Below are 50465 nucleotides of genomic sequence, written 5' to 3' on the forward strand. Positions count from 1 at the left end.
CCGAGTTGTTCAACCTGGTGCTGGTCTGCCCCTATCACCACCGGCTACACCACCGCGGCGTCATCACCATCACCGGAGCCACCGACGATCTCGTCGTCACCGACAGCGCCGGTCGACGACTCACTGGGGGATCGCTCGCGCGTCCGCCAAAGCTTCCCCCGCCCGCCGTCCCACCGTGTCCCGGGCCCACCGGCGAGCGGGCCGACTGGTGGTGGTACGAACCGTTCCAACCCCAACCACCACCGACGACCAACTAGGTACCTTACCGCCGCCGGTCATCACCAGCACCGAATCCAAGCTAAAACAGGTTGGGGCATCAAAAGATTCAGCTCGAACCGAGTCCCGGCACGATCTCGCCGAGGCTGAACGTCACCGGTTGTTCGAGTTGTTCGTAGGTGCACGAGCGCGGTTCGCGATCCGGGCGCCACCGATTGAACTGCGCGGTATGACGAAATCGCCGGCCTTCCATGTGGTCATAACGGACCTCGACCACCCGTTCGGGCCGCAGCGGCACGAACGACAGATCCTTACCGGCGTTCCAGCGCGAAAACTCGTTCTTACGAGGGGTCCGCTCGCCGGCCTCGTGCGCGGCCCAATTCCACGGATGATTCTCGAAATCGGTGACGAGCGGCTGTAGTTCATCGAACAGCCGCCGCCGCTCGGCCATCGGAAACGCGCCGATCACGCCGACCGACGCGAGCTGGCCGTCATCCTGATACAGACCCAACAACAGCGAACCAATCGCGCCGGCACCGGATTTGTGCACCCGATAGCCGGCCACCACACAGTCGGCCGTCCGCTCGTGCTTGATCTTGAACATGATCCGCTTGTCCGGCTGGTAGGTGATGCCCAGCGGCTTGGCAACCACGCCGTCGAGGCCGGCGCCCTCGAATTCGTCGAACCAGCGCTGCGCGGTGCCCAGATCCGTCGTCGCCGGCGTGACATGGATCGACGGTCCCGAGCCCGCCAGGGCATCGACCAGGGCGGCCCGCCGCTCGCTGAAGGGGCGTCGTGTGTAGTCGTCATCGCCGAGGGCGAGCAAGTCGAACGCGATGAAGGATGCCGGCGTGGTCTCGGCCAGCATCCGCACCCGCGAGTCGGCCGGGTGAATGCGTTGTTGCAGCGCCTCGAAATCCAGCCCGTGGTCGGTGGCGATGACGATCTCGCCGTCGATCACGCAGCGCTCCGGCAGCTCGGCTTTGACCGCGGCGACCAGCTCGGGGAAATAGCGCGTCATCGGCCGTTCGTTGCGGCTGCCCAGCTCGACCTTGTCGTGGTCGCGGAAACAGATCGACCTGAAGCCGTCCCACTTGGGCTCATAGGACGCTTCAGGGGGAATTGAACGCACCGACTTCGCCAGCATCGGCGACACCGGCGGCATGACAGGGAGGTCCATAGCCTGATTGTGCTGGAATCGACGGTATGGCTGCTGCAGAAGAGCTCGACGTCGACGGCGTTGCGGTGCGCCTGACCAATCCGGACAAGGTGTATTTCCCGAAACTGGGGTCGAAGGGGACCAAGCGACACCTGGTGGATTACTACCGCGCCGTCGCGGGGGGTCCGATGCTCGAGACGCTGCGCGACCGGCCCACCCACCTGCAACGCTTCCCGGACGGCATCGACGGCGAGGAGATCTACCAGAAGCGGATCCCGCAGCACCATCCCGACTACGTGCAGACGTGCCAGGTGACGTTTCCGTCCGGGCGGACGGCCGACGCGCTGAAGGTGACTCATCCGGCGGCGGTCGTGTGGGCGGCGCAGATGGGCACCGTCACCTTGCACCCGTGGCAGGTGCGCTGCCCGGATACCGACCATCCCGACGAATTGCGCATCGACCTGGACCCGCAGCCCGGTGTCGCGTTCGAGCAGGCGCGCACCGTCGCGGTCGAGGTTTTGCGGCCGCTGCTCGACGAGCTCGGGCTGGCCGGATATCCGAAGACATCGGGTGGTCGCGGGATCCACGTCTTTCTGCGGATTGCCAGCGACTGGGATTTCATCGAGGTGCGCCGCGCCGGCATCGCCCTGGCCCGCGAGGTGGAGCGCCGAGCGCCCGACCTGGTCACCACGTCCTGGTGGAAGGAAGAGCGCGGCGAGCGGATTTTCATCGACTTCAACCAGAATGCCCGGGACCGCACCATGGCGTCGGCATATTCGGTGCGGCGCACCCCGATCGCGACGGTCTCGATGCCACTGTCATGGGAGGAGCTGACCGACGCCCAGCCGGACGACTACACCATGGCGACGGTGCCCGATCTGGTCCGGGGCCGAGAAGACCCCTGGGCCGCAATGGATGATGCGGCCCAATCGATCGCTTCCTTACTAAAAATGGCCGAGGCCGACGAAGAGCGCGGGCTCGGGGATCTGCCGTATCCGCCCAACTATCCGAAAATGCCCGGCGAGCCCAAACGCGTTCAGCCCAGCCGGGATCGAGATCTCAAGAGCGACAAGGGCTAGCCGAAATCATCGGGGGGGATCGGGGGATCGGAACCGCGGCCGGCGATTGGCCCGCGTTTACCGCCTATCGCGTAGATGAGCCGCTTTGCCCACGTGAGGACCTCAACGTAGCACCGGCGGGGCCCGCAGAGGAGTGATTCTGTTGCGTCGCGGTGGCTTAAGGCGATTTGTCACAGTGACAATCGGGGTCATCGGGCAAGGCGAACTGCAGTGGTGCCGGCCTCGGTGGGGAAATGCCGAGTCAGTGTTAACCCAGAAATTGCCAAGGGATTCAGCGTTGCCGCGCTGAGGCGATTAGCTTACGGCTAACCCGTGCAAAGGCCAGCAAGCGACTCGCGTAGAGCGTGCGCACGGGCCCGAAACGTGCGCACGCCCCCGCGTCGTTCGTTCGCCGGCGTTGCGTCAGGGGCGACCCGGACCGCGACCGGTAGATCCGCAAAAGCCTTGAAGCCCAACTAGATTCACATCACGAGGCTCTGGCCGATGCGCTCACGGCAGCATCCCGCTACGCCGACACGTCGCGGCATACAGCCGTGCGAGGACTGGCACCCAATGTCATCGAGGGAGCACTCAATAGGACCGAATAGGGAGCCGTACCGAGTAATGGGTGCGAGTAGCTGAGAACCCTGCCGGGTCCCCGGCGGACCTACCCTGTGCAGGTCAGGTTAGGTCCGCAGTCGATCGTTATCGGCGTTGTGCAGCCGGAAGCCGCGACGGCGGTGAAGGTGAGGATAATGCCAAGAACAACTTTGTATTTCAGACCAGACATGACCACTCCGTCCTTAGGGAGAAATCTTGACGCCCGAGAGTAGGAACATTACGCGTTGAGCTCTCGAGCGAGTACAGAAACGAGTAATTTTCAACAAATTACGTCACCTGACTGAAAGCCGCGCGAGTGACGAACGCGCGAATTCGAATCGCGCGCCGGTGTCCGCTCGTAAACTCCCGCGAAAACGGGGTCTTGGCGTGCCGCAAGGGGGTAGTTGAATGCAATTGTCGCGCTTTGTGCGCGTTGATTAGCGAAGACGGTGCGTTGCCCCCGCCTAACCCGCATTCCGGGAGAACGGCCGGGCCTAAAGGCGTTGCCCCAAAACAGGATACGACCTTGTCCAACGCAGTCAAATCCAACTTCCGGTACGAAATTATCCTTTTGCTTAGACTGCGAGTACGGGATTGCCCGTTTGATTGGGAAGTTGCGGCCGGACCATCCGCTATCGAGACTGACAAAAGTAGGCTCAGTGGCTATGTCGGTGGCGACGCGGGTAAGTTCCGCGGTATTCGCGTTGCTGCTCGTGGCAATTCCCGGTGCCGGGGTGGCCGCCGCAGAGCCGGCCGCACCCGACACCAACCAATCGGGTGCACGAATGGTTGGCTGGGATACCTACCGCCGATTGGACCGATTGCCCTATTTGAACCCCGGTTCGCAGACTCTGCAGGTATCGAGCTTTGACCGCAGCGGCGGCGATTTCGACATCTCCACCGGTAATCGCAACGGCAATGGCGGGTGCCTGGCACAAGGGGGTGCCGGCTGCGTCATCGCGGAAAATCACGGTGCCGGAGAGATTGATTCGATCTGGCTGACCCGCGATGGCGGCAACGTCCGCGCTCTCGGAAACATCCGCATCGAGCTGGACGAACAGGCCGTTGTAGACACACCATTGCAATCGTTGGTCGACGGCAAATCGGGGGCCCCGTTCGTGTGGCCGCTGGTGGCCAACGCCGCACAATCGCCGGGCGGCGTCTACATCAAGGTGCCGATGCCCTACCGGCGTTCGATGCGGGTCAGCGTCACATCGCATTTGGAGTATTACCACGTCGACTATCGGCAGTTTCCCGATGGCGACGGGGTGAACACGTTCTCACCATCCGATCCCGCGCTCGATGTGCTGGACACGCTCAAGTCTGCCGGTGTGGTCGACCCCAAACCGGCGGCAGCCGGTGCGGCGCACAGCACGCGGGTCAGCGACCTGGCCCCCGGCGCCGCGCAAACCATCGCCGAATCGACTGGCTCGGCCAGCATCTCGGAGCTGCGGGTGCAACTGCCCGAACCGGCTGCGGGACAGCTGGGCGACTTGCGGCTGCAGATCGAGTTCGACGGGCGTACTTTGGTCGACTCGCCGCTCGGGGAATTCTTCGGTGCCGGCCTCGGCGCGAATCCCGTGCGATCGTTGATGTTCGGGACCAGCGCTCAGCCCGATGGCTCGTGGGTGTTATGCGATTGGTGGCCAATGCCTTTCGCGCGGTCGGCCCGTGTCACGCTCGTCAACGCGGGCGCCACGCCGGTTACGGGAATAGTCAGCGACGTCGCCACCGCACCCGACGCGCAATGGGCGCCCGCGTTGACCAGCGGCCGTGCCGGCTACTTCACCGCTCGCTCGCACGCCGGACCGACCGCGGCGGGCCAGGACTGGGTGTTCGCCGAGGAACAGGGACGCGGCAAATTCGTCGGCGTCAGCCACACCATCCGCGGCTATCGAACCAAGACGGCGTTCAGTGATGACGCCCCCTACTTTCTCGAAGGCGCCGAGCGGGTCTACACCGACGGCGCCGCGTCTCCGCAGTGGTACGGCACCGGCACCGAGGACCTGTACGAGGGCGGCTGGTACTTCAAGAACGGCACCCACTTCAGCGACCCATTCAACGGCCAACCCGATCAACGCACCGCCACGGGCGGCTGCGCCGACTACTGCGTCGCCGTGTACCGGATCATGCTGGCCGACGCGATCGGCTATCACTCCGGGATCCGATTCGGCATCGAGCACGGGAAAAGGAATATGGTCCAACCCGACTACAGCTCAACCGCATTCCTCTATACGCAGGCCGACGCCGACATCACCGCGGGCGACGACGTCAGCCCCACCGATCCCGTGAATCGAGTCCTGCACGGCTACACCGACTCCGACGCGACCGACCAGCTGCTGGTCAGCGAATACGAGGGCACTCAGGACACCCTGCCCGTGGTCGGCTCGGTCCGTGCCGCCCAGGGCGCGATCGTCTTTCACGTCCAGATCGATCCGGACAACCACGGCGTCCTGCTGCGGCGCACCTCGGATCAAGCGACCGGATTTCAATCGGCGGACGTCGCCGTCGACGGCGTACCGACGGGCAACTGGCTACAGCCGCGCAGCAACACCTTTCACCGGTGGCTGGACGACACCTACCTGGTGCCGCAGTCGGTGACCGCGGACAAGGCGCAGGTGACGGTCACCCTGATGCCCACCGCCGACTCACCGCCCTGGACCGCCAGCCGCTACCACGTCGACACACTGACGGGGCCCGCTGACTAGGGAGCGATTGGTGGCCAGTCCGATAAGTGCACCGGCCAGGCCGCCGGCCGGCGCCATCAGCGAAGGCCCGGCGAGCAACAGATAGGCGAACGTGACACCCGCCATGAGTAATGCCTGGTGCAGCGGTGTCCAGATGGCAGCCGCCCGCATCCGGAACGACAATCCGATGCCGAGCAGCAAGGCCACCACGTGACCGATCGCGGTGAAGTCGGCACTCGCGGCCGCCACCACCGCGGTGCCCAGCCACCAGCCTGCCCAGACCCCGCGCCGGCGCGCCGGGATCGACGCCGTGAACGCGCCGAGCACGCACACCGCGCCATAACTGATCCCCACGTCACTGGCGCGGGCGACGGAGACGGGCAACATCCCCGTCTCGATGGCGGCGACCAACCCGACCGCGACGATCACCGTGGCGCCGATGTGGCCGACGGCGAAGGTGACGAGCAGCCCCCGGCCGCACCACATGAGTTCACCCAGGGCCAGCAGGCAGACCAGCCCGGGCAGCCAGAAGAACAGGTCGCCGCCGTCGTTGACGAATGCGCTCCCGATCAAGGTGCCCAGATGACCGCGGCCGAGGTTGTGAACATTTGTGCTCATTCGGCTTACAGCGACCTCGTGCGCGTGCGGGCCCAGCGCCGCGAGGATGAGGTAGATGGCGAGCAGGATTACCGCATAGGTGGCCGTGACTCGAACCGATGCCGCGGCCGGCGCGGCGCGCAGCGGCGCCTGCGTCCAGCGCAGGACGCCGTCGCGGGTAGCGGCGAAGGTCATGGTTTTACGGTGCCGGTCCGGCTGGCGCCATGCCGCGTTCTTAACGAAGCCTTCACACCCATGCCGCAAATCTTCACGATGCCGGCAGGCTCCGTGACGTCTCCTTAAAGAGAGGCGATCGCGGCGATGGCATCATCGGCGGTCACTCTGGCCGAGGCGTAATTGGGCATGTTCACCTCGAGGGCGGCGCGCATCTCGATGTCCGAGCAGTCGGCACCAATGTTCATGCGCGACGATGTCGCCCGGCCGCGGCTCGAACCCGGCGCGGATGAACGGCACATCGTCGGGAGCCGTGTGGCGGGCGGCCAGCAATGCGCGGTCTTGACGGACTCGTCGGGATGCTGCTAAACATGGCCTGCGCCACACGTTTGGGCGATCGCCCAAAGTCGATCGGTGGAGGATGCATGGGTCGGATGGATGACAAGGTCGCATTCGTGACCGGTGCGGCACGGGGGCAGGGCAGAAGTCACGCCGTCCGGCTCGCGCAGGAGGGTGCCGACATCATCGCGGTCGACATCTGCCGTGGGTTCGAAGGCTCGCCGGCCCCGGCCGCCACGCCGGAAGACCTCGACGTCACCGCGGGCATGGTCAAGGACGCCGGAGCTCGCGTCGTGGCCGCCGAAGTAGACGTGCGTGAGTACGACGCGTTGAAGGCAGCGGTCGACAGCGGCGTCGAACAGCTGGGGCGGCTGGATGTCATCGTCGCCAACGCGGGCATCGGCACGATGACCGGCAAGCTGCACAAGACCGACGAGGCGCTGTGGCAGGAGATGATCGACGTCAACCTCAGCGGGGTGTGGAAGACGGTCAAAGCCGGTGTCCCGCACATGCTGGACGGGGACCGCGGCGGTTCGATCATCTTGACCTCATCGGTCGCGGGTAACAAGGCCTACTTGCATACCGGCCACTACACGTCGGCCAAGCACGGGGTGATCGGGCTGATGCGGGCATTCGCGGTTGAATTGGGGCACAAGATGATCCGGGTCAACGCCGTGCTGCCGACCCATGTGAACACGCCACTGCTGATCAACGAAGGCACCTTTCATGCCTTTCGGCCCGATCTGGAGAACTCGGGGCCGGACGACCTCGCGCCGATCTGCCAAACCTTCCACACACTGCCGATCCCGTGGGTCACCGCCCAGGACATCAGCAATGCCGTGCTGTTCCTGGCCTCCGACGAAGCGCGATACATCACCGGCGTGGCGCTGCCGGTGGATGCCGGCAGCTGTCTGAAGTAAGGAAAGCATCGATGACCGTCACCAACGACACCGACGTCTACTACGACCCCTACGACGTCAACATCAATGCCAACCCCTACCCGAGCTACGCGCGGCTGCGCGAAGAGGCGCCGATCTACTACAACGAATGCTACGACTTCTGGGCCCTGTCAAGGCATTCCGACGTCGAGCACGGACTGGCCAACTGGGAGACCTTCTCCAACCGGCGAAGCGACATCCTCGAGCTCGTCCAGTCGAAATTCGACATGCCCGGCGGCGTCATGATGTTCCAGGACCCGCCGGAGCACTCCAGGCTGCGCGGCCTGATGTCGCGGGTGTTCACCCCCCGCCGGATGGCCGCCCTCGAGGACCAGATTCGGCAATACTGCATACGCTGCCTGGACCCGCTGGTCGGTTCCGGTGGATTCGACATCATCGCCGAGCTCGCATCGATGATGCCGATGCGCGTGATCGGGATGCTGTTGGGAATCCCGGAGTCCGAACAGATCTCGGTGCGTGACGCCAATGACGCCAACCTGCGCACCAAACCGGGTGCGCCGTTGAAGGTCGCCGACGCCGACTCCATCGCCGACGGCCGGATCTATGCCGACTACGTCGAATGGCGTTCCAAGAACCCCTCGGACGACCTGATGACGACGCTGCTCAACGTCGAATTCGACGACGACAACGGGGTGCACCGCAAGCTGACCCGCAAAGAGGTGCTGCACTACACCCAGGTGGTCGCCGGGGCGGGTAACGAGACCACCGGCCGGCTGATCGGCTGGCTGGCCAAGGTGCTCGCCGAGCACCCCGACCAGCGCCGCGCGGTGTACGAGGACCGGTCACTGTTGACTCGTACCATCGACGAGACGTTGCGCTTCGAACCCACCGGCCCGCACGTCGCGCGTTGGATGGCAAAGGATTTCGAGTGCTACGGCACGGCGGTTCCGGCCGGCAGCGCCATGCTGTTGCTGTTCGGCGCCGCCAACCGCGATCACCGCCGCTACACCGATCCGGACACCTACAACATCCGTCGCGACAACATCTCGCACATCACCTTCGGGAAGGGCGTGCACTACTGCCTGGGCGCAAACCTGGCCCGCCTCGAGGGCCGCGTCGCGCTCGACGAGATCCTCAACCGGTGGCCCGAATGGGACATCGACTACGAAACCGCGCAATTGGCGTCGACGTCGACCGTGCGCGGCTGGGAGCGGCTGCGGGTCGTGTTGCCCTGAGCCGCCGCGTCAGGTGGTCCGGCGTTTCTTCGGGGTGGGCATCTCGAACCGGTCCAGGAAGCGATTGACCAGCGCGACGGCCTCGTCGTGCCCGCCGTGGGTGCCGAGCCCCTGCTCGAGGATCAGGGTGCGCCCGATGGAGGCGATGACCAGCGCCAGGGCCGCGGGCGGGAATTCGTCGGTGTCGAGCTCGTGTTCGCGAACGATGAAGTTCAGCGCGGTGATCTGCTGTTCGCGCCAGCGTTCCGACCACGCCGAGATCTCGGCCCGAATCTCCTTGCGGTGGTTGGCAAGTCCCATGAACTCCAGCAGCAGCCGGGTGTCCTTGGGCGCGGTGAGCGTGTCCCAGAAGGCGTGCAGCGGGCGATCGGAGGCCAGCGCCTGCTGCTGACGCTCCAGGTAGACGGCGGCACCGCTGCGGAAGACGGCCAGATACAACTCGTCCATCGTGGGGAAGTAGTAGTGCACCAGGGCCGGTTTGACGCCGGCCTTGGCGGCCACCCGCCGCGACGTCGCGGCGGCGTAGCCCTCCTCGATCATGATCTGACTCGTCGCCGCCACCAGCATGTCGCGCGTGGTCGAATCACGCGCCTTCGGTCGCTGGGATGCGGTCACAGTGTGGTCTTATCACATGGCGTGTCAGGGGACCGGTTCGGCGACCATGTCGAAGAAGGCCGCGCCGGAATCCGGGATGCGGCTCTGATTGAACACGTTGACTGCGTAGGAGACCAGGATCATCGAATAGAGCAGGTGCAGCAGCCTGGTCGCATCGTCCGATAATGCGTTGATGTCACGCTGATTCAGGTACGCGATCGCCTCCTCGGCCCGGGGGGCGATGGCATGGTAGAACCTGACGAGGTCGTCGTAGGGCCTGGACAGTCGCGCCTCGTAGCGCTGCGCTCGCGTCGGCAGCGCCCAATCGGCGACGAACGGTTCGAGATCGGCAAACCCCTGCGGGTGATACCACTCGCAGATCGAGTCGACGGCCAGCTTCCAGTTCCCGTTGATGCGGGTGGAAAACCTGTAGTGCTGCGTCATCTTGTCGATGGGATAGGCCTCGATGCCGAGCAGGCCGTCGCCCAGGAAGCCGCGCAACGGCACCGGATCGTCGGCGAAGTTGACGAAGATGAACCCGGCCCAGACTTCGCAGTGCACCGGCGGCATCCGCAGCGTGCTCTTGTCGAGGTCGAAGAACTCGCCCTCGTTGGTGATGTGGTTGACCTTGCCGTCCAGGCCGTAGCGCCAGCCGTGGTACTTGCACGCGAACGCGCGACAGGTGCCCGACGATTCCCGGCCCGGGTGCTCCTGCCATACCACCTTGTTGCCGCGGTGTGCGCACACGTTGTGGAAGGCGTGCACGGTGTCGTCGCGGTCGCGGGCGATCACGACCGACGCGAGCCGTCCGGGCAGATCGACAGGCGCTGCTGGATGCTGGTCACGAGGGGACTCCTTCACTGCGTTGGCCGCCGTTGGTCCAGGGCTCCTGGTCCCAGGCCCGGTCCAGCGGTGCCATGTCGCCGCCGAACGGGAAGAAGGCACGCTGCGCGTAGGTTTCCCGGGCCAGGCCGTGGCCGAGCTCGTCGATGAAGGCCCGCTTGAGCGGGTTGGTGAACAACTGGCGCGAATAACGCAGCGTCAGCGGTGGACGCTTGACCAGTTCGCGCGCGAGTTCCCAGGCCCTGTCCAGCAATTGGCCCTTGGGCAGCACCTCGTTGACGACGCCCCACTCCTTGGCCTCGGCCGCCCCGAGCTTCATGCCGGTCAACAGGAAGTAGCGGGCGCGGGTGTGACCGGCCAGGAAGCTCCAGATGACGTGCTGGCCGTCGCCGGGCACCTGGCCGCGGGGGAAGTGGGAGGCGTCCTGGAAGTAGGCGTCGTCGGAGGCCAGCACGATGTCGCCCATCAGCGCGACCTCGGAGTGGATGTTGCACGGGCCGTTGACCGCGCTGATCATCGGGACGTCGACGTCGAGCACGTTGCTGATCAGGTGTCTTGCGTACCAAGCTTTTTCATCGAGCTTGACCAGGCCACGGGTGCCGGGCATCAGCAGATATTCGGGCTTGTCCACCGCTTCGCCGTTGGGTAAGCGGCCCCAGTTCGCGTTGTAGTTCTCGCCGGTGCCGGTGTGGATCAGTACCTTGATCTCGCGATCGCCGGCGATGTCGGCGAACGCGTCCGACATGTCGTCGTGCGCGCGCCAGTCCCACACCAGGCTGCCGCCGTTGGTGTGGCACTGCATGAACAGGATTCCGTCGTCGGTGAGTTCGAACCGGTAGTTCGCATACCGATCGTGATATTCGCTGTACCTGGTTCTTTTTGCCATTGAGCCGTCTCATTCCGCGAGCAACCGTCAGCTAAGCGGTTTGAGCGATCGCCCAAACCGCTTAGCTGACATGCTCGCACCTGCGGTCGCGGCGGTCAAGGCTCACCGTCCGTGCAGGCGGGCCACCACCGGCGCGAAGGAGTCGATCTGTGCCTGCTGCACCGTGACGTAGTTGACGCCCAGGGTTTCTCGGCGCGAATGCAGCGTCGCGGCAACGTGTTCCGCCGAACCGATCAGCACACTCGGATGATCGCGCAACAGGTCTGCGGCGATGCCCGTCGACTTCGCCAGCCCCGCCAGCACGGTCTCGGGGTCGTCGGTGATTTCGGTGAAGTACGGGGAGCTTTCGACGTCCAGCCGACCGAAGCGCCCGCCCGCGGCGGCACGCACAAAGCCGATCCGGCGCTCCGCCACCGCCTGTGGGTCCAGCCCGTCGGGATCGTGCGCCACAAACGGGACGCTCGAGATGCTGACGATGTCGGCCTGGCGTCCGGCCAGCGTGAGAACGCGCTGGCCGCCCCCGCCGATCATGATCGGTGGATGGGGGTGCTGCACCGGCCGTGGTCGTCCCGCATAACCGCGTACCTCGACCAACTCGCCCGAATAGTCAAGTTCTTCGCCCTGCCAATGGGCCTTGACGAGCGCGACCACCTCGGCCAGCTTGGCGATGCGCCGGCCCGGCCGGTCGAATGCGAGCCCCATCGCGGCGTACTCGACTCCGCTCCATCCGGCGCCGATGCCGAATTCGAGGCGCCCGTCGGAGAGCAGATCGAGAGTCGCCGCTTCCTTGGCCAGCACCGCGGGCACGTGGTAGTCGATGCAGAAGACGCGGCAACCGATGCGCAAGGTCTCGCTCCAGGCGGCGGCCGCCGCCATGGCCGCGATGGGTGCCAGATCTTGGCGCGGGGTGCGCGCCTCTCGCCGCGCCGGTCCCGGTCCCAGGTAATGGTCCGCGAGGAAAAGCGTTGTGTATCCGAGATCTTCGACCCGCCGAACGGTATCGCGCCACTCTCGTGACCCCGCGGCATTGGTGGCCTGCACGCCGAAACGAAACGGGGGTCTGTCCATCAACGGACCCTAAGTGGGCCCCTGAGCGGAATCAAGGCGAAATCGACAACTCGCGCTTGACCGCAGGCGAGGCCGGGTGATAGGCATGTGAAGCCTATTTGGGCAGTCGCTCAGGAAAGTCGAGGTGTTGCTCGAGTGAAGACGGCGGTCGTTACCGGCGGTGCTTCGGGGATCGGCCGTGCGGTCGCCGAGCGATTGCGCAGCGACGGATTCCGGGTGGCAGTCCTCGACCTGACCCCAACCGACGACGGCTTCGGCTATGGCGCCGACGTCACCGACCGCGCCCAGGTCGATACCGCGATAGCGGAGATCCGCGCGGCGTTCGGCCCGATTCTGGTGCTGGTCAATGCCGCAGGCGTGGAGGGGTTCGGAAACTTCTCGAACATGTCCTTCGACGAATGGTCCAAGGTCATCGACGTGAACCTGCACGGCGTCTTCCACACCGTTCAGGCCGTGCTGCCCGACATGGTCGAGGCCGGATGGGGTCGCATCGTCAACATCTCGTCGTCCAGCACCAACTCCGGGCAGCCGTTCATGGCCCACTACGTCGCCGCGAAGTCCGCGGTGAACGGCCTGACCAAGTCGCTGGCCCTCGAATACGGCCCGGCCGGCATCACAGTCAACGCGGTTCCGCCGGGCTTCGTCGACACCCCGATGTTGCGCAGCGCCGAGCGGCGGCACCTGCTCGGGGGCACGGTGGAGGATCACATCGCGCGCACCCCGGTGCGTCGCGTCGGCAAGCCCGAGGACATCGCCGCGGCATGCGCCTTCTTCGTCTCCGAGGAAGCCGGTTACATCACCGGCCAGATACTCGGGGTCAACGGCGGCCGCAACACCTGATCGCCGAAAACGCAGAGCCTCCAAGGAGATTGATGTACGAGAGGGACCAGCTGTTCATCGATGGGGAATGGACGGCGCCAGCCTCTGGACACGACACCGTCATCTCGGTGGTGTCGCCGCACAGCGAGGCGGTGATCGGCCACGCGGTCGCCGCGGGACCCGAGGATGTGAATCGCGCCGTCGACGCGGCGCGCAGGGCGTTCGACACCGGGCCGTGGCCGCGCATGCAGCCGGCGGAACGGATCGAGGCGCTCACCCGCCTGGCCGGCATCTACAAGGAGCGGCGCGCCGACATGGCCGCGCTGATCTCGGCCGAGATCGGCGCCCCCATCACCTTCGCGAAGATGGCGCAGGTTCGCCTGCCGCTGACCATGATCTCGGCGTTCTGCGGCATGGCGGCGAACTACCAGTGGCGACAGGATCGTCCGGGCCTGTACGGCAAGGAGATTCGGATCGTCAAGCAACCGGCCGGCGTTGTGGCCGCGGTGGTGCCGTGGAACATGCCGCAGTTCCTCACCATGTGCAAGATCGTGCCGGCGCTGTTGGCCGGGTGCTCGGTGGTGCTCAAGCCCGCCCCCGAATCCGTGCTCGACGCGCAGCTGCTTGCCGAACTCGTTGCGGCAGCGGGCTTTCCGCCGGGCGTGCTGAACGTGGTACCCGGCGGTCGCGACGTCGGTGAACTGCTGGTGGGCCACGCGGGCGTGGACAAGGTCTCGTTCACCGGGTCCACCGCCGCTGGGCGGCAGGTCGCTCTGGCGTGCGCCCAGGGGCTGACCCAGGTGAGCCTGGAACTGGGCGGCAAGTCGGCGGCCGTGGTGCTCGACGACGCCGATCCGGCCGCGACCGCCAACGCGATTCAGATGGCCAGCCTCGCCAACAGCGGTCAGGTATGTAATGCGCTGAGCCGGATCCTGGTGCCGGAGGCCCGCAAGGACGAGTTCGTCGACGCGCTGGCGGCGGGCATGCAGTCGATGACGGTGGGTGACCCGGCCGACCCCGATACGCAGATCGGACCGCTGGTGGCGCGGCGCCAGCAGGAGCGGGTCCGCGGCTACATCGAATCGGGGAGAAGCGAAGGCGCGCGCCTGGTCACCGGTGGCAGCGAGATGCCCGACGGCCTCGAAACCGGTTGGTACGTAAGGCCGACGCTGTTCAGCGATGCCACCAATGACATGCGGATCGCCCGCGAGGAGATCTTCGGCCCGGTGCTGACCGTCGTCTCCTACCGGGACGAGGACGAGGCGGTTCGGATCGCCAACGACTCCGAATACGGGCTGGCGGGATCGGTGTTCACCGCCGATGTCGAGCGCGGTTACGGCGTGGCGGTCGGGGTGCGGTCGGGCACCTTCGGCGTCAACGAGGGCTACATCATGGATCCGGCGGCACCGTTCGGCGGGGTCAAGAACAGCGGGTACGGGCGCGAGCTCGGCACCGAGGGGATCGACAGCTACACGGTCAGCCAATCCATTTCGACCGCGGCCTCGTGACCTGCAGGGCTGCAACCATGTTTAAGTTTCTTAACTATCGGGGATAGGGATGGGCAATCCCCCATAGGTAAGGAACACGCGTGGCCCCCAGCTTCAAGGACGTTATCCAATCCAAGTACTTGCTGTTGACGACATTCACCAAGGATGGCCGTCCGAAACCGACACCGATCTGGGGCGTGCCCGACGGCGACGACACACTGTTGGTGATCACCGATGACGGGTCGTGGAAAACCAAGCGCATCAACAACACTCCCAGGGTGACTCTCGCCAAGAGCGCGGCGCTGGGCAAGCCCAAGAGCGAAGAGGTCCAAGCCGTCGCCCGGGTGCTACCGAAGTCCGAGACGCGACGCGTCTACAACGCCGTCCTCAAGCGGTACTGGTATCACGCGCCGTGGTTCTATGTGCACTCGATCGTGCGCGGCGGCATCGACAAGGTGCACGTCGGCCTGGAGATCAAGCCCGCCGGCTGAAGGCGGCCCCACGCTCAGCCGCCCGCGGCGCGAATGGCCTCGAAGGTGTCCGCCACAGTCTCTTTGGGGTCCCGATAGGTGATGCCGAGGTCTCGTTCGCTCGGGGAATCGTCGGACGCCGGCATCTGCGTGTAGTACTGCATGCCCGCCCAGGTGAACGGCGTATCGAAGGGCAGGAAACGGGTCGCCCGATCCAGCACCGCGCCCGCAACGCGCAGCGCGGTGTCCGGGATCGGGACGGCGACCATCGGTGTCCCGGCGACCTCGCCGAGCAGGTTGGCGAGGTCGGCCGCGGGCACCCGATGACCTCCGGCGGTGTAGCGACGCGGTCCGCGTCCGGGCTCGAGCAATGCCGCGTGCAAAGCGGCCAGGTCGCGGACGTCGACGATGAGCCAAGCCGCGCTGCGCCCCGGAATCGCGTGCATCTGCACTGCCGCCCGCACCCCCTCGCCGGCCTCACCGAACTGGTCTCCCACCGGCGGGCCCAGCACCATGCCCGGATAGCTGATGTTGACCGGCGCTCCCGCATCCTGCAGGCCCCGGGCATAGATCTCGACCTGCGCCTTGGACGTTCCGTATCCGTCCGCGCCGCCCACCACCGGCAGGTCCGCCGTCAGCGTCTCCAGGTCCGGATGGAATAGCGCGGTGAAGCTGGACACGTGGACGATGGGATCCAGGCCGAGCTCGACGGACTGACCCAGAACGTTCTGTGCGCCCTGCATGTTGGTGGCAAGCATCTCCGGCGTCTGGCGCGGGTCGGTGGCGACCAGCGCGGCGCTGTGCACGACGGCGTCGCATCCCTGCAACGCCTCGCGCACCGCGACCCGGTCGACGATGTCCGCGACGGCGAAGTCCGAGACGTCGACGCCCAGCTTGGCGACGGTGGTCTGCAGCTTGTCGGGGTTGCGGACCAGGAACCTGACGGAGTGCCCGGCGTCGGAAATGGCCTTGGCGGTCCACCCACCGACAAAGCCGGTACCGCCCGTGATCAGAACGCGCATCGGCTCATTCTGCAAGACCGCAAAAACCTACAGGTGGCTGGAGGCGAAGTTGGCAGCTTGGCTTGTCATGCCGTTAACCGGATAGGACGTGTGCGCGACGAAATTGGTGTCGTCGCCGTTGCCGCAGACCGGGTCGCCCTGCGCGCACAACTCGAGCGTCTTGGGCTGGTAAAGCGGCCCGATGGTCAGCGGGGGTGCGTTGTACTTCTGCAGGAACTGACCCGACGGCGTCCCGAACAGCGTCACGGCGGCCACGTGCTTCGCGACGTCCGGCGGCATCGGCGGGGGCACCAGGGATGCCGGGACACCCGGGGGCACGGCGGCCGACGTGGTGTAGCCCGCCACCGCCGCGCCCTGCGAATAGCCGCCGAGCACCTCTTTGGTGTTGGGGCAGTTCGCCGCCATCGACTCGATGTGCGAACTGGCGTCCCGGATTCCATCGATGACGGTCACGGGGAAGTCGGGGCTCGAAAAGTCAGTGCTGGCAGGGTAATTGACCGGATAGACAGTTAGTGACCTGCCGCCGATCTCTGAGCGCAACGCGTCGATGAACGGCTGACCGATCCCGCCGACGCCGGGCGGTTCGCCGGATCCTCGGGCAAAAACGACCTCGACGTCGGGACACGGCTCGGCCGCCGCGGGTGGGACGGCCGCGCTCGGGACGAACGAACCAAACACCGCCGCAGCCGACAGCGCGGACACCGACAGCCCGCGCGCCGACACGACGGCCAATCTCCGAATGTTCATTACTTCTTGAAAGCGTCCTTCACCTTCTCGCCGGCATCTTTCAGGCTGGACTTCGCCTGGTCCGCCCTGCCCTCGTTTTTGGTGTCCTGGTCTCCGGTTGCCTTGCCGATGGCTTCCTTGGCCCGGCCCCCGAGGTCCTCGATCTTGTTTTTCAGCTTGTCTTCGTTGCTCATGGCGTGCTGGCTACCCGTCAACAGCAGCTATCAAAACCCCCACCCTGTCATCATGGACCCGTGAGCACCGCAATCGTGGTGGCAGTAGTGGTGGGATTGATGCTGCTCGGCATCGGCATCGTGGTCAATCAGCTGCTGCGGCTGAGGCGCTATTTGGGGGACTCGCCCACCGAAGAACCCCCCGGTGCAAATCCGGAGCCACCCGAGCATTCGGGCTGATAGCTTCAACCTCGTGAACGCTCGAGGCGTCGCGACGCGGTGAAGCCGTCGACTCTGCTGGTCACCGACGCCGGCTTGCCACGCGGTGTGTCCGGTGCTGCCGACCCGCGTTTCGCGAGCGCCATCAGGGTGTTCTCCCAGCTGTTTCCCGGGCGCCGGTTCGGAGGCGGAGCGCTGAGCGTCTACGTCGACGGGGTGGCCGTCGTGGACGTCTGGACCGGGTGGTCGGACCGGGCCGGCACGCAGCGCTGGACCGCGGACACCGGCGCCATGGTGTTCTCGGCGACCAAGGGCGTCGCCTCGACCGTGATCCACCGGCTCGCCGACCGCGGCCTGCTGTCCTACGACGCGCCCGTCGCCGAATACTGGCCCGAGTTCGCCGCCAACGGGAAGGCCGAGATCACGGTCCGCGACGTCCTACGGCACCGTTCCGGGTTGTCACACCTCCGGGGCGTCACCAAGACGGAGTTGATGGATCACCTGCTGATGGAGGAGCGCCTGGCGGCGGCGCCGGTCGATCACCTGCGCGGCGTGCAGGCCTACCATGCGCTCACCTACGGATGGCTGCTCTCCGGTCTGGCCAGGGCGGTGACCGGCAAAGGCATGCGCGAGCTGATCCGCCAGGAGGTGGCCCGTCCGCTCAACACCGACGGGCTGCATCTGGGCCGCCCACCGGAGGGCTCCCCGACCACGCCGGCCCAAATCCTGCTGCCGCAGGGCAGGCTGCGCGCACCGGTGATCAACTTCATCGCACCGCGGGTGGCTGGTCTGCCGTTCTCCGGTGCGCTGGGCGCGATGTACTTCCCCGGCGTCATCTCCCTGATCAAGGGTGACACCCCGTTTCTGGACGGCGAGGTGCCCGCCGCCAACGGCGTAGTGACCGCGCGGGCGCTGGCCAAGATGTTCGGCGTGCTGGCCAACGACGGCCGCATTGATGGCAAGAAGTTCGTGTCCGAGGACCTGGCGCGCGGGCTGGCCGGGCAGGCGCGCCGAAAGTGGCCCGACGCGAACATGATGGTGCCCATGCCTTTTCACCTGGGCTACCACGAGTCGCCGGTTCCCGGTTTGCTGCGCGGCTTCGGTCACGTCGGGCTCGGCGGAACGCTCGGCTGGGCCGACCCCGAGACCGGCAGCTCCTTCGGCTTCGTGCACAACCGGTTGCTGACCCCGCTGCTGTTCGACATGGGATCCTTTGCGGGCCTTGCCCGTCCGCTGCGCAATGCCATCGAGGCGGTTCGCGACAAGGGGCCGATCGAGGTGCCGGCGCTGGGCGCCCGCTACGCCAAACCCGCTCGGCGACGGGCGAATGTCCCGGACACCGCGGCGTCGGGCGACGGCTGACCGTCCGGGCTACCTGACAAACGCGTTGCCGCGCGGCAGCGTCAGCGGAAGATCGGCATACGTGGCGATGCCTGGCGCCGCGGCGACGACCGCGGCGATCCCGTTGATGGCGGGCACCGCCGTCATGATGTGACCGAGGTCCATGAATTCCTCAAGCGTGGTGGCCTCGAAGTACGGCGGCGGCAGGAAGCCGACCTTGGTGGTGACCGTCGGCTGCCCGTCGACCTGGATGACCCAGCCGTCCTGCTCGATCTGCCAATCGGGTTCGAGCGTCTGCCCCTTTTTCCACCGGACGTTGAGGTCGATCAGGACCTTGCCGTTGACGATGCCCTGCCAGCTGATGTAGGTGCCCGCGACGTGCCCCGCCGGGATGGTCCAGGACGCCATGACGAGATCCTCGGTGGTCTGGGCGAACTCGGCGACGCACTTCACCTCGTCGAGCTCGATCCCCAGCGCGTCGCCCACCAGCCGGACGGCCTCGCCGAAAATGGCCGTGCCCTTCGCGGCCATCGCCGGCAGGTCGGGGTGGTCGATCGGCTGGCCGAAGCCGACCGGTTTCTCGGTCTCAGGGGAGTCGTAGAACGTGGTGTCGGCGGCCTCGTTGACCGTGACCTTGTCGATCCGGTTGCACACCATGGCCGACACGATGGCCAGCAGTTCGGCGAAGCCCGGGCTGACGCCAGACCCGAAGATTGTGGAGCCGCCCTTCTCGCAGGCCTCCAGGATGCGGTCGCGGCCCTCGCCCAGGTTGTGTCCTGTGATGAACGACGCGGTGGTGACCACGTTGACGCCCGCGGACAGGATGCGGACCAGTTCGTCGACGTTGATCCACATCGGGTTGTAGACCACGCAGTCCGGCTTCAGCGCCAGCAGCTCGTCGATGTCGTTGGTGGCGTTGAGGCCGAGGGGTGGGAGCCCGACGAGTTCGCCGGCATCGCGCCCGGCCTTCTCCGGCGACCAGGCGTAGCAGCCCACCAATTCCAGGGTGGGGTTGGTGACGATCGACTTCAGTGAGCTCTTGCCGACGTTTCCGGTGTTCCACTGAACGACGCGATAGGTGTTTGGCACTCGCTCAGCATAGGGAATGACCGGGGTTCTTAGTAGGCCTAATAGGCAGATTCTGAGGCCAATATTTCGGCGAGGAAAGCGTCCCGCGGCGGCAGGTCCAGCCGCGCCCGCGCCCACCGCCGCACGCGTTCCCGGGTCTCGGCGGATTCGGGCGTTTCGGCGCCGACAATTACCGACGTCGCCGACCAGTCGTGGTCCCACGCCGCCGACTCGGTGAGGGCGCGCCCCCGGCCGTCCTCGAGGGGAAGGGTCGCGCGCCCGGTCGCGTCCAGGGTGCCGGTGCCGTCGATGGCCGCGGAACGCAGCCGCGCCGTGATGCCGGTAGCCGGGTCCGGGCCGATGACGGCGGCCTGCACCACGGCGACGACCGTCGCCCCGCCGGCCTCGACGCTCCAGCCGACGGTGTTCTCGCCGGCATCGAAGATCGCGGGTGGGACCCCGCTCCAGGCGATGGACGCGACGCCCCGCGCTATCGCGCCCGCACCGCGCGGACCCGCGCCCATACCGGCGGCCAGTGCGTAGTCGTCGCGGCGATCGCTCGGCAACGTCAGGATCAGGCTCGAATCGTCCACGGCCGCAATCAGTTCGGGCCGGTGGTCGCCGTCCGTGCCGATCTCGCCGGCGAGCCCGGCGCCCGCCCGGACCAGATCGACAACCCGCGGATCATCGCTGCGGACCTGGCTTATCAGCGCGGCGGCGTGGGGCTGAAGCAACTGCGCCACATCGGAATCCAGCGTGTCGTCGGGGAAGAAGCTCTGCGCCCCGGCGGTCAGCAACGCGATTTCGATGTCGAGCAGCGCACGGTCCAGGCCAGCGATACCGTCCTGCCTGCTGGCCGGCCACCACCGGCGCAGCCAGTGCCCGGTGGCCAGCCTGCGCAGCGGGGCGACCGAGCCCGGCACCAGCTCGACGCCGGTGAGCTCGATGCTGGCCGGCCGGCCCGCCGCGCCGTCCACGGCGGACACGACCGCGACATGTCCGGCCTCGCCGAGGACCCGCCACAGCCAGTCCGCGCTCGACACATCGGTGAAGGTGATGTGCGGCGCCGCATCGTCGGGATCGTCCAGTGTCCAGGACAGCACCGCGCCGCTGACTTCCAGCAGCGTGACCAGTGGCACCGCGGCCGCGGCGTCGACGGGGCCGGTGCTCCAAAGCCCGGAATCGGCAACCAGTCTCATCCGGCCACCCGCGATTCCAGCATCGCCTTGATCCGTTGCCGGTGGTCGAGGCTCACCGACCGCGCCACCCCGTCGAGCAGCGCGCGCACGTCGTCGACGTCGGCACACGGTTCCTGCCAGACGTCGCGCCCGTGCAGCCGGGCCCACAGCCGGCTCAGGTAGGGCTGCGCGTAGGCGGCCAGGTCGTCGACCACCTGCCGTTGGCGAGGATGAATCGGGCCGTTTTCGGCCAGGTAGCGCCGGGCGTGCAACACATAGGCTTCCTTGCGAAGCCGCGCCTGGATCTGGGTGGCCAAGTCGTAGCTGCAGGAGGCGGACGGGTCCAGCGGAGCCAGCTGGACCGCGACCTCGATGCCTGCCACCAGCGTGGCTTGTTTGTCTTCGGCCAACAACCCCCACGGCGCGCAGGCCCGGTCGACTTCTTCCTCGCAGAGCAAAGGGATTTCGGGTAACGCGTCGCGATCCAAGGCACGCCGCAGGGTGGCGCGCACCCGGTCCACCACGCTGCGATCCAGCGGTCGGTCGCCATCCACGCTCTGTGAGATGGCCGGGGGGCGTTGCGGCGCAATCGAACTCAAGCCCAACTCGACGAGCGACCATGGCAGCCGGGTGGTCTCGGTGCGGGCCAGCGCGCCCAGGTTGTACGGGGTGGGGTCGGTGATCATCGCCGTCCAGACCCGCTGGCGGGCCGCGGCGGCGCCGTGGCTGCCGGCCGCGCCCAAGACGGTGCCCAGCTCGGCCCGGAACGGATCGATGGCGGCCTCGCCCGCCCGCACGTCGCGCCAACTGCGCTCCAGCTGCTCGGTGAGAGTGGCAACGACATCGGGGTCCGCGACGTAGCGATGCAGGACCTCTATCGCGGTGCGGTCGCGATCCCGGTGGATCTCGCCGAGCACCGCCGCCGCCGTCTGGTAATCCTGCGGCGTCGGTGGACCTTTCGTGACGGCGAGTTCGAAACACACCGGAAAGTACAGTTCCTGCGCGTTCCCGGTGCGAATCCGCTGCCGGCGGCGCTCCAGCTTGAGTGCCTCGAACCACGCTGCGGCCGAGCACAATTCGAAACCACTACCGACGATGAGGTCGTGCATCTCCGCGGCCGTCTCGGGCGTCACGACCGGGGCCGAATACGCGGGGTTGGACCGCAGGCGCAGCACCAACGGGTCGATGATGCGTTTGACGGTGCGGCTCAGCGGGCCGCCATCGTCACCGCTGAGCACCCCCACGCCCGGACCGATGGCCCGCCACGCCGCCTCGATCACCAGCCGCCGCGGATGACCCGACGCCTCGCCTTCCACGGCGGTCGCTACCTGCGGGCCAGCGGTCATCAGCACAGAATAGGGCCATCGCAAAATTTGCGGCAGCCATAAAGTTGGGTTCGGTAGCCGGTCTGCGGCCCGACGCTGATCGAATGAACAAGCTGCTGCTGCTGGCCGACTGGCTCAAATCCCGCCGCCGCCGGGGCGCCGGGAACCGCACCGTCGGGGTCGGCACCGTGCGCAAGGTCAAACGTCAGGTCTTCATCGAAGTGGTGGCCGTCTCGGGGGAGACGTTCATCGGCAAGCTGGCGCGATGCGACGGTGGTCTGGACCTGTCTGTGCTGCGGCCGGGCCTGGTGGTGCTGGTGGCCTTCGATCCGACCGCGCGCGAGGAGCTTTCGCTGCCCGACGATGTGCTGGCCGTGCACGCGGCCTGGGTGGCGTCGCTGTGAGCACTACCGTTCGCCGTCCACGGTGAACGTGACCAGGGCGGCCCAATACACCGGGCTGGCGCTGAGATCCCCGTCGCGCCAGCGCCGCATCTGTTCACGCTGCCAACGGTTTACCGCGCATCCGGCTTCCCGCGCGGCGTCGTGCGCGCCGTCCACGGCGGCCACCAGCTCAGCCATCGGATCCGCCGGCTCCGGACCCGGCGCGCCGGACGACGCGGCGAATTGCCGATATGCCGCCGTCGTCGGCAGCGACCACAAGGTGGCGGTCACCAGTTGCGCGCCGTTAAGGATCATCGCCGCCACCAAGCCGGTTGCCTCGTCGAATAGATAGTCACCGCCCGATCCGCACGCCAGCAGCGCCACCCGGGGCGGCATCGGCAACCGAAGGGCCATCAGGTCCGAGGCGGTCAATGGGCGGTGATCGCCGATCGCGTTGGCATCCCCGGGGATATCCGCGGTGTCGGCCAGGTGCAGGGCCGCCCGGTCTGCCCGAGTTCCCTGGTCGTGTTGGTCATCCGCCGAACTCGCGTGGCCGACATAGAGCAGCCGGCACGGGGTCTGCGCCAGCAGCTCGCCCAGCCACGCACGGTCGGCGTCTTGCCGGCGGAACAGGTCGAGCACGGTGTCGGCGCGCGGCAGGACGGGTCGACGTTCGATGAGTCCGGCGAAATGCCGCGCCACGGGCGTGTGCGGCGAGGGCCTGCCCAGCACCGATCCGAGCGCGGAGTCCGGTCGCTGTCCCGGCACGCGAGGATCGAGAACCAGCAGCGGCGGCCCTTGTCGCCGGGCGTCCCAGCCTGCGGGAGTTCGCGGCGAGTGCACGATGTTGGGCGGCACCGCCATCAGCACGTCGACCAGTTCCATCAGCCGGTGGCCGTCGGTGAGCTCGTCGATATCGGCCAGCTGCCAAGGGATTTGGGCTGCGGCGCGGCCGCTGGCGGTAATCGCCTCCTGGCGCGCATGCACCAGTTCCTCTTTGCCGGGACCCGACTTCGGGATCGCCAGCAGCCCCCAGGGCACCCGGGCCAGCCGTGCGCTCGGCGAGACGAACAGCACCGCCCGCGGCGAGGCCACGCATTCGGCCAACAGCTGCCATCCGGGCGTACCGATCAGCAGCACACCCAGGATGTAGGCGACCGTGAGTTCGTTGTCCGGCTTGGCGAATGGTCCGGTGGCCAGGGCACGCTCGATGGCATCACGCCGCGTTTCGGCGCCGTACGGCTCGGGCAGGGCGGCGGTGAGCTCCTGCAGCGCGGCCAGCAGCAGCGGCTCTTCCAGCACCCAGGTGACGGTTCTCGACGGCTGTCCGACGATCTGCAGGCTGGCGTAGGTCGCGATGCCGAGGTCGGCGTACCGCAGCACCAGGGTCAGCCGGTCGGGCTCGCTCATGGCCACGTCGACCAGGCCGGCTCGGCCGCGGTGACATGGCGCCCGTAGCGTTGCAAAGCCAGCACACGATAGTGGCTCAGGATCGGCTCCGCCCCAGGTTGCATCTGCAACGGCGGCAACGGCCCCAGCCTGGTCAGCGACGCGCCGCCCGCGACAGGCGGGCCCGCGGCGGCCAGCGCGGCGGGCCCCGCGTCGGCGTCGATGGGCACCGACGCGATGGCCGTCGACGCCCATTCGCCGATCCGCGGTCGTTGTAGGCCCTCGAAAGTACCTCGCGCGCTGTGGTATTCGATGAGCTCACTGATCAGCGCGGTGTTCTCCCACTCCCAGGCCACGGCGAAGGCGCCGGCCAGGATGGGCGCCGCAATGCCGGTGGCCCACCGGGCCCTGGCGTCGGCGTCGGCGATCGAATATCGCACCGAGTCGACCGCCAGGGCGGCCGGCACCTTGAGCTCGGCGGCCTGTTCGAGCTTGGTCATCCCGCGCCAGTACTCCGGCGTGCCGACCTCGCCGCGCAGAATGCCGAGCCCCTCCGCCTGTCGCGCCTCGGTTTCCTCCAGGGTCTCGTCGGGATCACCTGAGCTGTCGAAACCGAGGTCCGCCAAAGCGTCCGCGCGCCAGACTGTTCCGAGATGATTGTCGAGCTGGGCGTACTGCAGCCAGCTGCTGCGCGGCGAGGAGTCCAGCAGCTCCCGGGCCTGCGCGATCAGCTCGACCGCGTCGGAGAAGTGGCTCCAGAAGATGGCGATCCAGCTGCGCTGCAACAGGATACGGTGCAGATGCAAGGGCTTTCCCAACTCCCGCCACTGCCGTTCGGCGTGTTCCCAGCAGTCGTCGGCGGCCTCCAGGGCGCCCGCTCCCAGCCGGGTGAGTCCCATGTACAGCCAGCACCGGGCGACGTCGTGGGCCCGGTCGTGGCGGGCGATGACCGGATAGGCCTGCCCGACCAGTTCTTCGGTGCCGGCGTGGTCGTTTGCCACCCACCGCGCCGCGGCCCGCTCCAATTGTGCTCTGGCTGCGGCCAGTTCCCACCCGTTGGTTTCTGCCCGCGCTTGGGCGCGGCGCAGCCACGGCTCGGCTTCCGGCAACCGTCCGGTCTCCACGCAGAACCTGCCGTACCCGGTCGCCGCGGTGACCCACAGGTGGTCGGCGCGCTCACCGCTGTCGCCGGCACGCTCGATGCCGTCAACAACCTTCTCCCACAAGGGGGCTGACCGGACGTGCAGGTCGTCGTCGCACAACGCGACGGCGCACAGAACATGCGCGTGGGTGCACAGGTACCGGTGCTCGTCGGCGAGATCCCCAGGTCCGGAGTCGTTGTCGCACAACGGCGCCAGCGCCACCGCCGCGCCTTCGTGATCACCCAGCGCCGCGGCCAGTCCTGTCTGCAGGAACTGGGCGCGCCGCGAGTATCGGCAGATCGTGTGTGCGATCTCGCCGTCGGACAGCCGCACCCGCTCGGCGGCCGAGCCCGAGGCGATGCCCGCGTAGATCGCCACGCAGTCCCGTATGCGCCGCACGGATTCCCGGACCCCGTCGTAAGCCCCGCGCGCGAGGTAGATCTCGCCAAGCTGCGCAAGGGCTTCCAGCATGAGGTCGTCGCGGTCGATCCGCGGAATCAACGAGAGCAGCAGGTCGCGTGCCCCGGCTTCATCGGCGGCGAACGCCATACGACGCGCCTTCTCCAATTCGTCCGGGATCGACACGGCTGCATCATAAGTCCGGGGGTGGTGTCTGGTTGGCGAAACCGCGAGCGGCGGACGCGTGAGTGAGGCACGTCCGCCGCTCGAGGGCCGAAACCGATCAGCCGCAGGACACCTTGATGGTGAAGTCCTTGGTGATCATTCCCGCCATCGGGTTCTTCATGTCGGCCCCCTGCGCCTGACCGGTGATGGTGTAGGTCTTGCCATCGACCGCGACGCTGGCCGAACCCACCTTCGCGCCCATGTTGTCGCTGACCGCCAGGGCGTTGCCGTCGACAACGAGGGCCACCGACTGGACCTTCGGGTTGGCTTCGTCGGTCATCACGACGGCCAGCGCCTGCTGGGCGCCGCTCGTGGAGCCGCTGCCGATGTCGATCTTGCCGCCGGTCCGCACACAGGTCACCGAGGCCGGGTTCACGCCGGCCAGGTCCGTACCGCCCACCTTGACCTGCGCGTTGGTGCCGGTGGAGGCGCTGGGGGTGGTGCTCGACGCCGGTGCGGCCGTGTGGCCGCCGCCCGAGCATCCCACCAGGGCCACTGAGGCCGCGGCGCAGCCCAGGGTCCCAATCGCAGCTGTGAGAAGACGTTTCACTTGTGGTTCCTTCCTTTGTGCGCCGCCCCGATGGCGTCGTCCTGGCGCAAGTACAGACCGCCCCGGTTGCTACCGATCCCAAATTTTCGCGGGGCCGAGCCGGTAGGCTACGTCGATGTCGCAGCCGGCACAGGGAGGAACATGATGCTCAGCGTGAAATGGCTGGAAAAGCCTGAGGCCCAGGACTTTCCGGCGGCGGCGGACTATCTCACCATGCTCGCGGACAGGCAGACCGTGAAGAAGGTGGTCAAAAAGCTGAAATCCGGCAGCGTGACGCACAAAAAGGCCAAAGACATCCTGCGGGCGGCGCAGCTGAGCCTGCTGCCGGTGGACAACCCGCACGTCGCGGCGGACCTGACCAAGATCGAGAAGGGCCTGTCGCTGTCGCCCATCCTGCTGGTGCGCGGCGACTTCATGACCGGGGTTCCGTTACAGATCGCCGACGGCTACCACCGCGTCTGCGCGAGCTATCACACCGACGAGAACACGGACATCCCCGTCGTCCTCGCGGCCGTCAGCCGCTGATCGGAAGAATGATCATGCTCGACATCAGCACCGCGGGCGCCGTGAAGGTGCTGACCCTGTCGTCGGGTGCGGTCAACGCGCAGGATGTCGAGCTGCTCGAAGAGCTGGCCTCGACGGTGCGCGACCTGGCACGCCCCGACGCCGGCGCGCATCCACGAGGCCCGAGGCGTTGATGACGAGGTTCGCCGGATGTGGGGCACGGACGAGACGCTGCGACGCATCGCCGCCTACGTCGAGCGGCTCCGGCGCCGCTGACTACTCCTCGTCGGCGTTTTCGTCGAGGGCAACGCCGGCCCGAGTGCGCCTGCGCATCCGGTGCGACCCCTTGCCGGTCGGGCGCCGGTTGCGCAACTTGGCCTTCGACTCGTCGCCCTCGTCGCCGGCTTCCTCGGTGTCGTCGGCGGGCGTCGCCTCGATCGTCGGTTCCGGTGCGGCCTCAGCTGCGGCCGGCTCGGCTTCTTCGGTCTCTTCGGCTTTCGCCTCGGCGGTCTCCGCCTCGTCCTCGTCAGCCTCGGCGGCTTCGGCTTCTTCCGTTTCGTCGGCTTCGTCCTCGGCGCCCTTCTTGCGCCGCACGCGACGCTCCTTGGGCTTCTTAGCCTTGATCGGTTTGGGCGGCGGCGGGGGCAGCTCGGCGACGAAGGAGAGATAGAAGGCGAAAATGCCGAGCAACGCGATCGCGGCGGCGGCGCCGTAGATCCCGAACAACCACCGTCCGGCGACGTCCAGGCTCAACCAGATTTCGCTGATCGCCGTCCCAATGATCAGCACCCCGGCCAGCACGTGGGCCACGATCGACCAGATCCTGATGGACAGCGCCAGCTGCGGCGTCCCAAACTCGGGCTTGCGGGTGCGCAGCAGGGTGAACACCACGGGCAGCGCCGCGAGCGCGACCAGCGCACCCGTCACGATGCGCAGCGTCGTCCCCAACGTGTGCCCGGTGTCGCCCATCAGCTCGGGCCAGCGGGGCAGCACGAAGAAGAAGTAGAGGACACCGGCAGCGATCGAAAATGACGCGTGCCACGGGATGGCGACCTTGCGCCCCATACCCCTCCTCGTGCTGGTGATTTCACGCCAGCCTAAAGGCGGCCGACCCGAATCCATATCAATTCGTACGTGTCCGCTTGGCGGACCAATGGCGGAGGATGCGGGATTTGAACCCGCGAGGGCTGTTAACCCAACCCGCGTTCCAGGCGAGCGCCATAGGCCACTAGGCGAATCCTCCGTGGCCATGGTAACCGAGGCCCCGATGGGCCCCGCCGGTTGCTCATCGTCGACTCCAGGGCAGGTATTAGACTCGTCGCTGGACCCCGCGCGGCGTCTATCCTGTGAACTCCCCCAGGGCCGGAAGGCAGCAAGGGTCAATGGGCTCTGTCGGGTGCGCGGGGTCCCCTATATCCACGAGTGGCGACCCGCTTCGCTCGGCTCCGCCGCGCTTGCGATCGCCACTGGTTACCCGCCTTCGACAGCGAAAGGGTCCATGGTGTCGCTGGAGTCCCTCAGCCCGGAAGAACTTGCCGGCGCACACGCTCGTCACCAGCAGGATTACGCCGATCTGCAGGCCAAGAAGCTCGCGCTGGACCTAACCCGCGGCAAACCCGCTCCCGCCCAGCTCGACCTGTCCAACCCGCTGCTGAGCCTGCCCGGGGACGACTACCGCGACAGCGAGGGCACCGACACCCGCAACTACGGCGGCCTGCACGGCCTGCCCGAGCTGCGGGCCATCTTCGGGGAGCTGCTCGGCATCCCGGTGCAGAACCTGATCGCGGGCAACAACTCCAGCCTGGAACTGATGCACGACCTGGTCGCCTTCTCGATGTTGTACGGCGGCGTGGACTCGCAGCGCCCCTGGAAGGACGAACCGAGCGTCAAGTTCCTGTGCCCGGCCCCCGGCTACGACCGGCACTTCGCCATCACCGAGACGATGGGCATCGAGATGATCCCCGTCCCGATGCTGTCCGACGGGCCGGACGTCGACCTGATCGAAGAGCTGGTCGCCGCCGACCCGGCCATCAAGGGCATGTGGACGGTGCCGGTGTTCGGCAACCCCACCGGGGTCACCTACTCCTGGGACAACGTCCTGCGGCTCGTCCAGATGCGGACCGCGGCGCCCGACTTCCGGCTGTTCTGGGACAACGCGTATGCGGTGCACACCCTGACGCATGACTTCATCCGGCAGGTCGACGTGCTCGGGCTGGCCTCCGCGGCCGGCAATCCGCATCGGCCCTACGTGTTCGCGTCCACCTCGAAGATCACCTTCGCCGGCGCCGGCGTGAGCTTCCTTGGCGGATCGCTGGGCAACATCGCCTGGTACCTGCAATATGCGGGGAAGAAGTCGATCGGACCCGACAAGATCAACCAGCTGCGGCACCTGCGCTTCTTCCGCGACGCGGACGGGGTGCGGCTGCACATGCTGAAGCACCAGCAGATCCTGGCGCCGAAGTTCGCCCTGGCCGCCGAGATCCTCGATCAGCGGCTCAGCGACTCCAAGATCGCGTCGTGGACCGACCCCAAGGGTGGCTACTTCATCAGCCTCGACGTGTTGCCGGGTACCGCGAAGCGGACCGTCGCGCTGGCCAAGGACGCCGGTATCGCGGTCACCGAGGCGGGTGCGTCGTTCCCGTACCGGAAAGATCCGAGGGACACCAACATCCGGATCGCGCCGACCTTCCCGTCGCTGCCGGACCTGCGCGACGCCGTCGACGGGCTGGCCACCTGCGCGTTGCTGGCGGCGTCCGAATCGCTGCTGGCGTCGGCCGCGTCGAGTGTGAGCTGACGACCCTGCCGGGTCCGCATCGTCACCGCGCGCCGGTAGCCTGCTGACCGTGGCCCTCTACCGCAAGTACCGTCCGGCAACCTTCGCCGAAGTGGTGGGGCAGGAGCACGTCACCGAACCACTCTCGATCGCCCTGGAAGCCGGACGGATCAACCACGCGTATTTGTTCTCGGGTCCGCGCGGCTGCGGGAAGACCTCCTCGGCGCGCATCCTGGCCCGCTCGCTGAACTGCGCTCAGGGCCCGACGGCCATGCCGTGCGGGGTCTGCGACTCGTGCCAGGCGCTGGCGCCCAACGCGCCCGGCAGCATCGACGTGGTCGAGCTCGACGCCGCCAGCCACGGCGGTGTGGACGACACCCGCGAGCTGCGCGACCGCGCGTTCTACGCGCCCGCCCAGTCGCGCTACCGCGTGTTCATCGTCGACGAGGCGCACATGGTGACCACCGCGGGATTCAACGCGCTGCTCAAGATCGTCGAGGAGCCCCCCGAACACCTCATCTTCATCTTTGCGACCACCGAACCGGAGAAGGTGCTGCCGACGATCCGGTCCCGCACGCATCACTACCCGTTCCGGTTGTTGCCGCCGAAGACCATGCGGTCGTTGATCGGGCGGATCTGTGAGCAGGAGGGCGTCGCCGTCGACGACGCCGTCTACCCGCTGGTGATCCGCGCCGGCGGCGGCTCGCCCCGCGACACCCTGTCGGTGCTGGATCAGCTGGTGGCCGGCGCCGAGGGCGCGCACGTGACCTATCAGCGCGCGTTGGGCCTGCTGGGGGCCACCGATATGGCGCTGATCGACGACGCCGTCGACGCCCTTGCCGCCGCCGATGCCGCGGCGCTGTTCGGTGCGGTGGAGTCGGTGATCGATGCCGGGCATGACCCACGGCGGTTCGCCACCGATCTGCTCGAACGGTTCCGCGACCTGATCCTGCTGCAGGCCGTTCCGGACGCGGCCAGCCGCGGCGTGGTGGACGCGCCGGAGGACGTGCTGGAGCGGATGCGTGAGCAAGCGACCCGGATCGGGCCGGCGACCCTGACCCGCTACGCCGAGGTGGTGCAGGCGGGGCTCGGCGAGATGCGCGGTGCAACGGCGCCGCGTCTGCTGCTCGAGGTCGTGTGTGCGCGTCTGCTGCTGCCCTCGGCCAGCGACACCGAATCGGCGCTGCTGCAACGCGTCGAGCGGATCGAGACCCGGCTGGACATGTCCATCCCCGGCTCCGAAGCCCCCGCCGCGGCGCCGCGCAGTGCGCCCGCGCCGGCCGAACCCGAGCCGCCCGTCCGGTTCACCCGGCCCTCCGCGGCGGCCGCCGCCAAGGCCGAACCGCAACCCGAGCCGAAGCCCGAGCCCAAGGCGGCCCCCGTCCCCGAACCGTCTCAGCCCGCGCCTCCCGCACCCGAACCCGCTCCGACACCGGCGGCCGAAACAGCCTCTGCGCCAGGTGAACTCAACACCGCCGCGGTGCGAAGCATGTGGCCGACAGTGCGCGAAAAGGTGCGGCAGCGCAGCCGCACCACCGAGGTGATGCTGGCCGGGGCGACCGTGCGGGCCATCGAGGGCAACACGTTGGTGCTGAGCCATGAATCGGCGCCGCTGGCCAAGCGGCTCTGCGAGCAGCGCAACGCCGACGTCATCGCCGAAGCGCTCAAAGACGCGCTGGGCGTCAACTGGCGGGTGCGCTGTGAGGCTGGCGCGCCGGCGGCGGCCGCGCCACCGCCACCCGCCGGTGGGGGAGCCGGCCCGACGGCGACGAACGTCGCCGAGCCCGCGCCCGACGTCGACTCCGCGCGCCGTGATGAAGAGGAACACATGCTGGCCGAGGCCGTCGGCGACGAGCCATCGGCGCCGCGCCGCGACCCCGAAGAGGTCGCGCTCGAATTGCTGCAGAGCGAGCTGGGCGCCCGCCGCATCGACAACGGCTAGCGGTTCAGGCCGTCCACCACGGCCGCAGTGGCAGGTTGTCGTCGCCCCGCGCGTCGGCGTTGGCCGCCAGCACATGATGGAGCTGAAGGTTGTTCTGCTCGAACGCCACCCGCGATGCCGCCATGTACAGGCCCCACACCTTGGCGGTCGGCAGGCCGACCTCGGCGACCGCCACGTCCCAGTGCTCGACCAGGTTGCGGCACCAGTCGCGCAGCGTCATCGCGTAGTGATGCCGGAAGTTCTCCGCGTGCAGCACCTCGAAGCCCGCATCCTGGATCGCGCAGGTGATGCGGCCCGAGCCGGTCAGCTCGCCGTCGGGGAAGACGTAGCGATCGGTGAACCCCCCGGCGAACGAGGTCGAGGAGTTGTCGTGCCGGGTGATGCAGTGGTTGAGCAGCAGACCGCCGGTGCGCAGCTTCGACTTCAAGAACCCGAAGTAGGCCGGGTAGTTCTTGACGCCGATGTGCTCGGTCAGCCCGATCGAGGAGACGGCGTCGAACTGCGTCTCGCCCACGTCGCGGTAGTCGGAGTGCCGCACCTCGGCCAGCTCCGCCAGCCCCTCGTCGGCGATCGCCCGCTGCGCCCACTTCGCCTGCTCGGCCGACAGGGTCGCGCCGATCGCCCGGACGCCGTGGCGCGCGGCGTAGCGCACCATGCCGCCCCAGCCGCAGCCGACGTCGAGCAGCCGGTCGTCCGGCTGGAGCCGCAGCTTCTCGAAGATCAGCCGGTACTTGTTCTGCTGCGCATCTTCCAGCGTGGCCTCGGCGTCGGTATACACCGCGCAGGTGTAGGTCATCGACGGCCCCAACACCAGCTCGTAGAAGGTGTTGGAGACGTCGTAGTGGTGATGGATGGCCTCGGCGTCGCGGGTCTTGCTGTGCATCAGCCCTTCGGTGACCCGGCGCCACCGTGGCCGCGCTTCCTGCGGTGGTGGTGGCACCGGCAGCAATCGCTCGAGGCCCATCGAACGGACGACGTTGGCCAGCACCCGCGCCGGCGGACGCTTGAATTCGACCCGATCGGTCAGCGTCTTGAGCAGTTGGTACGGATCGCCCGGGTGTACGCCGTAGGCCTGCAGGTCGCCCGACACGTAGGCGCGGGCCAGGCCGAGTTCGCCGGGCGCGGTGGCCAGGTAGGTGGCTCCGCGGGGGGTCCGGAGGTCCAGACCCAGTTCGGCGTCTTCACTGCCGGCCGTGCTGCCGTCGTAGGCGGTGAACTTCAGCGGATGTCGTCCGGTCGCGGCGAAGACCTCCAGGATCTCGGCCATGCTCAGTTTGCCGGTCGATGAGCGGTGAGGTCCTTTCGTCGTCGTCATCGCCGTTGCACCGCTTTCGCGTAGAGGTCGAGTAAACGAGAATCGGGATCGTAGGTTTTCTTGACCGTGTTGTAGGCCTCGCCGCCGTACAACTCGTCGAAGTCCTCGCGGGAGTAGAAGGAGTCCGAATACAGCGACTTGTGGCCGTCGAGCTCGTCCACCTTGGCCTCGATCATCCGGTTGGTGGCGCCCTCGGTCGCGCCGGCCGGCACCGACGACCAGAAGCCGACGTTGACGTAGGTGTGATCCGGGCGCATCGGATACAGCGGCCAGCCCTGGCGGTCGCGTAAACGCAACGGGCACAACCAGATTGGCGTGATGGGCACGCTGTCCAGGAACCACTCCAGGAAGTCGCAGGTCCGTTCGACCGGCACCTCGATGTCCTGCACCACCCGCTCGCGCGCCGGGCGGCCGTTACGCGTTTCGATCCTGTCGGACAGCCCGAAGCGTCGGTCCATGGAGATCAGCTTCGAGTAGACGCTGCTGCGCCGGTAGCGGCGCGGCCACCAGCGCCGCAGCCGCGGGTTCTGCACCCCGAACGCGCGTGAGCACCAGAACCAGTCGGTGTCCCAGCGCCAGAAGTAGTCGTTCATGGTCAGCCGGTCATCCTTGGTGGCTTCGACGCCGGGGCCGTCGTGCCGGATGGACTGGTAGTAGATGTCGCGGCCGGTGTAGTCGCTGACCGGGCCGGGCGTAGTGGTCCGCCGGCCCACGCACAGGTAGCTTTCGTCGGCGCTGAAGACCACCCCGTCGAGATAGTCGACCGGCGTCCCGCCCTGCCCACCGGTGTCGATGATGCGTTCCATGGCCGCGACCAGATCTGGCAGCGAGCGGAACCGGATGTGTCGCAGCGCCACGAACGGCGCGACGGATTCCAGCTCGATCCGAATCCGGGTCGAATACCCCAGCGTCCCATAGGAATTCGGGAAGGCGCGGAACAGGTCGGGGTGCTGGGTGCGCGAGGTGGTGAGCAAATCGCCAGCGCCGGTGAGGATGTCCATCTCGAGCACCGACTCATGCGGCAGCCCGTTGCGGAACGACGCCGACTCGATGCCAAGACCGCTGACCGCGCCCCCGAGCGTGATGGTCTTCAGCTGCGGGACGACCAGCGGCGAAAGACCGTACGGCAGCGTCGCGGCCACCAGGTCCGCGTACGTGCACATGCCCGCCACGTCGGCGGTGCAGGTGTCGGGATCCACGCTCAGGACGCCGGTCAGCCCGGACGTGTCCAGACCTGGTGCATCGCGTTTCGTTCGGGCGCGGAACAGATTTGATGTCGGCTTGGCCAGCCGGACGGCGGACGTTGCGGGGATGGATCGATAACTTGCCAGCATCCGGTCAACGCCGGACTTGTGGGTCGAGAGTGCAGATCCAGTGACAGGCACCACATATACCCTAGTCTTCGACAACAGCCCGTGCACCCGTCGAAAGGGCCGGCACCGGGAAAATCTTCATGAGGAGGGGTCCCCTTGGGACAGGTGAGCGCAGAGAGCACCATTTTGGTCAACGCGGAACCTGCGGCAACCCTTGCCGCCGTCGCGGACTATCAGACCGTCCGCCCGAAAATTCTGTCGCCGCAATACAGCGACTACCAGGTGCTTCAGGGTGGGCAGGGGCCCGGCACGGTCGCAAAGTGGAAGTTGCAGGCCACCAAATCACGCGTCCGCGACGTGCAGGTCGCCGTCGACGTGGCCGGGCACACCGTCATCGAGAAGGACGCGAACTCGTCCATGGTCATCAACTGGACGGTCGCTCCCGCCGGACCCGGCTCCAGCGTCACCGTCAACACCACCTGGACGGGCGCCGGCGGTGTGAAGGGCTTCTTCGAAAAGACCTTTGCGCCATTGGGATTGAAAAAGATTCAGGGCGAGGTGCTGGCCAACCTGAAGAAGGAACTGGAAGGCTAGCCGGTTGATTGTCCGGTTGCCGGGCGGCCGGCAACCATCACCGTCGCACCCCACGGTCGAGCGCGGAACTCGACGGTAATTGCCGGGTCGGCGTATTGGGCGAGCGCACGCAGCGCCGACGGGCTATAGGCGCGTAGCGAGCTGATGATCCCGTCGTGTAACAACGGCTTCAGCCTGGTGAACGGCAGTATGAGCGCCAACATCATCAACTGGACCGGCGGCGGCCGCCTGCTGAGGTCGATGACGATCAACTTCTTCGCTACCCGGGTCGCTTCGGCGAATACTTGGGCGGCCTGCTGGGGCGCCAGGTGATGCAACGACAACGCAAACACCGCGAGGTCGTAATACCCGTCGGGGGCGTCGATTGCGGTGGCGTCCATTTGCCGCACCGTGGCGCGTGGGTGACTGCCGAGGTCGCTGGCGGCGACGGCGGCCGCGAACTCGGGATCGATGTCGGTGACCGTCACCTGAGCAGCGGGGCGATACTCCAGTAGCTTGCGCGACAGCCCGCCGAGGCCGCACCCGAGTTCGAGGATCTTCGGCGAGGCGATATCGCTCACCTCGCGAAGCGCCGCCCTCGCGCACAACGTGTAATTACCCAGAAACCGTCGTCGTCCGCTGCGGTCGAGTGCTTGGATGACCTTGCGCTTCAGATCGTCGACGTCGTCGCGGTCCAGGTATTCCAGCCGGTCGGTCTGCAGCCGCCGGTCCAGCCACGAGGCGTTCGGCCCGCCTCGGGGCATGTTGGCAATGTCGGGGGTTGCCGTTCCCATGGGGACCATGATGGATTAAGCGAGCCGCGGTTCGACACAAAACAGCCACAAGTTCATTTCCCTGGAACTCCCATGTCCAAAGGCTTCCGTGCCGACACCATCACATAGTCCGTCAAACCGCTTCCTCGTTCCCAGATCTCTACGCCACGGCACTGGGCGCGATCGTCTTCCGAGACTTCCACGACCACCTCATCCATCTTTTTCTTTTCCTCAAGGCGCTGCCGACTGTAATTGGCCATCCCGGGGAACACGTCTTGCCGGATCGATTCCACGAGGACATCGCCGAAACCCACCGCAGACAGTCGCCGTGGGTATTCCTCGCGGTCATACAGATTGGCCTCGGGAATGTGGCCGTACCTCCGGGCGAAAACGTTCACCCGGAGGGATTTCCTGCCTGGAACCGGGAGCATGTCGGCGATCGCGATGGTTCCTCCTGGCTTGAGGACGCGAAATGCTTCACGCATGAACTGATCACGCGTGTCAAAGTGGAATGCGCATTCCAAGGCCAAGACCTTGTCAAATGATGCGTCGGGAAACTCCATTTCGGTCGCGGAACCGAGTCGAATGTCGATCTGTTTCTCGAGCCCACGCTCGGCGACGCGTTCCCGGGCCTTATCGATGTGGACGGGAGTGATGTCGATGCCCGTGATCCGAGACACCTTGAAGCGATCGAGAAGAACAAAATCCTGCTCCGCGAAACCGACGCCGACGTCGAGGACTTCATCGCCTGGTTTCAGACCGGCGCGCGTTCCCAGCAGCTCGACCATCGCAACGCAAGCGTCGGGATAGGTGCGAGCCTCTTTCCAGTAACCGAGGTTGAGCCATAACGGCTTGGAGTCGTCGACGTACCCTTCATTCAGGAAGTCGATGGCGTCGTCTCCGAGGGTCGTGTAATAAGCCGCGGCATTTTTCTGTCGCACCAGACTGAAGGAGCGGACAACCACCAAGAACCCCCAGTAGATCGAAAGGGCAATTCGGCGCATTTTGTTCCTCCGGGGATTCTCGATGGGCGTGTGCCGGGTGGCGTTTTCAAGCGGGCTAGAGCAGTCCGAGCAGTTGCAAGTCGGTTACGTATTTAATGATGATCGGGGCCGAGACATGCGGGATGTCCGGGATGTCCTTGTCGGGGCCGATTTTTGCTTCTTGCACCGCAGCGCGGAATCGGTCGGTCGGCCCCATCGCCCCTCGGGTCGGCTCGGGCAGCTCAAACTGCTCGGAAGGACGCAACCGCAACATCGGCAGCACCGAGTGCTCGCGCTGTCGATCCGGCAGGGCACCTAGGGCGGTCTCGAACCGCTGCAACCACTCCCCAAAGTCAGCGATGCGCTGGATCGGGTAACCGGCCTCGATCAGCCAGTCGACATACTCGTCGGGCCCGATGCCGTCGTCGTGCGGGTTCATCACGTGATAGGTCTGAAAGCCCGCTAAAGACGTGACCACCTGGGCACCCAGCGTGGCGATCGCCTCAGCGACGAAACCGACGGGCAGCCCGTCAAAGTGCGCGCGTTGCCGGTTGCCATCGGCATCGAGTGGGAAGAACGAGCGGGGCGCGATGCCGGTAGCCACCAAGCTCAGCACCATCCGGGCGACATTGTCCGACGCGTTGAGCTGACCCGCGTATGTGGGGTCGGCCAGGATCACGTCGCAGCGAAACACTCCGACCGGCAGCCCGCACAGGTCGTGAGCCTCGCGCAGCAGCACCTCACCGGCCCACTTGCTGTTGGCGTAGCCGTTGCCGTAGCTGCCATCGTTCGCGCGGGTGGGGCTGATGACCCGGATGTCGGCGTCCTCAGTGAACGCGGACGGATCGATCTGGGTTCTCACGTCGGAAGTCGACACGTAACTGTAGGGCTTGAGTTTCGTGGTGAGCGCCAACCGGATCAGCTCGGCGGTGCCCACGACGTTGGGCCCGAACAGCTCGCTGTAGGGGAAGACGCCGTTGACCAGGGCCGCGGGATCCATGATCAGTTCAACGGTGTCGGCCAGCCGCTGCCAGGTCTGCTGGTCCAGCCCCAGGTAGGCTTCGCCCTTATCGCCGGCGATGACCTCCAGACGATCGGCGGCCAGTTTCTGGAAGTGCCGCAGCAGTCCGGGGTCGCCGCTGCCAAAAGTCTTGTCGAGTCGACTCCTTGCTTCTTCATCAGTCTCGCCGCGCACCAGGCAGATCAGCTTGCCGTCGACCAGCTCCATCCGCTCCAGCCACTCGAGGGCCAGATAGCGCCCGAGGAAGCCGGTCGCCCCGGTCAGCAGGACCGTCCGCACCTCGGCGCTCGGCCCCGGCAGCCCCGGCGCGGCGGCCAGCGTCGTGGCGTCGATGAACTTGTCCAGGGTGAGGTCGCGGGCGTGCACCTTGGTGCTGGCGTCCTCGTTCGCGGCGCCGTGCACGGACACAAAGCTGTCCCAGCTGGCACTTGTGCCCAATTGCTGGCTCAGGCTTCTCACCGATGGCGCGTGGAATATGGCGCCCACGGAAAGGTGGACATCAAGGGCTTTGTTGGTCTCGACGATCACCCGCATCGCGGAAAGCGAATCCCCGCCACAATCGAAGAACGAGTCGTCGACCCCGACGCGCTCGATCCCCAGCACCCGGGCGTAGATCTCGGCCACGATCTCCTCGGTGGGAGTGGCCGGGGCCCGATACTCCCCAGCGGCGTACCCCGGTGCCGGCAGCAACCGTTTGTCGAGTTTGCCGTTGACTGTCAGCGGCAACGCCTCTAGCGCCACCACCACGGCCGGAACCATGTACGCCGGGAGTCGTTGGGCCAGCGCGACCCGGAGCTGGGCCGGGTCTGCTGTCCCGGTGACGTAGCCGACCAGCCGTTTGTCGCCGGGGCGGTCCTCGCGGGCGATTACCGCCGCCTGCTCCACCCCATCCAGCCCGGCCAGCGCGGCCTGAACTTCACCGAGCTCGATGCGATACCCGCGGATCTTGACCTGGTCATCCGCGCGCCCCAGATACCGCAGCCGCCCCTCAGCACCCCAACACACGAGATCTCCGGTGCGATACATACGTTGTCCCGCTGCGACCGGGCACGCCACAAACCGCGACCCCGTCAAGCCCGCCCGCCGCCAATATCCGCACCCCACCCCGGCACCGGCCACATACAACTCCCCGACCACACCGGCTGGCACCGGGCGCAACCAGCGATCCAGCACCAAGAAGCCAAGATGCGCCAATGGCACCCCGATGGGACTGACAGTGCTATCGGCGTCACCGGCGACGATCTTCCGCACCGAGGCATGCACCGTCGTCTCGGTGATGCCATACAGGTTGATCAAGCGCGGTAATCCAGGGTGGTTGTCAAACCACGTCCTAAGACGCTGCGGTTCTAGCGCTTCACCGCCAAACACCACCGTCTGCAGCTTGAGCTGATAATCCAACTCAGGTGATCGCGGTACGGACAAGCCGAGCCAGCGTGTTACCTGGCGTTCAAACGCCGTGCTCGAGCTTTGCCACCAGTGCTGCGCATCAACGTTCTGCAGCGCATAAAACGCCGAGGGGGTCTGGCTTAACACGCTGACCTCTTCGGTGACCAGCACCGCGTGCAAGTCTTCCGGTGAGCGGACCACCGAATCGGGCACCACCACTAACCGCCCACCGTGCAACAACGCACCGAAGATTTCCCACACCGAGAAGTCGAAGGCCAAAGAATGACACTGCGTCCACACCTGTCCCGGCGACAGCTCCAGGTCGGCCTCCAGCACCTCCAACAGCTGGGTCACGTTCTGATGGGGGATTGCCACGCCCTTGGGGACACCGGTGGTGCCGGAGGTGTAGATGAGGTAGGCGATATCATCCGGACCCGGCGCCGACAGTGCGGCGCTGGGTTGGGTGTTAACAGCGGTGCCCTCAATATCACTGACATCGATGACCACCAGGTCATATCCGTCGAGCCGGTCGGCGAGCTCGGTGGTGGTGATCGCGGCGATCGGCGCGGCGTCGGCAACCATGAACTCCATCCGGGCCGCTGGCACCGCCGGGTCGATTGCCAGATAAGCCGCCCCGGTTTTCAGCACCGCTAAAACCGCCACGACAGCCTCGCTCGAACGGGAAAGCAGTAGCGCCACACGCTCACCCGGGCCCGCACCCTGGCCGGCCAACAGATGCGCCAACCGGTTGGCGGCTTCCTCGAGCTCGCGGTATGTCATGGAGCGGCCTTCGAAGCTCAGCGCCACCGCCTCCGGGGTGCGGGCCACCTGCGCGGCGAACAACACCGGAATCGATGCACCGCTGGTTGCGGACTGCGTCAACACCGCCCGGTTGCCCCACCCATCCAGCCGGGCGTACTCAGAATCATCGAGCAGATCCACCGACGAGAGCCGCCGGGTGGGGTCGGCGGTCATCGCCACCAACACCTTCTGCAACCGTTCGATCAGCATCTCGATACTGGCCGCGTCGAAAACATCGGTGTCGTATCCGACGCGAAGACCCAGCTCGCTGCCCGGCGAGGCCTCCACCACAAGCGGGTAGTGGTTGGCTACGCGGCCGGTGACATCGGTGATGGCCAACTCGTCGGCCCCCGTCAACGCCCCGGTGTCGAACGGATAGTTCTCGTACACGAAAACGGTGTCGAACAGCTGCTGTTGACCGGTGACGCGGTGGATCTCCGCAAGCGCCAGGTGCTGGTGCTCGAGTGTGTCGTTGTAGGCGGCTTGAAGCTGGTCGAGCAGCTGCGCGGTGGTGGTTGCCGCCGTGATGTTCGCCCGCACCGGCACAGTGTTGATCAACAGGCCCACCATCGATTCCGCACCGGCCACCTCGGCCGGCCGCCCCGAGACCGTGGTGCCGAAGGCGATATCGTGCTGACCGGTCAACCACATCAGCAGCTGCGCGAAGGCGCCCTGCAAGACGGTGTTGACGGTGGTATGACACGAGCGCGCCAGCTCGCTAACGGCCCGCGTGATCTGCTCAGGCACCCGAAACACGGCATCGCCTCGCGGTCCTTGCTCTAACCGGCCCGGAGGGCCCACCAACGTGGGGGTGTCAAAACCGGCCAACACCTCACGCCAGGCCGCGCGCGCGGCCTCCAGGTCACGACCGCTCAACCAGGTCACAAACCGGCGATACGACCCGGCTGCGCCCAGCCGCTGCCCGCGATAACCGGCGAATATCTCGCCCAGCAGGATCGGCAGCGACCAGCCATCGAGCACGATGTGATGATTGGTCAGCACCAACCGGTGCCGATCCGCCGCGATGCGCAGCAAAGCCAGCCGAAAGGCCGGCTGATCGGCCAGATCGCAGACCGCGGCACGTTCGTCGGTGCATACCCGCGCGATCTGCTCCTCGCCATCGACGTCATCGAGCTGAGGGCCACCGGACAGCTCGACATACCGCCACCCCGGGACCGGATCGGCCGGGATGATCTGCACCGGCTCTTCGAACCGCTGGCAGAATCGGGCCACCAGGTTGGGATGCCGGGTGACCACCGCGTGCACCGCATCGCGCAGCCGCTGCGGGTCAAGCGGGCCGGTCAGGGTGAAAGCCAGCTGCGCCGCATACGCATCGTCGTCGTTGCCCTGCACGGTGCTGGCGTGAAACAGCAGACCCTGCTGCAAGGGAGTCAACGGCAGCACGTCGGCGATCTCATAGTGATGGTAAAGCTCATCGATCTGGTGTTGGCCCAGCCGGGCCGGCGCGATATCCGACGGGGTCAGCCCGCCCCCACCACTTCGCACATGCGCGCAGATACCGGACAGGGCCTCAAACCACAGCCGGCTCAGCCGGCTGACCTGCACGTGATCTAGTGCGGAGGGCGCCCATGTCCAGGTAGCGTGCAGCTGCGGACCGGCGTCGGTGTCGATGGTGACGGCGTTGACATCAACGGTGTGCGTCAGCGGCATGGGTATCGCCATTGCCGCGCTGGTGACTGACGACCCGTCCCGGGAGATCTGCCAAAGATCTTCGTCCAGACCAGTCCCGGGGGCGCCCTGACGCCCAAAATAGTTGAACCCGATCGGCGGGTCAGACCCGTCCAGGTCGACATCGCTGTTCAGGTAACGCAGCACACCGTAACTCAGTCCGTCGGGAAGGGCGCGAAGCTGTTCTTTCGCGTCCTTGATCACCGTCCCCAGTGCGGCCTCACCGGTAACCACCTGCACCCAAGACAGCCCACCCATCGCCAACGACACCGGATATTTAGTGGTGAACCACCCCACGGTGCGGGACAGGTCAACATCGGCGGCCAGCTCCTCGGCGCGCCCGTGGCCCTCGACGTCGATGCCGATCGGCGCGCCGCCGTTGCTCGAAAACTCCGCCACTGCCAAGCCGAGCGAGATCAGCAGAATGTCGCGTATCCCGGCATGAAATGCCGCGGGCACCTCAGTCAAAAGCATGCGGGTCGTGTCAACATCATCCAGCGACACCGACAAGTGCCCGGCGCTTGCATAGGTGTCCACCGCCGGCTGCACCGCGGGCAGCACGGCAGGGATCGCCGCCACCTGCTTCCACACGTGTGCTTGGGCAACAACTTTCGAGGTCCGGGCGTGTTCAGTGAGATGCTCCGCCCACCGGGCAAACGACGTCCCGGTCGCCGGCAACACCACCGGCTGCCCGCCGCGGTGCTGGGCCCAGGCGATGTTCAAGTCCCCCAACAAAATCCGCCACGACACCGCGTCGATGGCCAGATGATGAATGATCAACGCCAACTGGCGCGACGAAGCCACCCACAGCGCGCTCACCATCACGCCGGCGGCCGGGTTCAACCGCGACCGCGCCCCCACCAACGCCGCATCGCACAATTCGCCCACCGATTGCAGGCACTCGCGGGCATCCACCGACCCCACCTCGGGCACCGTCAACGACCACGCCCCAGCGTCGTCGTCGACGCGAAGTCGAAGCATGGCATGCCGATCCATCAAGGCCTGCAACACCGCTACCACGTCGGCTTCGGTCACCCCCGCGGGAGCCTGCACCACCATCGTCTGGTTGAACTGCTGCACCGGGCCATCGATGCTTCCGAGCCAACGCATGATCGGGGTGGCTGGCAGCTGCCCAATGCCCTCATCGATCGCGTCAGCTTCACCGTCGGCCAAGGCGGCCACCCGGGCCAGCCCGGCCACGGTCTGCTCGACGAAAACATCGCGCGGCCGACACAGAACCCCGGCCGCGCGGGCCCGCGCCACCACCTGCATCGACAAAATGCTGTCGCCGCCCAGCTCGAAGAATGAGTCGTCGACTCCAACCCGGTCGAGCCCGAGGACTTGGGCGTAGGTGTGGGCCAGGATTTGTTCTACCGGGTCACTGGGGGCGCGGTATTGGCCGGTGGTGCGTTCGGGTGCCGGCAGGGCGTGGGTGTCGAGTTTGCCGGTGGGGGTGAGGGGCAGCGTTTCGAGTGCGACGACTGCGGCGGGGATCATGTAGGCGGGGAGCTGTTGGGCCAGGGCGGCGCGGGCTTGGGTGGGGTTTGCGGTGCCGGTGATGTAGCCGATGAGGCGCTTGGCGCCGGGGTGGTCTTCGCGGGTGATCACCGCGGCGTGCTCGACTCCGTCCAGTGCGGCCAGGGCGGTCTGGATTTCGCCGAGTTCGATGCGGTAGCCGCGGATGTTGACTTGTTGATCGGCGCGCCCGACGTATTGCAGCTGCCCATCGGGGCGCCAGCGCACCAGATCCCCGGTGCGATACATCCGTGTTCCGGGCTCCCCGAAGAGGCAGGCTACAAACCGCGAGGCCGTTAGGGGACTGCGCCGCAGATAACCGAGCCCGACGCCGGCGCCGGCCACATACAGCTCGCCGAGCACCCCGATCGGTACCGGGTGTAACCACCCGTCGAGCACGAACAGCGCCGCGGTGGGCACCGGCGCGCCGATCGGCGGGCCGCCGGCCCCCGCGGTCAACGGCGCGGTCCTGGATGCACATATCGTGGTCTCGGTGGGGCCGTAGGCGTTGACCATCCTGCGGTGCGGCGCCCACCGGTTGACGACCTCGGCCGGGCAGGGCTCACCGGCCACCAGCAGCGCCATCGACTCCAGTCCCTGTGGCGACAGCGTCGCCACCGCCGACGGGGTTTGACTCAAGACGCTGACCCGCTCGGCGAGTAGCAGGGCGTGGAGGTCGTGCGCTGAGCTGGCCACCGACTCGGGCACCACCACCAGGCGTCCACCGTGGAGCAGCGCACCCCAGATCTCTTCAACGGAGGCGTCGAAGGCCAGCGAATGCCATTGCGCCCACACCTGTTCCGCTGTCGCCCAGGTGTCTAGTGATGTCAGCAGCCGGGTCACGTTGTGGTGGGTGATGGCCACCCCTTTGGGGGTGCCGGTGGTGCCCGAGGTGTAGATCAGGTAGGCGATATCGGCGGGGTCGGGCCCCGGCAAGGCGGTGCTGGGTTGGGTGGCGATGGCGGGATCGTCGACCTCGATGACCGCCAGGTCGCACCCGTTAAGCCGCGGGCGCAGTTCGGCGGTGGTGAGCGCGGTGATCGGCGCGCCATCGGCGATCATGAACTCGATCCGCGCCGCCGGCAGCGCCGGGTCGATCGGCAGGTAGGCCGCACCGGTTTTCAGGACCGCCAGCATCGCCACGATCGCCTGCGTCGAACGCGAAAACAGCAGCGCCACATACTGTCCCGGGCCCACGCCGTGGCCGGCCAGCAGATGTGCCAACCGGTTGGCGGCCGCATCCAACTCGCGGTAGGTCATCGACCGGTCATCACAGGTCAGCGCCACCGCCTTCGGGGCGCGGGCGACCTGCGCGGCGAACAACACCGGAATCGACGTGGGCGTACCAGGTTTCGTCAACCCCGCCCGATTGCCCAGCACCGCCAATCGGGCCCGCTCGACCCCATCAAGCACATCGATCGACGACAACGACCGCCCTACATCGGCCGTCATCGCCAACAACACCCGCTCCAACCGCCCGATCAACGCCTCGATGGTGTCGGGGTCAAACACGTCGGTGCGAAACTCCACTGCTCCGCCAATCCCGGCGGGCTCACCGGATTCGGTGAAGCGCTCGGCCAACGAAAACGCCAAATCCATACGGGCGGTGCGGGTATCCACCGGCAGCGACGTGACCACCAGATCACCCAAGGCCAGCTTGACGGGCTCGTTGTTCTGCCAGGCCAACGCCACCTGGACCAGCGGATGGTGGCTCAGGTTGCGGGTCGGGTTGAGACGCTCTACGAGCACTTCGAAGGGCACGTCCTGGCGCTCGTAGGCGGCCAGGCTGCGCTCGCGCACCTGAGCCAGCAGCTCGCCGACTGTCGGATCACCTGTGAGATCAACTCGCAGCACCAGAGTGTTGACGAAGAAGCCCACCAATTGATCGAGCGCCGGGTCACCCCGTCCGGCGATCGGGAAGCCCACCGCCACATCACAATTGGCGCTGATCTTCGACAACAGCACGGCCAGCGCGGCCTGCACCACCATGAAACTGGTCGCGTTGTGTGCGCGGGCCACTCGGGCAATCTGCTGCTGCAGCTGCGCCGGCCAGTCCACCGTCACGGTGGCGCCGTGCTGATCGGCCACCGGCGGGTAGGGCCGGTCGGTGGGCAATTGCAGGCGCTCGGGCAGGCCGGCCAGCGCCTGTTCCCAATAGGTCAGCTGCGCGCCGATACGGCTTTGCGCGTCGGCCAGATCACCCAGCTGGGCGCGCTGCCACAGCGTGTAGTCGATGTACTGCACCGCCAACGGCGCCCAGTCAGGGGCCAGGCCCGCACTCCGGCTTGTGTAAGCCACCTTCAGATCAGCCACCAGCGGAGTGATCGACCAGCCGTCGGCGGCGATGTGGTGCACCACGGCCACCAGCACGTGTTCGTCGGCGGCGAGGCGGAAAAGTGTTGCCCGCAAGGGGATCTCAGTGGCCAGATCGAAACTGTGCCGCGCCACCGCCCCAATGGCCTCGTCCAGCCGGGCCGCCGACCAGCCGCCGGCATCGACAACAACCCAATGCAAGTCGGCCCGCTCGGCAGCAATGACCGTCTGCTGGGGGATCCCCTCGGGCGCCACAAACAGGGTGCGCAGGCTCTCTTGGCGGCTCACCACGTCGGCCAGTGCCGCACCCAACGCCTCGGCGTCCAGGGGCCCTTCGAACCGCAACGCGGCCGCCATGTTGTAGACGGGGGAGGGGCCCTGCAACTGGTCAAGGAACCACAACCGCTGCTGGGCGTACGACAACGGCACCACCGCCGGACGCGCACCGGCGATCAACGGCTCCAACCGGCCCCCACCGGCAGCGACATGTGGGGCCAGCTGGGCCACCGTGTGCGCCTCGAATACGGTGCGCACCGAAAGGTTGGTGTCCAGGCCGGTATTGATCGCGGCGATCAGGCGCATCGCCGACAGTGAATCCCCGCCCAGATCGAAGAATGAGTCATCGACGCCGACACGGTCGAGTCCCAGAACGTCGGCGTAGATGCCGGCCAAGATCTCCTGTACCTGAGTGGACGGGGTGCGATACCCGCGCCCTGAGTAATCCGGTGGCGGTAGGGCGCGGGTGTCGAGTTTGCCGCTCGGGGTCAGCGGTAGCGCTTCGATGGCCATGACCGCGGCCGGCACCATGTACGCCGGTAGCCGTTGGGTCAGCTCAGTGCGCAGGTCGGTGGGGTCCGCGGTACCGGTGAAATAGGCGACGATGCGCTTGTCGCCGGGGCGGTCCTCGCGGGCGATAACCACCGCTTGGTCGACGCCGTCCAGGCTGGTCAGGGCGGCCTGGATTTCGCCGAGTTCGATGCGGTAGCCGCGGATCTTGACCTGTTCGTCGGCGCGTCCGATGAACCGTAGTTGCCCATCGGCGCGCCAGTGCACCAGATCCCCGGTGCGATACATCCGTGCCCCCGGTCCGCCGAACGGGCTCGCCACGAACCGCGATGCCGTCAACGCGGCCCTACCGAGGTAGCCGACCCCGACGCCGGCACCGGCGACATACAACTCGCCGACCACCCCGATCGGCACCGGACGCAACCACCCATCCAGCACAAACAACGCCGCGGTCGGCACAGGCGAGCCGATCGGCGGAGTCCCCGCCCCCGCGGTCAAAACACTCATCGATGCGTACACGGTGGCCTCGGTAGGGCCGTAGGCGTTGACCACCACCCGTCCGGGCGCCCACCGATCCACCACCTCGGCCGGACACGCCTCACCGCCGAGCAGCAACGCCGTCGACTCCAGCCCCTCCGGCGACAGCGCCCCCACCGCCGACGGGGTCTGCGTCAACACGTTGACTCGTTCGCGAACCAGCACGGAGTGGAAGTCCGGCGGCGAGTTCACCACCGAGTCGGGCACCACCACCAACCGCCCACCGGTGAGCAGCGCCGCCCAGATCTCCCACACCGAGAAGTCGAACGCGTAGGAATGGCACTGCGTCCAAACCTGTTCGGTGGGCAAAGGTTGGGGCTGTGAATAGGCCAAGTGGGTCAGGTTGCGATGGGTGATGGCCACGCCTTTGGGCGTGCCGGTGGTGCCCGAGGTGTAGATCAGGTAGGCGATATCGTCGGGAGCCGGCCCCGGCAACGCCGTGCTGGGCTGGGCGTCGACGCCGGGGTCGTCAGCATCGATGACCAGCAGGTCGCGGGCGGCTATCCGGTCACGTAGGTCTGCCGTGGTGACGACAGCCACCGGTGCGGCGTCACCCATCATGAAACCGATCCGCGCGCCCGGCAACGCCGGGTCGATGGCCAGGTAAGCCGCGCCCGTCTTCATTACCGCCAGCATCGCGACGACGGCCGAGGATGAACGTTCCAACAGCACCGCCACCCTCTGCCCGGCGCTAACGCCGTGACCGATCAGGAAGTGCGCCAACCGGTTAGCGGCCTCATCAAGCTCGCAGTAGGTCATCGAGTTGTCCTCGAAGGTCACCGCCACCGCCTCGGGAACGCGGGCCACCTGGTCGGCGAACAGCGCCGGAACCGACATCGGTGGCGGCCCCGTACGGGTCAGCGTGGCGCGGTTGCCGACGGCATCCAACCGGGCGAGCTCACCGGCGTCGAGCAAATCGATCGACGACAGCCGCCGGGTCGGGTCGGCGGTCATCGCCATCAGCACCAGCTGGAACCGGTCGATCAGGGCCTGGATGCTGTCGGCGTCGAACACGTCGGTGTCGTACTCGGCGCGAATCCCCAGTTGGCGGCCTGGGGTGGCTTGCACGGTCAGCGGGTAGTGGTTGTACTCGCGGCCGGTGAACTCGGTGATGGCCAGCTCGTGGTCGCCCGCGGCCAGGGCCGCGGTGTCGACGGGATAGTTCTCCAGCACGAACAAGGTGTCGAACAGCTGATCGTGACCGGTGATGCGGTGAATTTCGCTGAGCGCCAGGTGTTGGTGGTCCAGCGTGTCGGCGTAGGCGGCCTGCAATTGGTCGATCAGGTCGGCCGTAGTGCTGGCCGGCGTGATGCGCGCCCGCACGGGCACGGTGTTGATCATCAAGCCGACCATTGATTCGGCACCGGCCAGCTCGGCCGGCCTACCCGAGACTGCGGTGCCGAACACGACGTCGTGCTGGCCGGTCAGCCATGTCAGGAGTTGTGCGAAACCTGCTTGCAGCACGGTGTTGACGGTGGTGTGGCGAGAGCGGGCCAGTTCGCTCAGCGATTGCGTGGTGTGAAGGGACAGCCGCGATGAGGCGACCCCGCGCCGACCGAGCCCCAACCGATTCGCCGGGCCGACCAGGGTGGGCGTATCGAAGTCCGCCAACACCGAACGCCAAGCGGTGTGGGCGGCTTCCAGGTCACGTGTGGCCAGCCAGGCGGCGAACGCACGATACGACGCGGCCGCGGGCAGTCGCTGCCCGTAGTAGGTGGCGAAGATTTCCTGCAGCAGGATCGGCAGCGACCAGCCGTCCAGCACGATGTGGTGGTTGGTCAGTATCAACCGGTACTGCTCGGCGGCGGTGCGCATCAACGCCACCCGGAAGGCCGGCCCGCCGGCCAGATCGCACACCGCGGCGCGTTCGGCTGCGCAAATCTGCCGGATCTGGTCATCGATGTCCAGTTCGCCGTCATCGGCAACAAGGTCGGCGTACCGCCACCCCGCCGCGGGATCGGCCGGGATGATCTGCACCGGCTCGCCGAACCGTTCGAAGAAGCGGGCCGCCAGATTGGGATGGCGGTTGATCGCGGTCTGTACCGCGTGGCGCAGCCGGTTGGGGTCGAGCGTGCCGGTCACGGTGATGTCTAGCTGAGACGCATACACATCGTCGCCGTTATCCGTTGCCGTGTTGGCGTGAAAGAACAGCCCCTGCTGCAGGGGAGTCAGCGGCAGAACGTCAGCGATCCGCATATTGCCGCTCCAGCTCGTCGATCTGTTGCTGGCTCAGCCCGGCAAGTGTGATGTCCGACGGCGTCAGTCCGCCGCCGCCGCCGCGCACATGGGCGCAGATGCCGGTCAGGGCGTCGAACCAGAGCTGCGCGAGACGGCTGATCTGGGGGTGGTCCAGTGCTGTTCGCGCCCAGGTCCAGGTGGCGTGCAACAGGGGGCCGGAGTCGGTGTCCTCGGTGGCGGCGTTGAGTTCCACGGTGTGGCTCAGTGGCATGGCGCCCGCCGCGGCCGCCGCGACCGCCGACAAGCCGTCGTTGCTGATCCGCCATAGATGGCTAGCGTGCTCGGCTGGCGCGCCGCCTAGCCGTCCCAGGTAGTTGAAGCCGATCGGTGGGTCGGACTCGGGCAGGTCGACGTCGGGGTTGAGGTAGCGCAGCAGGCCGTAGGTCAGGGGCTCGGGCAGGGCGCGCAGTTGTTCTTTGGCGTTTTTGATGACGGTGCCCAGGGCGGGTGCGCCGGTGATCACCTGGGCCCAGGGCAGCCCGCCGACGGTCAGTGCGACGGGGTATTTGGTGGTGAACCATCCCACGGTGCGTGACAGGTCCAGCTCGGCGGCCAGTTCTTCGGCGCGGCCGTGGCCTTCCACGTCGATGCCGATCGGTGTGTCGCCAGTGCCCAGGTATTGCGCCCAGGCCAACCCGAATGCGATGAGCAGGATGTCGTGGATCCCGGCGTGAAACGCCGCGGGCACCTCGGCGAGCAGGGTTTGGGTGGTCTCGGTGTCCAGCTGCACGCTCAGCTGTCCGGCATTGGCGTAGGTGTCGACCTCGGGTTGTACTTCGGGCAGCCCCACCGGGGCGTTGGCGATCTGTCGCCAGGCCTCTGCCGTGTTGGTCACGGTGGTGGTGTGGGCGTGTTCGGCTAGCAGCGCCGACCACCGGGCGAACGAGGTGCCGCCGGCCGGCAGCGTTATTGGTTGTCCGTTACGGTGCTGGGCCCAGGCGATATTGAGGTCTTCCAACAGGATTCGCCAGGACACCCCGTCGATGGCCAGGTGGTGAATGATCACCGCCAACTGCCCGGTGGCGGCCGCCCAGACCGCACGCAGCACGTTGCCGGTGGCCGGGTTCAGCCGGGCCCGCGCCGCCAGCAGGGCGTCTTGGGAGACCACGGTGGCGGTGTGCAGGCAGGTGGCGACGTCTACGGTGCCGGGTTCGGGGACCGTCAACGCCCATCCGCTGCCGCCGTCGTCATCGACTCGAAGGCGCAGCATGGCGTGCCGATCCAGCAGGGCCTGCAACATGGCCTTCACGTCGGCTTCAATAACTCCCGCCGGTGCCTGCACGATGACTGTCTGGTTGAACTGCTCTACCGGTCCGGCGACGTCTTGCAGCCAGTGCATGATCGGGCTGGCGATCACCGGCCCGATGCCCTCATCAACGGGTCTGTCCGAATCGTCGGCCACCGTGGCCACCCGGGCCAGCCGGGCCACGGTCTGTTCGACGAAGATGTCGCGCGGTCGACAGATCAGCCCCGCGGCGCGGGCACGGGCGACCACCTGCATCGACGAGATGCTGTCCCCGCCCAGGTCGAAGAAGGAGTCGTCGACGCCGACCCGGTCCAAGCCGAGTACCTGGGCGTAGATGCCGGCCAGGAGTTCTTCGACCTGGGTTTCCGGGGAGCGGTATTGGCCGGCGGTGTATTCGGGTGCCGGGAGTGCGTGGGTGTCGAGTTTGCCGTTGGGGGTGAGTGGGAGGTGGTCGAGGGCCACGATCGCGGCGGGGATCATGTAGGG

Annotated in this window: 36 protein-coding genes, 1 tRNA gene, 1 other RNA gene and 2 pseudogenes; 17 read left to right on the plus strand and 23 right to left on the minus strand. The window is 66.9% G+C overall.

What is annotated here, in order from left to right:
• Positions 1 to 257 (plus strand): annotated as a pseudogene (locus B8W69_RS25935) (hypothetical protein); the annotation flags it as partial.
• A 68-nt stretch (positions 258 to 325) separates the two neighbouring features.
• Here the strand turns inward: B8W69_RS25935 and B8W69_RS25940 are convergent.
• Positions 326 to 1396: an ATP-dependent DNA ligase gene (locus B8W69_RS25940; protein WP_085292568.1), complete on the minus strand. Its 1071-nt coding sequence runs from the start codon at positions 1394 to 1396 to the stop codon at positions 326 to 328.
• A 26-nt stretch (positions 1397 to 1422) separates the two neighbouring features.
• Between B8W69_RS25940 and ligD the strand changes: the two genes are divergently transcribed.
• Together ligD and B8W69_RS25950 are read left to right on the plus strand one after the other, a co-directional pair.
• Entirely contained in the window at positions 1423 to 2454 is a 1032-nt protein-coding gene (gene ligD, locus B8W69_RS25945; protein ID WP_085292569.1) for a non-homologous end-joining DNA ligase, read from the plus strand.
• 1244 nt (positions 2455 to 3698) lie between these two features.
• Positions 3699 to 5741 carry a glycoside hydrolase family 172 protein gene (locus tag B8W69_RS25950; protein WP_085292570.1) on the plus strand — a complete coding sequence of 681 codons (2043 nt, stop codon included), beginning with the start codon at positions 3699 to 3701 and terminating at the stop codon, positions 5739 to 5741.
• Here the strand turns inward: B8W69_RS25950 and B8W69_RS25955 are convergent.
• Positions 5682 to 6512 (minus strand): rhomboid-like protein, encoded by an 831-nt coding sequence (locus B8W69_RS25955; RefSeq protein ID WP_085292571.1) that lies wholly within the window; start codon positions 6510 to 6512, stop codon positions 5682 to 5684. The two genes, B8W69_RS25950 and B8W69_RS25955, sit on opposite strands and share 60 nt — an antisense overlap.
• A gap of 104 nt (positions 6513 to 6616) precedes the next feature.
• Positions 6617 to 6739 (minus strand): hypothetical protein, encoded by a 123-nt coding sequence (locus B8W69_RS31870; RefSeq protein WP_281255250.1) that lies wholly within the window; start codon positions 6737 to 6739, stop codon positions 6617 to 6619.
• 177 nt (positions 6740 to 6916) lie between these two features.
• Here B8W69_RS31870 and B8W69_RS25965 point away from each other — a divergent pair, with 177 nt between their 5' ends.
• Positions 6917 to 7750, plus strand: a complete 834-nt coding sequence (locus B8W69_RS25965; RefSeq protein ID WP_085292572.1) for a mycofactocin-coupled SDR family oxidoreductase — start codon at positions 6917 to 6919, stop codon at positions 7748 to 7750.
• 11 nt (positions 7751 to 7761) lie between these two features.
• Positions 7762 to 8964 (plus strand): cytochrome P450, encoded by a 1203-nt coding sequence (locus tag B8W69_RS25970; protein ID WP_085292573.1) that lies wholly within the window; start codon positions 7762 to 7764, stop codon positions 8962 to 8964.
• A gap of 9 nt (positions 8965 to 8973) precedes the next feature.
• Here B8W69_RS25970 and B8W69_RS25975 read toward each other — a convergent pair whose 3' ends face one another.
• The 4 genes from B8W69_RS25975 to B8W69_RS25990 form a co-directional block, all read right to left on the minus strand.
• Entirely contained in the window at positions 8974 to 9531 is a 558-nt protein-coding gene (locus B8W69_RS25975; RefSeq protein WP_085292574.1) for a TetR/AcrR family transcriptional regulator, read from the minus strand.
• Positions 9532 to 9603: 72 nt separating this feature from the next.
• On the minus strand, positions 9604 to 10419 hold the full coding sequence (locus B8W69_RS31645; RefSeq protein ID WP_245843369.1) for an aromatic ring-hydroxylating oxygenase subunit alpha: 816 nt from the start codon (positions 10417 to 10419) through the stop codon (positions 9604 to 9606).
• Positions 10400 to 11287 carry an enoyl-CoA hydratase/isomerase family protein gene (locus tag B8W69_RS25985; protein WP_085292575.1) on the minus strand — a complete coding sequence of 296 codons (888 nt, stop codon included), beginning with the start codon at positions 11285 to 11287 and terminating at the stop codon, positions 10400 to 10402. The genes B8W69_RS31645 and B8W69_RS25985 overlap by 20 nt, the downstream gene beginning before the upstream one ends.
• A 102-nt stretch (positions 11288 to 11389) precedes the next feature.
• Entirely contained in the window at positions 11390 to 12355 is a 966-nt protein-coding gene (locus B8W69_RS25990; protein ID WP_085292576.1) for a TIGR03621 family F420-dependent LLM class oxidoreductase, read from the minus strand.
• Positions 12356 to 12490: 135 nt separating this feature from the next.
• Between B8W69_RS25990 and B8W69_RS25995 the strand changes: the two genes are divergently transcribed.
• The 3 genes from B8W69_RS25995 to B8W69_RS26005 all read left to right on the plus strand — a co-directional run bounded on the left by B8W69_RS25995 (position 12491) and on the right by B8W69_RS26005 (position 15152).
• Entirely contained in the window at positions 12491 to 13195 is a 705-nt protein-coding gene (locus B8W69_RS25995) for an SDR family NAD(P)-dependent oxidoreductase (RefSeq protein WP_085292577.1), read from the plus strand.
• A gap of 32 nt (positions 13196 to 13227) precedes the next feature.
• Complete coding sequence (locus B8W69_RS26000; protein WP_085292578.1) at positions 13228 to 14682, plus strand: aldehyde dehydrogenase; 1455 nt, start codon at positions 13228 to 13230, stop codon at positions 14680 to 14682.
• An 80-nt stretch (positions 14683 to 14762) separates the two neighbouring features.
• Positions 14763 to 15152: a PPOX class F420-dependent oxidoreductase gene (locus tag B8W69_RS26005; protein ID WP_085292579.1), complete on the plus strand. Its 390-nt coding sequence runs from the start codon at positions 14763 to 14765 to the stop codon at positions 15150 to 15152.
• 14 nt (positions 15153 to 15166) lie between these two features.
• Here the strand turns inward: B8W69_RS26005 and B8W69_RS26010 are convergent, their stop codons facing one another.
• Genes B8W69_RS26010 through B8W69_RS26020 form a run of 3 tightly spaced genes read right to left on the minus strand, consistent with a single transcriptional unit; the run spans position 15167 to position 17073 of the window.
• Positions 15167 to 16153: an NAD-dependent epimerase/dehydratase family protein gene (locus B8W69_RS26010; RefSeq protein ID WP_085292580.1), complete on the minus strand. Its 987-nt coding sequence runs from the start codon at positions 16151 to 16153 to the stop codon at positions 15167 to 15169.
• A gap of 27 nt (positions 16154 to 16180) precedes the next feature.
• The gene (locus B8W69_RS26015) at positions 16181 to 16900 is read right to left on the minus strand and encodes a cutinase family protein (protein WP_085292581.1); all 720 of its coding nucleotides are present in this window, start codon (positions 16898 to 16900) and stop codon (positions 16181 to 16183) included.
• On the minus strand, positions 16900 to 17073 hold the full coding sequence (locus B8W69_RS26020) for a CsbD family protein (RefSeq protein ID WP_085292582.1): 174 nt from the start codon (positions 17071 to 17073) through the stop codon (positions 16900 to 16902). Before B8W69_RS26020 ends, B8W69_RS26015 begins: the two co-directional genes overlap by 1 nt.
• 60 nt (positions 17074 to 17133) lie before the next feature.
• Here B8W69_RS26020 and B8W69_RS30775 point away from each other — a divergent pair, with 60 nt between their 5' ends.
• A complete protein-coding gene (locus B8W69_RS30775) occupies positions 17134 to 17292 on the plus strand; it encodes a hypothetical protein (RefSeq protein ID WP_165762697.1) in 159 nt (52 codons plus the stop codon).
• A 39-nt stretch (positions 17293 to 17331) separates the two neighbouring features.
• Entirely contained in the window at positions 17332 to 18633 is a 1302-nt protein-coding gene (gene lipL / locus B8W69_RS26025) for an esterase/beta-lactamase LipL (RefSeq protein WP_085292583.1), read from the plus strand.
• Positions 18634 to 18642: 9 nt separating this feature from the next.
• Here the strand turns inward: lipL and B8W69_RS26030 are convergent, their stop codons facing one another.
• Genes B8W69_RS26030 through B8W69_RS26040 form a run of 3 tightly spaced genes read right to left on the minus strand, consistent with a single transcriptional unit; the run spans position 18643 to position 22204 of the window.
• Entirely contained in the window at positions 18643 to 19701 is a 1059-nt protein-coding gene (locus B8W69_RS26030) for an NAD(P)H-dependent amine dehydrogenase family protein (RefSeq protein WP_085292584.1), read from the minus strand.
• Positions 19702 to 19739: 38 nt separating this feature from the next.
• On the minus strand, positions 19740 to 20879 hold the full coding sequence (locus B8W69_RS26035) for a hypothetical protein (RefSeq protein ID WP_085292585.1): 1140 nt from the start codon (positions 20877 to 20879) through the stop codon (positions 19740 to 19742).
• Positions 20876 to 22204 carry a hypothetical protein gene (locus B8W69_RS26040; RefSeq protein ID WP_085292598.1) on the minus strand — a complete coding sequence of 443 codons (1329 nt, stop codon included), beginning with the start codon at positions 22202 to 22204 and terminating at the stop codon, positions 20876 to 20878. Before B8W69_RS26040 ends, B8W69_RS26035 begins: the two co-directional genes overlap by 4 nt.
• An 83-nt stretch (positions 22205 to 22287) precedes the next feature.
• Between B8W69_RS26040 and B8W69_RS26045 the strand changes: the two genes are divergently transcribed.
• Positions 22288 to 22587: a hypothetical protein gene (locus tag B8W69_RS26045; protein WP_110882064.1), complete on the plus strand. Its 300-nt coding sequence runs from the start codon at positions 22288 to 22290 to the stop codon at positions 22585 to 22587.
• Positions 22588 to 22590: 3 nt separating this feature from the next.
• Here the strand turns inward: B8W69_RS26045 and B8W69_RS26050 are convergent, their stop codons facing one another.
• The 3 genes from B8W69_RS26050 to B8W69_RS26060 all read right to left on the minus strand — a co-directional run bounded on the left by B8W69_RS26050 (position 22591) and on the right by B8W69_RS26060 (position 26238).
• Positions 22591 to 23976, minus strand: a complete 1386-nt coding sequence (locus tag B8W69_RS26050) for a CHAT domain-containing protein (protein ID WP_085292599.1) — start codon at positions 23974 to 23976, stop codon at positions 22591 to 22593.
• Positions 23973 to 25682: a hypothetical protein gene (locus B8W69_RS26055; protein ID WP_085292587.1), complete on the minus strand. Its 1710-nt coding sequence runs from the start codon at positions 25680 to 25682 to the stop codon at positions 23973 to 23975. The genes B8W69_RS26050 and B8W69_RS26055 overlap by 4 nt, the downstream gene beginning before the upstream one ends.
• Before the next feature lie 97 nt (positions 25683 to 25779).
• Positions 25780 to 26238 carry a lipoprotein LpqH gene (locus tag B8W69_RS26060; protein ID WP_181447487.1) on the minus strand — a complete coding sequence of 153 codons (459 nt, stop codon included), beginning with the start codon at positions 26236 to 26238 and terminating at the stop codon, positions 25780 to 25782.
• A gap of 177 nt (positions 26239 to 26415) precedes the next feature.
• Here B8W69_RS26060 and B8W69_RS26065 point away from each other — a divergent pair, with 177 nt between their 5' ends.
• Together B8W69_RS26065 and B8W69_RS26070 are read left to right on the plus strand one after the other, a co-directional pair.
• A complete protein-coding gene (locus tag B8W69_RS26065) occupies positions 26416 to 26796 on the plus strand; it encodes a hypothetical protein (protein ID WP_085292600.1) in 381 nt (126 codons plus the stop codon).
• Positions 26797 to 26810: 14 nt separating this feature from the next.
• A complete protein-coding gene (locus B8W69_RS26070) occupies positions 26811 to 26969 on the plus strand; it encodes a hypothetical protein (protein WP_181447484.1) in 159 nt (52 codons plus the stop codon).
• 82 nt (positions 26970 to 27051) lie between these two features.
• Here B8W69_RS26070 and lucA read toward each other — a convergent pair whose 3' ends face one another.
• Both lucA and B8W69_RS26080 read right to left on the minus strand, forming a co-directional pair.
• Positions 27052 to 27840, minus strand: coding sequence for a lipid uptake coordinator LucA (gene lucA / locus B8W69_RS26075; RefSeq protein WP_085292589.1), 789 nt, complete (start codon positions 27838 to 27840; stop codon positions 27052 to 27054).
• Between the two features lie 89 nt (positions 27841 to 27929).
• Positions 27930 to 28018: transfer RNA gene (locus tag B8W69_RS26080), tRNA-Ser, on the minus strand.
• Between the two features lie 76 nt (positions 28019 to 28094).
• Between B8W69_RS26080 and ffs the strand changes: the two genes are divergently transcribed.
• From ffs to B8W69_RS26095, 3 genes are all read left to right on the plus strand, one after another.
• An RNA gene (gene ffs, locus B8W69_RS26085) (signal recognition particle sRNA small type) lies at positions 28095 to 28191 on the plus strand.
• A gap of 82 nt (positions 28192 to 28273) precedes the next feature.
• Positions 28274 to 29569 (plus strand): aspartate aminotransferase type Ic, encoded by a 1296-nt coding sequence (locus B8W69_RS26090; protein ID WP_085292590.1) that lies wholly within the window; start codon positions 28274 to 28276, stop codon positions 29567 to 29569.
• A gap of 49 nt (positions 29570 to 29618) precedes the next feature.
• Positions 29619 to 31490, plus strand: coding sequence for a DNA polymerase III subunits gamma/tau (locus B8W69_RS26095; RefSeq protein ID WP_085292591.1), 1872 nt, complete (start codon positions 29619 to 29621; stop codon positions 31488 to 31490).
• 4 nt (positions 31491 to 31494) lie between these two features.
• Here B8W69_RS26095 and B8W69_RS26100 read toward each other — a convergent pair whose 3' ends face one another.
• Together B8W69_RS26100 and B8W69_RS26105 are read right to left on the minus strand one after the other, a co-directional pair.
• On the minus strand, positions 31495 to 32805 hold the full coding sequence (locus B8W69_RS26100; protein ID WP_181447485.1) for a class I SAM-dependent methyltransferase: 1311 nt from the start codon (positions 32803 to 32805) through the stop codon (positions 31495 to 31497).
• Positions 32802 to 34193, minus strand: coding sequence for an FAD-binding oxidoreductase (locus tag B8W69_RS26105; RefSeq protein WP_085292593.1), 1392 nt, complete (start codon positions 34191 to 34193; stop codon positions 32802 to 32804). The genes B8W69_RS26100 and B8W69_RS26105 overlap by 4 nt, the downstream gene beginning before the upstream one ends.
• Positions 34194 to 34274: 81 nt before the next feature.
• Here B8W69_RS26105 and B8W69_RS26110 point away from each other — a divergent pair, with 81 nt between their 5' ends.
• Positions 34275 to 34712: an SRPBCC family protein gene (locus B8W69_RS26110; RefSeq protein WP_085292594.1), complete on the plus strand. Its 438-nt coding sequence runs from the start codon at positions 34275 to 34277 to the stop codon at positions 34710 to 34712.
• Here B8W69_RS26110 and B8W69_RS26115 read toward each other — a convergent pair.
• From B8W69_RS26115 to B8W69_RS30135, 3 genes and pseudogenes are all read right to left on the minus strand, one after another.
• Positions 34709 to 35494, minus strand: coding sequence for a class I SAM-dependent methyltransferase (locus B8W69_RS26115; RefSeq protein ID WP_085292595.1), 786 nt, complete (start codon positions 35492 to 35494; stop codon positions 34709 to 34711). The genes B8W69_RS26110 and B8W69_RS26115 overlap by 4 nt on opposite strands.
• A 44-nt stretch (positions 35495 to 35538) precedes the next feature.
• Positions 35539 to 36468 (minus strand): class I SAM-dependent methyltransferase, encoded by a 930-nt coding sequence (locus B8W69_RS26120; RefSeq protein WP_085292596.1) that lies wholly within the window; start codon positions 36466 to 36468, stop codon positions 35539 to 35541.
• A gap of 55 nt (positions 36469 to 36523) precedes the next feature.
• A pseudogene (locus tag B8W69_RS30135) lies at positions 36524 to 50465 on the minus strand (amino acid adenylation domain-containing protein); the annotation flags it as partial.

The sequence above is a fragment of the Mycolicibacterium vulneris genome, assembly GCF_002104765.1.
Classification (GTDB): Bacteria; Actinomycetota; Actinomycetes; order Mycobacteriales; family Mycobacteriaceae; genus Mycobacterium; species Mycobacterium vulneris.

What these genes read in the sequence shown, in the direction of transcription:
- lucA (WP_085292589.1), bottom strand. Translation starts at nt 27,840, where the DNA reads ATGGGGCGCAAGGTCGCCATCCCGTGGCACGCGTCATTTTCGATCGCT.
- B8W69_RS31870 (WP_281255250.1), bottom strand. Translation starts at nt 6,739, where the DNA reads ATGAACATTGGTGCCGACTGCTCGGACATCGAGATGCGCGCCGCCCTC.
- B8W69_RS26045 (WP_110882064.1), top strand. Translation starts at nt 22,288, where the DNA reads ATGAACAAGCTGCTGCTGCTGGCCGACTGGCTCAAATCCCGCCGCCGC.
- B8W69_RS26070 (WP_181447484.1), top strand. Translation starts at nt 26,811, where the DNA reads ATGCTCGACATCAGCACCGCGGGCGCCGTGAAGGTGCTGACCCTGTCG.
- B8W69_RS26040 (WP_085292598.1), bottom strand. Translation starts at nt 22,204, where the DNA reads ATGACCGCTGGCCCGCAGGTAGCGACCGCCGTGGAAGGCGAGGCGTCG.
- B8W69_RS25950 (WP_085292570.1), top strand. Translation starts at nt 3,699, where the DNA reads ATGTCGGTGGCGACGCGGGTAAGTTCCGCGGTATTCGCGTTGCTGCTC.
- B8W69_RS26065 (WP_085292600.1), top strand. Translation starts at nt 26,416, where the DNA reads ATGCTCAGCGTGAAATGGCTGGAAAAGCCTGAGGCCCAGGACTTTCCG.
- B8W69_RS25965 (WP_085292572.1), top strand. Translation starts at nt 6,917, where the DNA reads ATGGGTCGGATGGATGACAAGGTCGCATTCGTGACCGGTGCGGCACGG.
- B8W69_RS26115 (WP_085292595.1), bottom strand. Translation starts at nt 35,494, where the DNA reads ATGGTCCCCATGGGAACGGCAACCCCCGACATTGCCAACATGCCCCGA.
- B8W69_RS26000 (WP_085292578.1), top strand. Translation starts at nt 13,228, where the DNA reads ATGTACGAGAGGGACCAGCTGTTCATCGATGGGGAATGGACGGCGCCA.
- B8W69_RS25990 (WP_085292576.1), bottom strand. Translation starts at nt 12,355, where the DNA reads ATGGACAGACCCCCGTTTCGTTTCGGCGTGCAGGCCACCAATGCCGCG.
- B8W69_RS26050 (WP_085292599.1), bottom strand. Translation starts at nt 23,976, where the DNA reads ATGAGCGAGCCCGACCGGCTGACCCTGGTGCTGCGGTACGCCGACCTC.
- B8W69_RS25985 (WP_085292575.1), bottom strand. Translation starts at nt 11,287, where the DNA reads ATGGCAAAAAGAACCAGGTACAGCGAATATCACGATCGGTATGCGAAC.
- B8W69_RS25955 (WP_085292571.1), bottom strand. Translation starts at nt 6,512, where the DNA reads ATGACCTTCGCCGCTACCCGCGACGGCGTCCTGCGCTGGACGCAGGCG.
- B8W69_RS26020 (WP_085292582.1), bottom strand. Translation starts at nt 17,073, where the DNA reads ATGAGCAACGAAGACAAGCTGAAAAACAAGATCGAGGACCTCGGGGGC.
- ligD (WP_085292569.1), top strand. Translation starts at nt 1,423, where the DNA reads ATGGCTGCTGCAGAAGAGCTCGACGTCGACGGCGTTGCGGTGCGCCTG.
- B8W69_RS25975 (WP_085292574.1), bottom strand. Translation starts at nt 9,531, where the DNA reads ATGCTGGTGGCGGCGACGAGTCAGATCATGATCGAGGAGGGCTACGCC.
- B8W69_RS25970 (WP_085292573.1), top strand. Translation starts at nt 7,762, where the DNA reads ATGACCGTCACCAACGACACCGACGTCTACTACGACCCCTACGACGTC.
- B8W69_RS26090 (WP_085292590.1), top strand. Translation starts at nt 28,274, where the DNA reads ATGGTGTCGCTGGAGTCCCTCAGCCCGGAAGAACTTGCCGGCGCACAC.
- B8W69_RS25940 (WP_085292568.1), bottom strand. Translation starts at nt 1,396, where the DNA reads ATGGACCTCCCTGTCATGCCGCCGGTGTCGCCGATGCTGGCGAAGTCG.
- B8W69_RS26035 (WP_085292585.1), bottom strand. Translation starts at nt 20,879, where the DNA reads ATGAGACTGGTTGCCGATTCCGGGCTTTGGAGCACCGGCCCCGTCGAC.
- B8W69_RS26015 (WP_085292581.1), bottom strand. Translation starts at nt 16,900, where the DNA reads ATGAACATTCGGAGATTGGCCGTCGTGTCGGCGCGCGGGCTGTCGGTG.
- B8W69_RS26100 (WP_181447485.1), bottom strand. Translation starts at nt 32,805, where the DNA reads ATGACGACGACGAAAGGACCTCACCGCTCATCGACCGGCAAACTGAGC.
- B8W69_RS26010 (WP_085292580.1), bottom strand. Translation starts at nt 16,153, where the DNA reads ATGCGCGTTCTGATCACGGGCGGTACCGGCTTTGTCGGTGGGTGGACC.
- B8W69_RS26120 (WP_085292596.1), bottom strand. Translation starts at nt 36,468, where the DNA reads ATGCGCCGAATTGCCCTTTCGATCTACTGGGGGTTCTTGGTGGTTGTC.